Origin of the sequence: uncultured Jatrophihabitans sp. (genome assembly GCF_964246335.1) — a bacterium.
In the GTDB taxonomy this organism is placed as follows: domain Bacteria; phylum Actinomycetota; class Actinomycetes; order Mycobacteriales; family Jatrophihabitantaceae; genus Jatrophihabitans.
In genome coordinates, this window is the sequence record NZ_CAXTQF010000018.1 from 1 (window position 1) to 54,022 (window position 54,022).

Genomic DNA, 54,022 nt, shown 5'->3' on the forward strand with positions numbered 1-54,022 from the left:
AGAAGGACGAGGCGCCGATGCTCTACAACGGCGAGGAGGTCGGCGACGGCACCGGCCCGCTGTGCGACGTCGCCGTCGACCCGGTGGACGGCACCACGCTGATGACCAAGGGCATGCCCAACTCGATCGCGGTGATCGCGGTGGCCGAGCGCGGCGCCATGTTCGATCCGTCCGCCGTGTTCTACATGGACAAGATCGCCGCCGGTGCCGACTGCGCCGACGCCATCGACATCACCGCGCCGGTGCGCGAGAACATCGCCCGCGTGGCGAAGGCGAAGCACGGCCACAACACCGACGTCACGGTCTGCGTGCTGGACCGTCCCCGGCACGAGCATCTCGTGGAAGAGATCCGCGCCGCTGGCGCACGCATCCGATTCATCAGCGACGGCGATGTCGCGGGCGCAATCTCCGCGGCCCGGCCGGGCACCGGCGTCGACCTGCTGCTCGGTGTTGGCGGCACGCCCGAGGGGATCATCGCCGCGGCCGCGATGCGCTGCATGGGCGGCGTCATCCAGGCCAGGCTGTGGCCGAAGGACGACGAAGAGAAGCAGAAGGCGATCGACGCCGGACACGACCTCGACCGCGTCCTGTTGACCGACGACCTCGTCAGCGGCGACGACATCTTCTTCTGCGCCACCGGCGTGACCGACGGGGACCTGGTGCGCGGGGTGCGCTACTTCGCCGACTCCGTGCAGACGGAGTCGATCGTCATGCGCTCGAAGTCCGGCACCATCCGGATCGTCGATTCCTTGCATCAACTGGGCAAGTTGCGCGCATACTCAGCGGTCGACTTCGACCGCAACTAGGGAAGGACGCGCTCGCCATGATGGTGGTCACGACGAACGAGATCGAGGGCTGGGAGATCCAGCGGGTCTGCGGCGAGGTGTTCGGGCTGACCGTTCGCTCGCGTAACGCGTTCTCGCAGATGGGTGCCGGGTTCAAGTCGCTGTTCGGCGGCGAGCTGCAGGGCATGACCAAGAACCTCGCGGAGAGCCGCAACGAGGTGATGGGCCGCATGCTCGAGCACGCGCGCGCCAAGGGCGGCAACGCCGTCATCGGGATGCGGTTCGACACCTCGGAGATGGGCGACGTATGGACCGAGCTGTGCGCGTACGGCACGGCCGTCGTCGCCGTCCCGGTGAGCGAGGGCGCCAAGCAGACGGCGCAGGTGCTCGGCTACGGTCAGCCCGGCGGCGCGCCGCCCACGCCGGATCCGGTGCAGCAGCAGGGTTGGGACCAGCAGGCCTACCAGCAGCAGCCGCAGCAGCAGGGTTGGGACCAGCAGGGCTATCAGCAGCCGCAGCAGGGTTACGGCGAACAGCCGCAGCAGGGCTGGGGTCAGCAGCAGTAACCGTCCACGGCCCGGCCGGGCGGCGGGGTCGCCACGGTCCTGTGCATCAGCCCGGTTTGCACCCGTGACCGTCGCTATCGGGTCTGTTCTGTCCCGCGATAGCCACTCGTGCGGGTGCAAACCGTGGTCCGTGTGATGTGCGCGGCGCGGCGGGTCGGCGCGCGGCGGCGGTAACTAGGGTGGGAAGGCATCCCACGACCGTCCTAGGAGCGCTTGTGTCCGAGCCGCAGTACCGCGTCGAGAAGGATTCGATGGGCGAGGTGCACGTGCCCGCCGCGGCCAAGTGGCGCGCACAGACGCAGCGCGCGGTGGAGAACTTCCCGATCTCCGGCCGGCCCATCGAGCGCGAGCTGATCGGCGCACTGGCCGCGATCAAGGGCGCGTCGGCGGCGATCCGCGGCGAGCGCGGCACGCTGGACGCGGCCAAGGCCGACGCCATCCGGGAGAGCGCCGTCGAGGTCGCGCGCGGCGACTGGGACGCGGAATTCCCGATCGACGTCTACCAGACCGGTTCGGGGACGTCGTCGAACATGAACACCAACGAGGTGCTCGCGACGCTGGCCGCGGAGCGGCTCGGCACGCCGGTGCACCCGAACGACGACGTCAACGATCCGTTCTCGTCCAACGACCAGTTCCCGGCCGCGATGCACATCGCCGCCGCGCGGGCGATCACCACCGACCTCATCCCCGGGCTCACGCGATTGGCGGAGGCACTCGAGGGCAAGGCGGCGGAGTTCGCCGAAGTCGTGAAGTCCGGTCGCACGCACCTGATGGACGCCACGCCGGTGACGCTCGGGCAGGAGTTCGCCGGGTACGCCGCGCAGGTGCGCTACGGCGTCGACCGCCTGCACGGCGTGCTGCCGCGCGTCGGCGAGCTGCCCCTCGGCGGCACCGCGGTGGGCACCGGCATCAACGCGCCGGCCGACTTGGCCGCGGCGGTGATCGCCCGGGTCGCCGACGACCTCGGCCTCGAGCTGTCCGAGGCGCGCGACCACTTCGAGGCGCAGGGTTCGCGCGACGCGCTCGTCGAAGCATCCGGCGTACTGCGCACCATCGCCGTCGGGCTGAACAAGATCAGCAACGACATCCGGTGGATGGGCTCCGGGCCGCGCACAGGCCTGACCGAGATCTTCCTGCCGGATCTGCAGCCCGGCTCGTCGATCATGCCCGGCAAGGTCAATCCGGTGCTGTGCGAGGCGGTCTGCCAGGTCGTGGCGCAGGTGGTCGGCAACGACGCCGCCGTCGCGTTCGGTGGCGCCGCAGGAAACTTCGAGCTCAACGTGATGCTGCCGGTGATCGCCCGCAACCTGCTCGAGTCGGTGCGGCTGCTCGCCAACGTCTCCCGGGTGTTCGCCGACCGCTGCATCAGCGGCATCACGGCCAACGTCGAACGCTGCCGCGAATTCGCCGAGTCGTCACCGTCGATCGTCACGCCGCTGAACCACTACGTCGGCTACGACGAAGCCGCCAAGATCGCCAAGCAGGCACTGGCCCAGCGCAAGACCATTCGCGAGGTCGTCGTCGAACGCGGGCACGTGCCGGACGCGATCAGCGAGGAGAAGCTGGACGAGGTGCTCGACGTGCTCTCCATGACCCACCCCAGCTGAGTGGCCGCCCCGCTGCGCGCGGTCGTTTTCGACTTCTACGGCACGCTGACCGCGGGCCGGTCCGGCGACGCGCAGCGACGTGCCCGGGTCGAGCAGGCCGGCGCGCTCGGCGTCGACGTCGACGCGTTCGACGCAGAACTCACCGCCACGGTGCACGAACGCTTCGCCGGCGCGGGCGGCGATGTCGCCGGCTCACTGCGCTGGATCGCTGCGCGCATCGGCGCACGTCCCACGGATGCGCAGGTGGCCGAGGCCGCACGCGTCCGGCTCGCTGCCGAACGCGTCTTCGGCGAGCCGCGACCGGAGGCCGTCGGCGTACTCCGGGCGGTGCACGAGCGGGGCCTGCGGGTCGGCCTGATCAGCGACTGCAGCGCGGAACTGCCTGCTTACTTCGCTGACCTGCCGATCGCGCCGTATGTCGACGCGCCGGTGTTCTCCTTCGTCACCGGTGAGCGCAAGCCCGACCCGGCCAACTACCTCGCGTGCTGCGCGCAGCTTGGCGTCGAGCCGGCCGAGTGCCTCTACGTCGGGGACGGCGGCAGCAACGAACTCGCCGGCGCACGCGCCGTCGGCATGCGCCCGGTGCATCTTGCGGTGACGGCAGAGGCCGGCGGTGTGGTCTACGGCCGGCACCTCGACTGGGACGGCGAGACGATTACGTCGCTGGAGCAGGTGCTCGACCTGCTCTGACCGGTCAGCCCTTGGTGCGGCGGACCAGCTGCCACGCGCTGGGGAACGCCAGCGCGGCAATGGCGATCTTGATCGCGTCGGTGACCAGGAACGGCCGCACCCCGAGTCGGAACGCCTCGCCCGCGCCGAGATGCAGATCGACGGCAAGCCACACGGTGCCGACCACGTAGATGACGACGGTTCCCGCCAGCATCACCAGGACGGTCGAGACGACGTGCCGGTCGGCGCCGCGCTTCGCGAGCGCGCCGACGATGCCGGCGGCGGCGATGAAGCCGAAGATGTAACCGAACGACGGGTTTCCCGCCCAGCCGCTCGCGTGATCGGCGAACCACGGCACACCGGCGACACCGGCGGCCAGGTAGACGATCAGCGACAGCAACCCGCGGATCGAGCCGAGCGCGCCGCCGACGACGAGCACCGCGAGCGTCTCCAGCGTGAACGGCACCGGCGAGAGCGGCGTGACGAACGAGAACTGCGCCGCGATGCCGACGAGTCCTGCACCGCCGAGGACGAGTGCGGCGTCGCGCACCCGCGCGCCGGGCAGCAGGTCGGCAAGCACGATGCGGCGGGACAGGACGACGGCGTTCGACATACACACTCCTGCGACAGCGGGCGGGTCGGCAGGAAGTGCCGACCGCTTCGGGCTGTGCGAAACCCTATCGGCAGCCGGGCCGGACGGGCAGCGACGGGTGGCCGACGACACGAGCCCGGATGGCTGCCGTACCGGTGCGGACGGTCAGGGTCGCTGCCGGCTGACGAACGCGCGGGTGTCCAGCGTGCCGCCCCAGTCCGGCGACAGCGCCGCGCGGGCCCGACGGCGGAAGTTCACGCCTTCGGCGAGGCCGGCCGGCAGGACCCCGGCGAGTTGGCTGCGCCGGGCGAGGCGCTGCACGTCGAACAACGCGAACCGTGCGGCCGGACCGGGATCGGCGGCCCAGTTGCCGATGGCCACCGCAGCCCGACCGAATCCCTCCGCCTCGATCGCCGAGGTCAGCAGTGACGCGTGGTCGACCATGTCGACGTGTACGCCGACGACTGCGAGGAAGTCCGCGTCCACGGCCGCCGCGAGGTCGACGAGCGTCCAGTCGTCGTGGCCGTCGTACTTCGCCGACAGGCCACCCGTGCCGTCGACGAGCACGGTGTCGTGCAGTGCGTCCAGGTCGATGACCTGCCGTACGGCATCGGCCAGTGCCAGCGCGGGCCGGCCGCTGAGCATCGCGGCAAGATTCGGCGGCAGGGCTTCGGGGTAGCGCGCGAACTCGTGCACGTTGTCCGAGCGCGCCAGCCGGGCGAACTGCGCGGCGTCCCCGGGCTGCGCGGCGTCCCCGGGCTGCGCGGCGTCGAGCCCCGTCTGCGCCAGCTTGACGTACGCGACGGTGCCCTTCGCGCAGGCCGCGATCGCCGCGCAGGTGACCGTCTTGCCAACACCGGTACCGGTGCCGGTGACGATCACAACGCCCATGGCGCTGACCGTACGGCCAACCGCTGACGGTTCAGTCAGGCAGCAGCGGCACCTCCATCCCGCGCTCGCGGCCGAGCAGCACGGCGCGTTGCACGGCGTCGCGCCCGAAGCGGTCCCGGATGCCGTCCAGCGCGGGGTCGAGCGCACCCACGTCGCGCGCCGCGAACGGCAGCTCCAGCTGCAGCGCATCGGCGTCGTCGAGATTGGCCAGCGAGACGCCGATCAAGGTCAGCCCGTCCCGGCGCACCAACGCGGCCACGGACTCGAGCAGCGCCCGGGCGGTGGCCAGCAGCGGCGCCGTCTCCCAGGTCGCGCGCAGCAGGGTGTGCGACCGGGTCGCGCGGGTGAAGTCGCCGAAGCGCAGCCGCAGCACCACCGTGCGGCACACCCGTTGCGCCGCACGCAGCCGACCTGCGACGCGATCGATCAGGCCCACCAACGCGGCGTCGATCTCCGGCGGCGGACGGTAGCGCGTACCGAGCGCGCGTTGCGCACCGATGGATCGACGCCGGCGCCCGACCACCACCGGGCGCGGGTCGCGATTGTGCGCCAGCGCGTGGAGGTGCCGCCCGGAAGCGACGCCGAGCATGGCGACAAGCTCGCGGCGCTGCAGCACGGCGACCTCGCCCACGGTGAAGATGCCGCGGTCGTTGAGCTTGGCCGCCGTCTTGGCGCCGACACCCCACAGCTTGCGCACCGGCAGCGGGTGCAGGAAGTCGAGCTCGCCGTCGGCCGGGACGTAGCGCAGGCCGTCCGGCTTGGCGACGCCGCTCGCCACCTTGGCGAGGAACTTGGTGCGCGCCGCGCCGACCGTGATTGCCAGCCCGACGTCCGCGCGCACGCGCTCGCGCAGCCGCACCGCGATCTCGACCGGCGTGCCCGACACGTGCAGCAACCCGCCGACGTCGAGGAACGCCTCGTCGATCGAGATGCCCTCGATCAGCGGCGAGGTGTCGTCGAAGATCGCGAACACGGCCTTGCTCGCCTCGGTGTACGCCGCGAAGCGTGGCGGCACCACGATGGCCTGCGGGCACAGCTCGCGCGCCTGCCGACCGCCCATCGCCGAGCGCACGCCGTAGGCCTTGGCCTCGTAGCTCGCGGCGAGCACGACTCCCCCGCCGACGAGTACCGGCTTGCCGCGCAGCCGCGGGTTGTCGCGCTGCTCGACCGACGCGTAGAACGAGTCCAGGTCGGCGTGCAGGATCACGCTCCCCATGTTCGGACACACGTTCGAATTAGTCAATCTCCAAACCCCAGACCCGCAAGACGCCCGGGGCGCGATCGAGGGTCTGAGCCACGCCGCCGACGGGTAAGGCACCAGTGGTGCCTCGCGCCCGAGGACCGAGGCCGAGCACGATTCGGCCGAGGGAGACAGGTTCGACTTCTGCATCTTTGTCGTCGAAGGTCACGCCATCGGCACCGACCGCCTGCACGGCTGGACGATGGTCCTGCTCCGGCCGTGGCGCACGGCCCGACACGAACGAGGAGAAACATGTTCGACAAGAAGACCAACATTGCCGCCCAAGAGGCCTTCGGCGAGGCCGTGAACACCGGCAACTTCGACGCCTTCGACGATCTCGTCGCCGTCGACAGCATCGACCACGACCCAGCACCGGGACAGGTCCCCGGGCCCGCGGGCTTCAAAGGATTCTTCATCAAGATGCGCACTGCATTCCCGGACCTGCACGTCGAGGTCGAGACGCTGGTCGCGGACGACGAGCGGGTCGCCTTCGCCTACACGTTGACCGGGACACACAATGGTCCGTTCCAGGGCAATGACCCGACCGGCAAGTCCATCAAGGTCCGCGGCGTGCAGATCAGCAAATTCGCCGACGGCAAGATGACCGAACGCTGGGGCAGCACCGACGAAGCAGGCATCATGACCCAGCTCGGGCTCACCTGACCGCGCGGCGACTCGACGAACGCCCGCCTCGGGCACCAGGACAGCCCGAATCTTGATGAAGCTGGTCGGGCTGCAGGAACGTGTGAGGGAAGCGTGACGCTAGGAGTTTCCGATGACCCAGCATGATGTCGAGGTTCCGACGGCCGACGGGGTGGCCGCGGCGTCGTTGCACGTGCCCGACGGGGACGGCCCGTGGCCGGGCGTCGTCATGTACCCGGACGCCGCGGGATTGCGCGCCGCGCATCGTGACATGGCCGAGCATCTGGCCGGTCTCGGCTACGTCACCCTGGTGCCCGATGTGTATTACCGGCACGCTCCGTGGGCGCCGTTCGACGCGACCACCGTCTTCGCTGACCCGGATGAACGGGCCCGGCTGTTCGCGCTGATGGGCACGGTCACGCCGGAGATGATGGCCGCTGACGCGCACGCGTTCATCGACTTCCTGCGCGCTCGGCCGGAGACGACCGGCGGTCCGGTCGGGACGACCGGCTACTGCATGGGCGGCCGGACGTCCATGATCGTCGCAGGTCGGCTGGGCGACGCGGTCGGCGCGGCGGCGTCGTTCCACGGGGGCGGCCTCGCGGTAGCGGACAGCGCCGACAGCCCGCACCTGCGAGCAGGTGACATCACCGCCACCGTCTATGTGGCCGGGGCGATCGAGGATCAGTCGTTCACCGACGACCAGCGCGAACTGCTCGAAACCGCCCTCACCGAGGCCGGGGTGTCGCACCTGATCGAGACCTATCCGGCCCACCACGGCTTCACGGTTCCCGACAACGACACCTTCGACGAGACCGCCGCGGCCCGGCACTGGGACGCGCTCGCCAACCTGTACGGACGCACGCTCGCCTGAACCTGGACCTGAACTCGCCGCACCGTCGAATAACCGCGGTGCCTCTGACGCCAGAGTCCGATCAGGAGAACAGCTCGAACGGCTCGTCCACCTCACGGCCGGCGAGCAGATCGTCGACGTACGCCGGCAGCCGACCGGGATAGAACCGTTCGCTGCTGACACGCAGCTCAGGCAGTGGCCACCACCGGAAATCCGGGTAGTCCTCGGCTTCGTAGTGCAGCCGGCCGCGCACGTCCAGCCCGGGCGCACGATCGTCGATGCGCACCAGCGCGACGACCTCGTGCTGCACGTGCCGGCGGCCGCGGTAGCGGAACGACGCCGTCCGCCGCCACGTCGCCGGCCCGACCCGCGTGGCGGGCACCGCGATGCCGGTCTCCTCGGCGAGTTCGCGCACCGCTGCCTCGGCGTAGCTCTCGCCGTCGTCGAGGCCGCCACCTGGGAGTTCCCACCAGGTGCCGAGCTCCGGATCGGTCAGGTCACGCGCGTACAGCAGCAGCACCGCGTCGCCCGCGTCCTGAACCACGACGCGCACCACGTCGCGCTCGACGACAGGCAGGTCGTCGGGCAACGGTGGCACCGCAGGTGACATCAGCCGGGGACGGGCGCCGGGACGTCGGCCGGGTCGGCGTAGGCCCGCGTGTGCACGACCTGGCCGTCGCGCACGGTGAAGACCTCGGCGACGGTCGCCTGGCGCGCGGTGCCGTCGGCGAGCGTGCCCTGGACGTGATGCTCGACCACGATGCGGTCACCGAGGCGGCGCCCGAGCGGCATCGAGCGCAACTGGTACCAGGCGTCCCGCGACGAACGCAGGTGTGCGGCCACGGCCGCGCGGCCACGGTGCGTGCCGCCGTCCGCAAGCGCGTCGGACGCGACCCACTCGATGTCCGGGTGCAGCGCGGACACCGCTTTGACGATGTCGCCGCGCGCGTAGGCCGCGTAGCCGGCTAGCACCAGCTCGAGATCGGCGTCCGCGGTGCCGGTCGGATTGCTCACCCGTCCAGTGTGTCAGCGGCCCCCCGGCCGGTGCGCAGTGCTCGGCGGCGTCGGTCGGAGAATGCGGGTATGACAGCGGCCCCGCTCGTCGTGACGCTGGTGCTCGACGACGCGACGCAACAACGCTTCGACGCCGAACGCGCCCGGTTGTTCCCGGCCGGCCGCACTGCGGTGGGCGCGCACGTCACGTTGTTCCACGCCGTGCCCGGGGAGCTCGAGGAGCAGGTCCGTGCCGACCTCGCCGAGCATGCCGTCGATGCCTTCGACGTCGGCGTCGACGCCGTCATGTCGCTCGGCCGCGGAGCTGCCTACCGCCTCGCTGCGCCCGAGCTGGACAGGGTGCACCGCGCCCTGCAGCAGCTGTGGTGGGCGCATCTCACCCGACAGGACCGACAGCCGCTGCGTGCGCACGTCACCGTTCAGAACAAGGTGTCGGCGGAACAGGCCCGCGAGACGGTCGCGGCACTGCGTGCGTCGTTCGTGCCGTTCACCGCCATTGCCCATGGACTCGCGCTTTGGCGTTACGACGGCGGCCCGTGGACCGCGCTGGCCCGCTTTCCGTGCTGACCTACCCAGCTGTGGTCGTGATCTCGACGAGGATCACGACCACAGCTGGGTACGAGTGCGGGTCACCTAGAGCGGCAGGTCTTCGAGCAACTCCGTGACGAGCGCGGCAATGGGCGAGCGTTCCGAGCGGCTGAGCGTGACGTGCGCGAACAGCGGGTGGCCGCGCAGTGCCTCGATCACCGCCGCGATGCCGTCGTGCCGCCCGACGCGCAGGTTGTCGCGCTGCGCGACGTCATGCGTCAGCACCACACGCGACCCCGCACCGATGCGCGAGAGCACGGTCAGCAACACGTTGCGCTCGAGCGACTGCGCCTCGTCCACGATCACGAAGGAGTCGTGCAGCGACCTGCCCCGGATATGCGTCAGCGGCAGGACCTCGAGCATGCCGCGGTCCATGACCTCGTCCATGACATTCGCCGACACCAGCGCACCGAGCGTGTCGAACACGGCCTGTGCCCAGGGCGCCATCTTTTCGTTCTCACTGCCCGGCAGGTAACCGAGATCCTGGCCGCCGACGGCGTACAGCGGCCGGAAGACGACCACCCGCTTGTGCGCGCGGCGTTCGAGCACCGCGTCGAGGCCGGCGCACAGCGCAAGCGCCGACTTGCCCGTGCCGGCCCGGCCACCAAGGGACACGATGCCGATGTCCGGGTCCTGCAGCAGGTCCAGCGCGACCCGCTGCTCGGCCGAGCGCCCGCGCAGCCCGAACACCTCGCGGTCGCCGCGCACCAGGCGCACCGACTTGTCCGGCGTCACCCGCGCGAGCGCGGAGCCCTTGGCCGAGTGCAGCACCAGCCCGGTGTGGCACGGCGATTCGGCGACGGCCGCGAAGTCGGGCTGATCGGCGAGCTCCAACGGCTCGCCGTCGAAGAGCGCGTCGACGGTGTCCGCGCCGACCTCGAGTTCGCTCATCCCGGTCCAGCCGGCAGCGTTCCCGGTGTCGGCCACCTTGTGCAGCCGGTACTCATCGGCGTCCAGGCCGACGGACGCGGCCTTGACCCGCAGCGGCATGTCCTTGGTGACCAGCGTGACATCGCGGCCCTCGTCGGCGAGGTTCAGCGCGACGGCGAGGATGCGCGAGTCGTTGCTCTCGATGCGGAAACCGGCCGGCAGGCGGGACATGTCCGAATGGTTGAGCTCGACGTGCAGCGTGCCGTTCGCGCCGTCGGCGGCGTTCGTGCCGATCGGCACCGGCGAATCCAGCCGGCCGTGCTCGATACGCAACTCGTCCAACAACCGCAACGTCTGCCGCGCGAACCAGCCGAGCTCGGGGTGATGCCGTTTCGCCTCGAGCTCGGAGATCACCACGAGCGGCAGGACGACCTCGTGTTCGGCGAACCGCGCCAGTGCCCAGGGATCGGACAGCAGCACGGAGGTGTCGAGCACGAACGTGCGGACCTTCGCCGGTTCGGAAGCACGGACGGATGCGGTCGATGCGGTCAACGGTCGCTCCTGACAGGGAGTCGGCGCAGCGGCGCACGTATGCCCGCTGCGCGGCTGGGTGTCGGTCCGGCCCCGTCCGAGTACACCGGCGGGACCGACCGGCCCCATTCGCAGGTGCTCACCACCGTGTCGGGACCTCCCGAGCGGACCGGGTTGGCCGATCCACCACCGCGGACGCTACGGCGAGCGCACCGAACGTCCGGGAGGCGCGCGGGGCCGACACGTTTCGCCGTTGTGAACAACGAGGGACGTCGACCGCACCCGTGGTCAGCGGCTCCGGCTACCCCAGGCGTTGCGCAGCCACACCGCGGCGCAACTCAGTTCGGAGGGGCGTAGAACTGCAGGTCGTTGCCCTCGGAGTCCTTGAACGGCGCGATGCGGCCCCACGGGTGATCGCTGATGTCGCCGGTGAACTCGACGCCGGCATCGCGCAGCCGCGAAACCTCGTCGTCGATGCTGTCGTCGGGCTGGAAGGTGATCACGGCACCACCGCCCGAACCTCCGCTCGCTTTCTCCCGCGCGTTCAGGCCGATGGTCAGGCCGTTCGCATCGATCTCGGACCAGTCGTCGTTGTCCTGCGACTTCACCTGCAAGCCCAGCGTGTCTCGGTAGAACGCGATCGCGCGCTCCATGTCGGTGACGGGGACCCACACTGTTGCCACACCAGAGGCCATGACGTACTTCCAATCGGGGAGGGCTCGAGATTGCTTTGCCGCTGATGCGGTACCCCGATGTCGCGCCGGATTCGCCGTTTGCGGTCAGCCCGGGTCAGTCCGCCACGACGGCCGCGACCCGATCGAGCAGGATCTGCAGCCCCGCCGCGAACTCCCGCTCGTAGTGATCCTCGGTCAGGCCGTCCCGGAGCCGGTGGATCATCGGGAAGTCGGCCGAGTCCACGTCGCCCACCGGGTCGACCTGCTGCGCGCTCGTATCGGCGGCGTCGACGGCTTCGCTCTGCTCACGGGTCCGCGTGGGACTGATGGCGCCGGGCACCGGGTCGGTGGCTTCCGCGGGCGTGGCGTCGTCCGGACTCGTCCCGCTCTGGAACGAGCCGTCGCCGGGCTTCGGATCCTGCAACGCCATCGCGCTCGTCTCGAGCAGCAGGTAGCCGAGCAGGAAGCTGTTGAAGGTGCGGTAGGTGAACAACACCTGCTCCTCGTCGAAGCCGACGCTGTCCAGGCCCACGAGCATCTTCTCGATCCACCGCAGCGAGCGCAGCGGCGGATTGATCCACGGTGCCGATGGCGGGCGAGTGGAGACCAGCGGGAAGGCGTGCGGGTGCGCGCGGGCATAACGTCGCACCCCCCAGGCGAGGGCCTCCAGATACTTGCGCCAATCACCGTCCTGCGGTGCTTCGAGCACCCGGTCGTCGTCCTCGAGCTCGTTGACGATGCGCTCGACCACGGCGTCGAAGAGCTCTTCCCGGTTGTCGATGTGCCGGTACAGCGCCATCGCCCGCACGCCGAGGCGTTCGCCGACGGTGCGCATCGTCGCCGCCGCTATCCCCTGCTCGTCGATCAAGGCGAGCGTCTCGGTCACGATGCGCTCGGCCGACAGTCCCCGTGGTCCGGCCTCACCGCGGGCGGTGTCCGGCGTGTCGACCATGGACACACTGTGGCACTGCGCCGAAGCGCAGTGCCACTCCGACGCAGATGTCGTGACCTGCGCAGCTCGGTCACAGACGGGTTCCGTAGGACGGTTTGCGCCGAACCGTCCCGGGTATACGTTGTAAACGCACCGGAGCTTACGGTGTACACCGGCTCTGAGCTTCCGGAACCGGCGATCGACCACTGGCGTACAGGACGTGGGTCGCCGCCCGCGCGCCGGAGCAGGGACCGGACACCCGACCACATCCCAACAGCGAAGCGCCGCCGGACGGTGCGGCACTCCTTCGCGCAGCGACCCCGGAGGCGACGGACATGGCCAGTGACTCGAACGAGAACCACGCCAACGGGCGCGTCGACGACGGGCGGCACCAGGATGCGCCCGGCGCTCCGGACAGACCGAAGCAGATGCCGAAGGCCGGCTGGGTCACGATCTTGAAGCGCTCGCTGAAGCAGTTCAAGCACGACGACGTCACCGACCGCGCTGCGGCGCTCACCTACTACGGCGTGCTCGCGATCTTCCCCGCCCTCCTCGCGTTGATCTCGATCCTCGGCCTGCTCGGCACGTCGACGATCAACTCGATCCTGGCGAATGTGAAGGACGTGGCGCCGGGGGCGGTGAACAGCTTCCTGAACAGCGTCATCGGCCAGGTGCAGGGCAAGGCCGGCGCCGCCGGGATCGCCGGCATCGTCGGCATCCTGCTGGCGCTGTGGTCTGCCTCCGGGTACGTCTCGGGTTTCATGAACGCCTCGAACGCGATCTACGACGTCGACGAGGGCCGACCGATCTGGAAGACCGCGCCGACGCGATTCCTGGTGACGCTCGCGCTGATGATCATGCTGGCCGTCAGCGCGGTGCTGGTGGTCGTCTCCGGCCCGATCGCGTCGCAGTTCGGCAAGGCGTTCGGCATCGGGCACGCCGCCGTGCTCGCCTGGGACATCGCCAAGTGGCCGTTCCTGCTGATCGTCGTCAGCATGATGTTCTCGCTGCTCTACAAGGCGTCCCCGAACGTCAAGCAGCCCGGCTTCCGCTGGATAAGCCTCGGCGGCATCATCGCGGTGGTCGTGTGGCTGATCGCCTCGGGCCTGTTCGCGCTCTACGTGTCGTTCGCCGGCTCGTACAACAAGACGTACGGCTCGTTCGCGACGGTGATCATCTTCCTGGTGTGGTTGTGGATCACCAACATCGCGATTCTGCTGGGTGCCGAGTTCAACGCCGAGACGCAGCGCGAACGTGCGTTGCGCGCGGGACTGCCCGAGGACGTCGACCAGTTCAACGAGCTGCGCGACACCCGCAAGCTCGACGAGCCGCAGAAGCGCGAAGCCGAGGAGGCCGCGCAGATCCGCGAGCGCACGATGCGCAAGCGGCCGCCGCGCGACAGGTGAGGGTCAGGACGTCTCAGCCGGCCGTGCGGGATCGGCGCCCCACTGCGACCACGAGCCCGGGTACAACGCCGTCCCGGCGATGCCCGCGACCTCCATCGCGAGCAGGTCGTGGCAGGCCGTGACGCCCGACCCGCAGTACGCGATGGCCGGCTTGTCGGCGGCCGCGGCGAACCGCTCGCGCAGTTCGCCCGGCGGGCGGAACCGTCCGTCCGGGCCGAGGTTGCCGGCCCACGGCGCGCTTTGCGCGCCCGGCACGTGCCCCGGACGCGGGTCGATCGCAGCGTCGCCACGGGCGTAACGCTCGGCGGTGCGCGCGTCGTAGATCACCGTGTCGAGCGCGGCGGCAACCTGCGCCGCGTCGACGAATCGGTTCGCCGGCCATGGCGGCCGGTCGCGGCGCACCGGCGGACGCTCCCCGTCCGAGGTCGACAGCTCCCCCGGCCATGCGTCGAGTCCGCCGTCGAGCACCGCCACCGGTTCGCCGAGCACGTGCAGCAGCCACCACAGCCGCGCGGCGATCGAGCCGCCGGCGTCGTCGTAGGCGACCACGGCCTGGCCGGGCCCGATGCCTGCGCGTTCGAGCGCGGCGGCGAACCGGTCGGGCGAGGGCAACGGGTGGCGCCCCTGCCGCGGCGACGCGTCGTCGGACAGGTCGGCGTCGATGTCCAGCCAGACTGCGCCGGGAATGTGTCCACGCTCGAAGGCCGCGCGGCCCGAGCGGTCGTCGAGGTACCAGCGCACGTCGACCACCCGGACCTCGTCGAGGTGCGCGGCAAGCCACTCGCCGGAGACCAGCGGGCCGAAGGTCATGCCCCGAAGCGGCGCTGTCGGGCGCCGAAGTCGCGCAGCGCGCGCAGGAAGTCGATCTTGCGGAAGTCCGGCCACAACGCGTCGCAGAAGTAGAACTCCGAGTGGACCGACTGCCAGAGCAGGAACCCGCCCAGCCGTTGCTCGCCGGAGGTACGGATGACGAGGTCGGGGTCGGGTTGGCCCTTCGTGTAGAGGTGCTCGGCGATGTGGTCGACGTCGATGATCTCGGCGAGCTCCTCGAGCGTGCCGCCGTGCGCCGCGTGCTCGTGCAGCAGCGAGCGCACCGCGTCGGCGATCTCGCGCCGGCCCCCGTACCCGACGGCGACGTTGACGGTGAGCCCGTCGCGGTCGGCGGTGCGCTCCTCGGCGGACTTGAGCGCGGCGACGGTGGCCGCCGGCAGCAGGTCCAGCGCGCCGACCGCGTTCACCCGCCACGGGTTGCCGTCGGCCGACAGTTCCGCCGCCACCCCGGCGATGATGTTCAGCAGTGTCTCGAGTTCCTCCGGCGCCCGGCTGAGGTTGTCCGTCGACAGCAGCCACACAGTCACGTGCTCGACCCCGGCCTCGCCGCACCACTCGAGCAGGTTGGCGATGTGCTGCGCGCCGACGACGTGGCCCTGGCTGACGTCGTCGAACCCGGCGGCACGCGCCCAGCGCCGGTTGCCGTCGATCATGATCGCCACGTGCTGCGGCACCGGCATGCCGTCGAGGTGCGCGCGCAGCCGCCGCTCGTACACCGCGTAGACGCCGTCGCGGATGCCCATCGGGCAAACCTATCGCTGCGCGCACCGACGCGATCGACGTCATTCCGACGTTGCACGCCGTTTGCCCGCTCCACAGCCAGCTACTACCTACGAGCCCGTAGGCTCACCGAATGACGTCCCCGGCCTCGGTTCCGGAGAGCCCGGTCGCTGCGATCGCGACCGCGGTCGCCGAGCTCAAACCACGCCTGCGCGGCTGGCTGCACGCCTACGCCGCGGCGGTGTCGGTGGCCTCCGGCGCAACCCTCGTATCCGTCGCGGCTGCGCTGCGCGGCGGGCCGGCCGGTGCATCCACCGCCATCTACAGCGCGACGATCACCCTGCTGTTCGGCATCTCGGCGCTCTACCACCGCCTCAACTGGAGTCCGCGCGCCCGATTGGTGATGAAACGCCTCGACCACTCGATGATCTTCGTGTTCATCGCCGGGACGTACACGCCGATCGCGGTCCTGACCCTGCCGAACACCTCGGCGATCGCCGTGCTGACCGCGGTGTGGACGGGCGCGTTGTTCGGCGTGGCCCTGCAGACGACGTGGAAATCGGCACCGCGCTGGCTGTCCGCGCCCTGCTACATCGCGCTGGGCTGGGTCGCGGTGTTCGTCATGCCGACGCTGCTGCACCACAGCGGTGTCGCCGCGTTCACGCTCATCGTCGCGGGCGGCGTCGTCTACACGATCGGCGGCCTGGTCTACGCGCTGAAGCGGCCGAACCCGTACCCCGGCACGTTCGGCTTCCACGAGGTCTTCCACCTGTGCACGCTGATCGCGGCCGCCTGCCACTACATCGCGATCTGGATCGCCGTCTTCGCCTGAGCCTGCTGCTCGGCTGTTGCTGACCGCGCTCAGCCGCTGACCCACCCACTGACGCTGCCCGCGGGTGGGCCGTCCGCCCAACTCCCGGCTCGCCCTGACCATTTTTCGCTGCCAAAAGTGGTCAGGCCAGCATGCAAGAAGCAATCCCCCGGAATATCGACAGGGCTTGCGTTGTCTGTAATGATGTAATCACGCATGCAACGTAAGGAGAACATAATGCATGACGAACGATACTTCCCAGAACGTGAGGCACGGCGGGGTCGCTCCGAGGGACGCACCCGCGGCGACGAGTTCGGCCGTGAAGGCGGCCGCGGCCGCAGCGAGCGCGGTGGGCACCGCGGACATCGCGGCCACGGCGGTCACGGTCCCCGCGGTTTCCGCGGTGCCGGTGGCTGGCAGCAGGCCGACGTCCCGGCCGCCGACGACGCCGCCGAGTGGTTCGCCGGGCGGCTGCCCAGTGACTGGTTCACCGGCACGCCGGACGTGAGCGTCGACCGCGAGGAGATCGTGGTGATCGGTGAGCTGCCCGCGCCGGACAGTGGCGAGGACAGCGAGTCGAACGCCGCGGCGGAAGGCCGCATCCAGCGCTTCCGCGAGGACACCCGGGACGCCCGGATCAAGATCGCCGACGAGGCGGAGGCCCGCTACGGGCGCAAGGTCGCGTGGGGTGCCTCGATCGGCGACACCCAGGTGCTGTTCACCCACCTCGCGGTGCCGGCCATGACCCGGCTGCGCCACGACGAGCGCCGCGTGCTCGACACGCTGGTCGACGCGGGCGTGGCCCGGTCGCGCTCGGACGCGCTCGCGTGGTGCGTCAAGCTCGTCGGTGAGCACACCGAGGAGTGGCTCGCGGACCTGCGCACGGCGATGTCCGAGGTGGACAAGCTGCGCGCGAGCGGCCCCGAGCTGTAACCCGTCCGAATGAGTGGCGCGAAATCCAGCTGATGGCGCGACATGTCGCGCCGCCAGGCCGAGATCGCGCCACTCGTCGTGATGAGCGCTCGCTACGCGCGAGCGCTCATCGCGTCGCCGACAGCGCGGCGCGCAGGTCGTCCACCGTCGTCACCGGCAGGTCGCAGACCATGCCGCGACAGACGTAGGCGGCCGCGCCGTCGCGCACCAGCGGCCGGTCGGCGAGCAACGGCTGACCGGCCGCGTCCGGTTCACCGGACACGACCACGCTGCCCGGCGGCGCGGCGCGACGTGCGGTGTCGGTCAACGCGCCGCCGCCCGGCTCGCCGACGACGGCCACCTGCACCGGCCCGGCGTCGAGCGCCTGCGCCACCGACAGCACCCAGCCGAAGAACCGCGGTTGCTGCCCGGCGACGTGGGCGACAGCAGCCACGGCACCTTCGGCCGCCGCCCGGTGCGGTGCCGAGCCGGTCAGCGCCGAGTAGGTGAGCAGCGCACCGGCCAGGGCGCTGGCGCCGGACGGCGTCGCGTTGTCCGTCGGATCCTGCGGCCGGCGCACGAGTTGCTCCGCGTCATCGGCCGTGTCGAAGAAGCCGCCCGCGTCGTCCGCGAAGTGCCCGAGCGCGACATCGAGAACCTCGCCGGCCGCGGCGAGCCACTGCGCGTCACCGCTCGCCTGATGCAGCGCGAGCAGCCCTTCGGCGACGTCGCCGTAGTCGTCGGCGACGCCCGCCGCGTTACCCACCACGCCGTCGCGCGACGTGCGCCGCAACCGGCCGTCGACGCGGTGCAGGTCGAGCAACAGTCGGGCGCACGCGGCGGCCGCGTCGACGTAGTCGGGCACCTCGAGCAACGTCCCGGCGTCGGCCAGCGCCGCCACAACCAGCCCGTTCCACGCCGTGACGATCTTGTCGTCGCGCGCCGGTTGGGGCCGCAGCGAGCGCGCCGCGAACAGCCGGGTGCGCACGTCGGCCCACCGCGCCGCGTCGTCCGGATCCTGCAACAGTTGCAAGGTCGACGCGCCGTGCTCGAACGTGCCGGCGTCGGTGACGGTGAACAGCGACGCCGCCCAGGCGCCGTCGTCCGGGCCGAGGATCTCGGCGAGCTGGGCCGGCGTCCACACGTACGTCAGCCCCTCGACGCCGTCGGTGTCCGCGTCGAGTGCCGAGGCGAAGCCGCCCTGCGATGTGCGCAGATCGCGCAGCAGGAAGTCCGCCGTCTCGCGGGCAACGCGCTCGGCCAGCGGCGATCCGGTCAGCCGCCACCAATGCACGTACGTGCGCAGCAACAGCGCGTTGTCATAGAGCATCTTCTCGAAATGCGGCACCACCCAGCCGGCATCGACCGAGTACCGCGCGAACCCGCCGGCGAGCTGGTCGTACATCCCGCCGCGCGCCATTGCGTCGAACGTGCGCTCGGCCATGGCGAGCGCCGTCGGGTCGCCGCCACGCTCGTGCGTGCGCAGCAAGAACTCGAGCACCATCGACGGCGGGAACTTCGGCGCACCGCCGAACCCGCCGCGCTGCGCGTCGAACTGGCCGACGAGCACGCCCGCGGCAGCGTCGAGGTCGGCACTCGTCGGCAGCGCCGGCGCGTCGGCGCGCGGCAGCGTCGACCTGCGCAACGCCTCGGCGATGTGCGCGCCGGACGCCGTCACCTGGTCGCGCTGCTCGCGCCATGCGCGGGTCACCGCGTCGAGCAGCCCCAGGAACTGCGCGCGCGGAAAGTACGTACCGGCGTAGAACGGCGCGCCGTCGTGGTCGAGCACGCAGGTCATCGGCCACCCGCCGTGCCCGGTCAGTGCAGTGGTGGCGTCCATGTACACCGCGTCGATGTCCGGCCGCTCCTCGCGATCGACCTTGATCGCGACGAAGCCGTCGTTGAGCACCCGCGCGACATCCGCGTCCTCGAACGACTCGTGCGCCATGACGTGGCACCAGTGGCATGCGGCGTACCCGACGGACAGCAGCACCGGCACATCGCGCTCGCGAGCGGACGCGAACGCCTCGTCGGACCACTCCCACCAGTCGACGGGGTTGTCCTTGTGCTGCAGCAGGTACGGGCTCGTTGCGCCGGCCAGTCGGTTCACCCGGTCCATGGTCCCCGGTGGCCGGCGGCGGGAGCTCCCCGAGGGTTCGTCGACGTTGCGTACGATCCGCCGGAGGTCACTGGTTTGACCGGCCGACCCACTGCGCCCTAGTGTCACTTTGGTCTGTCCAATAGACCGCGACGGATGGAGAGCTCATGGCGCACGACGGGACGGGCCCAGGCGATGCTCTCGACGAAGCGCGGTCGGCGATCGCCACCGGATGTCGTGTCGTCGCTCGCTCCGGGCTCTCACCCGGAGTGCTGGGCCACCTCTCGCTGCGCCTCCCGGACGGTCGGGTGCTGGTGCGCTGCCGAGGTCCACGCGAACGTGGGCTGGCGTACACCGAGGCACAGGACGTACACGCCGTCGGTCCGGGCGGTACAGGTGCCGCCGCGGGGTGGCAGGCGCCGAACGAGCTACCGATCCACACGCGCGTGCTGCATGCCCGGCCGGATGTCTCGGTGGTGCTGCACGCGCATCCGCCGGCCGTCGTCACCACGACGCTTGCCCATCGGCCGTTGCTGCCGATCGTCGGCGCCTACGACATCCCCGCGGCCCAGCTCGCCGCGGGTGGTATACCGGTCTGGCCACGGTCCGCACTGGTCAATGACGACGAGCTGGGCGACGCGGTCGCACACGCACTCGGCGACCGCCCGGCGGTGTTGCTGCACGGTCACGGACTCGTGAGCGTAGGTCGCGGGCCGGTCGAGCACGCCGTCGCCGAAGCAGTCGTCACCGCACTCGCCGTCGACACGCTCGCCCGACTGACCCTGGCCGTCCTGGCGGCCGGCGCGGAACCGGCGCCGATCGACGACGCCGATCTCGCTCAGCTGCCGCAGCTGGGACCAGGCCTGCACGTCGAGACGGCGTGGCGCCATCTGGTGGCGTCGACCGATGCGGCGTCGCCGCCGGCGCAGCCCTGAGCCTGCAGCGGGCGGCACCCGCCCCCGGCCGCACCACGATGTTCCGGTCGTTGCGCGTGCGCAACTTCCGGATCTTCATGATCGGGCAGAGCATCTCGGTCGCGGGTACCTGGATGCAGAACGTCGCGGTCGGGTGGCTCGTCCTCCAGCTGACCGGCAGCGGCGGCTCCCTGGGGCTGGTGTTCGCGGCCCGTTACCTGCCGCTGCTCGTGCTGGGCGCGTGGGGTGGGCTGGTGGCCGACCGGCACGACAAGCGGTTCCTGATGCGCGTCACCTCGAGCACGCAGGTGCTCGTCGTGGGCCTCATCGGCCTGCTGACGCTCGAGCACAGCATCAGCGTCGGCGTGCTGGCAGCACTGATCTTCGTCTCCGGGCTGGTCGACACCGTCGACAGTCCCTGCCGGCAGACCATGATCAACGATCTGGTCGGCGGCCCGCTGCTCGGCAACGCGATCGCGTTGAACTCGGTGACGGTGAACGTCGCGCGCGTGGTCGGCCCGGCTGTCGCCGGCCTGCTCATCGCCGGCATCGGCGTCGGGCCGTGCTTCCTGGCCAACGCAGCGTCCTACGTCGCCGTGTTCGTCAGCCTGCAAGCGCTGCGTGCGAACGAGATACACCGATTGCCGCGCGCCCCACGCGAACGGGGTCAGGTGCGTGCCGGGCTCGCATACGTGCTGCGCACGCCGCAACTTGCGATGCCGCTACTGCTGGTCGCCCTGTCCGGGGCGTTCGCCTGGGAGTTCCAGGTGACGCTGCCGTTGTTCACCTCAGGCGTGTTCCACGGCGGTTCGGACCTCTACGGCGCGGCGCTGGCGTTGCTGGCCGTCGGGTCGGTGGTCGGCGGATTCGCGGCAGCGCGACGCACGCGCGTCGACCTGCGGGTGGTCGCGGGCACCGCCGTGCTGTGGGGTTTTGCGCTGACCCTCACCTCGTTCGCGCCGGTGCTGCCGGTGGCGCTCGTGCTGCTGCCCTTCGTCGGCTGGGGCGCGGTCAGCTTCAATTCGGCGTCCAAGACGCTGCTGCAGACCGTTGCCGACGAGCGCATGCGCGGCCGGGTGATGTCGCTGTGGTCGATCGGCTGGCAGGGCAGCACCGTTGTCGGAGCACCCGCCGTGGGGTTCGTCGGCCAGGCTGTCGGCGCCCGCTATCCGCTGACGCTCGGGGGCGTCGTCACGCTCATGGGCGGCGCCGCGCTGCTCGGTGTTGCACGCCGCGTACGTCAGGACGCCGGCGGCGAACTCGCCAGGCGCGGGTAGACGCGCAACGCGTTCGTCTCGAAGATGCGTCGGCGCGCATCGTCGGTCAGGTCGGCGGCGTCGACGTAACGCTTCGTGTCGTCCCAGTGGAAACCGGTCTCCGGATCGATCCCGCGTACCGCGCCGATCATCTCCGAGGCGAAGAGGATGTTGTCGGCGTTGATGACCCGGGTCAGCAGATCGATGCCGGCCTGGTGGTACACGCAGGTGTCGAAGAAGACGTTGTGCATGAGGTGTTCGGCGAGCGGCGGCCGGCCGAGGCGGTCGGCCAGCCCGCGGTAGCGGCCCCAGTGGTAGGGCACGGCACCCCCGCCGTGCGGGATGACGAGACGTAGCTGCGGGAAGTCGGCGAAGAGGTCACCTTCGAGCAGCTGCATGAACACCGACGTGTCGGCGTTGAGGTAGTGAGCGCCCAGCGCGTGGAAGTTCGGATTGCACGACGCCGATACGTGCACCATTGCCGGCACGTCGAGCTCGACCAGTGCCTCGTAGAGCGGGTACCAGTAACGGTCGGTCATCGGTGGTGCGGTCCAGTACCCGCCGGACGGGTCCGGGTTGACATTCGCCGCGACGCAGCCGAGCTGCTCCACGCACCGCCGCAACTCGGTGACAACGGCACGCAGGTCCCCGCCCGGGGTCTGCGGCAACTGGCAGGCTGCGGCGAAGTGCGCGGGAAACAGCCGTGTCACCCGATGCACCAGATCGTTGGACACCTGCGCCCACTCGACGGCGGTGGGCTCATCCGGCACGTGGTGGGCCATGGCCGACGCCTGAGGCGAGAAGATCATCAGGTCGCCGCCGCGCTCGCGCAGGTAGGCCAGCTGGTTCATCTCGATCGTCGCGCGGATCTCGTCGTCGGTGATTTCGGGCCGCGCAGGGACGGCTGACGACGGGTCGTCCAGGTGTGCCAACTGCGCCTGCCGGAACGTCTTCTGCGCCGCCGGGGTGGTGGTGTAGTGCCCGTGGCAGTCGATGATCACCGGGGTGCCCCGTCCGGGTGGTCGACGTAGGTCAGGCCGGCGGCAGCGAGGTCGTCCCGCATGCCCGACACGTCCAGACTGAGCTCGCCCGCCCGGTACCGGGCGCGCACCGCGGCCTCCTTGCGCTCACGCGCGTCGGCGGCCGCGAGGACCTCGGCGGCGCGCGTGAGCGGCACGACGACAGCTCCGTCGTCGTCGGCCACCACGATGTCTCCCGGCTGCACCGCCTGCCCGGCGCACACGAGCGGCACGTTGACGTCACCCAGGGTCGCCTTGACGGTGCCCTGCGCGGAAACACAGGCCGACCAGACCGGGAAGCCGAGCTCGGCCAGCTCGGCGACGTCGCGGCAGCCGGCGTCGATGACCAGCCCGCGCACGCCGCGGGCGTGCAGCGCGGTGGCGAGCAACTCGCCGAAGTAGCCGGCGTCGGAGAACGAGGTCGGCGCGACGACGAGCACGTCGCCGTCACCACACTGCTCTACGGCCACGTGGATCATCCAGTTGTCGCACGGCGGGACGCTCACCGTCACCGCACTGCCCGCGATCCGCGCGCCGCGGTAGATCGGCGAGATGCGCGGCGCCAGCAGGCCGGTGCGGCCCTGCGCCTCGTGCACCGTCGCGACCCCGAAGCCTGCGAACGCATCGACCGTCGCGCGATCCGCGCGCGGCGGGTTGCGCACCACCGTCGCCATCAGGACGCCCACGGCAGCATCGACACGTGGATGACGTCGTCACCGACCTCGCCGCCGAGCATGCGGATCGCGGTGTCCACCTCGTGCAGCCCGACCGAGTGCGTGAGCAGTCGTTCGAGGGGGAACCGGTGCGACGCGAGCTGCGCCATGGCGAGTTCGCAGGCGCGGTACGAGTGCCCGCGGGCGCTTTTGATGGTGATCGCCTTCTCGGTGACCTTCTTGACCGGGAAGTCCGGGAAAGCGGCCAGTTCGCCCTGGATCACGATGGTGCCGCCCCGCCGCTTGAGCGCGTCGACGCCGAGCAGCACCGGGGCGGTCCCCGCGCCCGACGTGCAGTCCAGCACCAGGTCGACGCCCGCGCCGCCGGTGGCGTCAAGCACGGCCTCGAGCGGGTCCTGCGCGGTGACATCGATGGCGACGTCCGCGCCCAACGTCTTGGCGAGTTCCAGGCGCGCGGCGTCCTTGGCCGTGCCGGTGACGATCACGAGCGACGCACCGGCCTGCTTGCACGCGACGGCCTGCGACAACCCCTGCTGGCCCGGCCCCTGGATGAGCACCGTGGAGTCGTAACCGGCGCCGCCGTCGATCAGCGCCCACTCGATGCCGTTGGACATCGGCGTGACGATGCCGGCGAGCTCGGAGGACACGTTGTCCGGCACCCGGTGCAGCACCGAGTTCCACGGCAGGAACATGTACTGGCTGAACCCGCCCCAGAGGTGGAACGGGTTGTTGGCGCTCGTGTATCCGTACCGGCGCGCGTCGGGGTTGGTGCGCCAGTCGGTGGCCACGCAGTGCCGGTACTGGCCCTGGTGGCACCACTCGCACTTCATGCAGCCGATGTAGTGCTCGGCGAAGACGCGGTCGCCCTCGGCGAACCCCTTGCGCCCGGTGAACTCCCGGCCGGCGCGCACGATCGTGCCGATGTTCTCGTGCCCCATGATCACCGGTTCGTCGCCGAAGGGTGGCTTCTGGTAGAGCTTGACGTCGGTGCCGCAGATGCCCGCGACGTCGACGCGCATGACGGCGGCGTCCGGTGGGATGTCCGGGAACGCGAACTCGCGCAGTTCGGTCCGCCCCGGCCCGACGCGTACCGCTGCCTGCACCTGTTCCGCCATCGCGTACTCCCGTCACCTAAATGGTATGACCTTTGCTACATTAGCAGCGATGCTTTCGATCAGTGGCCGGCCCAGGAGCGCGGCATGACTCTCCCGGTGCTGCGCACCGTCACCCGCACGCAGGGCAACAACCGGGCGCTGAAGACGGGTGAGGTCGCGCCGGACCTGGCTGTGCTCGAGTTCGTCGAGGTCGATCCGTTGATCGCCGCGTTCCGCCGCATGGTGCGTGAACTTGCCTACGACGTGTGCGAGATGGCGCTCACCACGTACCTCACCGCCCGCGAGCACGGCACGGCCTTCACCGCACTGCCGGTCTTCCTGGTCCGCGAATTCCACCACGGCGCCGTCCGCACCCGCCCGGACCTCGCCGGCGCCGATCCGCGCCGGCTGAACGGCACGCGGATCGGCGTCAACCGCGGCTACACCGTCACGACCGGAGTGTGGGCGCGCGCCGTGCTCGCCCGCCGGTACGGCGTCGACCTCGACTCGATCACCTGGGTGCTGTCCGGCGACGAGCACGTCGCGAGCTACCGGCCACCGGCGAACGTCGTGTCGATGCCGGCCGGCGACGACCTGGGCGACATGGTCGCCCGCGGCGACCTCACGGCCGTGCTCGGTGCCCCCGCACGCGAGGGACTGGTCCCGCTGATCCACGACCCCGAGTCGGCGGCGTTCGACGCGCTGGCCGCGGACGGTCACTGGCCGATCAACCATCTCGTCGTCGTCCGCGACGACGTGCTGGCCGCGCGGCCCGGCCTTGCGGCAGACCTGTTCGCGGCGTTCGCCGAGTCCAAACGCCGCTACGTCGAGGCCCTGGGCGACCCCGCACAGCTGCAGACCGCCGCCGATCGCACCTACGCGCGGGTCGCCGAGGTGACCGGGCGCGACCCGTTGCCCTACGGCGTCGAACCCAACCGCGCCGTGCTCACCGAGCTGCTCGATGCCGCGTGCGCCCAGCACATCCTGCGCGAGCGGCCACGGCTCGAGGACCTGTTCGCCGCCGAGACACTCGAGCTGACCGGCTGATGCGCATCGCGATCGCGGCCGATCACAACGGCGTCGAGCTGAAAGCGCGCCTCGTGGCACAGCTGGGCGACGCGGGGCACGAGGTCGATGACCGCGGGGTGCACGACGCCGACCAGATCGTCGACTATCCGTTGCTGTGCCAGGACCTGTGCCGGCGCGTCGTCGCGGGGTCGGCCGAGCGCGGCATCGTCGTCGGCGGCAGCGGCAGCGGCGAACACATGGCCTGCAACAAGATCGCCGGCGTGCGGGCGGGGCTGGCGTCCGACCGGTTCACCTGCGAGATCTCGCGCGCGCACAACGACGCGAACGTGCTCGTCATCGGCGCGAAGGTGTTGGACGCCGACACGGCCCAGGAGTTGCTGGACCTCTGGCTGACGACGCCGTTCAAGGGCGGCCGGCACCAGGACCGCGTCGACCAGCTGGCCGCCCTCGACCGCGGCGAGACCCTGTAGTCACAGCCACCTGCCCGCAGCTGCGCAAGTGGACGCTCGTGGCGTCAGGCGGGCAGGGCGTCCAGGAAGGCGCGCACGCGCGCGGGCGCGGTCTCGCTCGTCTGCTCGGCGACCGGAACATCCCAGTACTGCGCGTGCGGCAGGCACTCCTGCAGGTAGCGCGCGGCGGACGGCGCGTGCGAGGTGTCCTGCCCGGGCACGATCAGCGCCGGCACCGCACTCGCCAGCAGATCCTCCGGCTCGAAACCGGGGACGGTGTCACGGTCGAAGAGCAGCCGGGCCGATCCGGTCAGCGCAGTCAGGTACGCGGTTCGGTCGAGCTGCGCGTAGGCCGCCGCGGCGTCGACGTCCGCCCGCAGCCAGGCCACCCAGGGACCGACCGCCGGGTCGGTGCTGAACCCGTCGTCGTGGGTCCGGGCCCGTTCGACCACCGCGGCCAGACCGTGCTCGGCCACGAACGCGGCGTGCGCGGCGAACCGCTCGTACTGCTTCATCCGGTACCGCGGGCCGCCGGCGGGTGAGTAGAGCACCAGCGAGCGCACCCGGGCCGGACGGGCGACGGCGAGCGCGACCGCGGAGGAGCACCCGACGCAGCCGCCCATGAGATGCGCGGACTCGACATCGAGTGCATCGAGCAGGCCGACCGCCTGAGCCACGTAGTCCGGCCAGCCCAGCCGCTGCACCCGCCCGGCCGACCGGCCGGACTCGCGCCGATCGAACAGGATGCACGTGTAGCGCTGCTCGAGGGACTCGAGCAGACCCAGTCGGGCGTACAGCGAGAACGACGACCAGTTCTCCAGCCGCGCGTCGAAGCCGCCCGGCGAGAACATCAGCAACGGCGGGCCGTCACCGCGCACCTCGTAGTGCGTGCTGATGCCGTCGGCGGTGACGAAGGGCACGGCACTCAGTCTTGCGTACGCGGTACCGGCACGCCCCCGCGTATCTGGCGCGCCGACCGCACGTCGGCGGCGAACGCGGTGATTGCCTCGAACGCGGTGCGCGCGACGTTCGCGTAGGTGTCGGCGGGATCGTCGACGTTGCTCGCGGCGTAGCCGATCGCCGCGTTGACCATCCGCACCCTGCCGTCGAGCCACGGTCCGCCGCCGAAGCCGCCGAGCACGGGGATGGTGACGGCGCGTGCGACCTCGGCACCGGCGACCGGGCCCGAATTCGTGAAGTCGAGCATGGCCGCGCCGGCCTGCTCCAGCGTCTTGGCCTCGCGTACGAGTTCATCGGTCATCTGCTCGGGCACCTGCGCGTCCGGGCCGGCCATGGCCGCGTAGTCCAGGCCGTAGCGCAGCGCCCGCTGCGGGGTGATACCGAACTGCGCGAACACCGGGATGCCGGCACGGTCGACGTCGCGCACCGCATCGGGGTAGTCCGATGCGCCGTCGAGCTTCACGAGGTCGACGCCGGCTTCCTTGACCAACCGAACCGCGGCCGGCACCGCGTTGCCCTCCTGCACCGGACCGAAGGGCACGTCGCAGCACACCAACGCCCGGGCCGTGCCGCGCCGCACCGCCTGCGCCACGACGAGCATCTGCTCGAGCGTCACCTCGAAGGGGTTCGCGTGTCCCCACAGGTTGACGCCGACGCTGTCGCCCACGACGAGCATGTCCACGTCGGCGCGATCGACGATGCGGGCCATCTGGTAGTCCCAGACGACCATCGCGGTGATCTTGGCGCCCGCCGTCTTCATCGCGGCGAGCGACGGCACGGTGACCCGCGGGCTCACCGCGCACCACCGGCCGACGGGCTCACGACCCGACGGTCCGCAGGATCTCCGCGACGTCGAACCGGTCGTCGGAGATCAGCAGCGTGCGCGAGAACGGCCGCAGCGCGCGCACGGCCTCCTCGGCCGCCTCCGACTGCTCCCAGACCACGCCGGCGGTGACCATCCCCCGGGCCGTGCATGCGGCGCCGATCACCGACGCCGCCTGTGCGCCGCTGGAGTCGGTGGCGACCATCAGTACGAAGTCGGCGTCGGACAGCTGGTCCGAGAGCCGCGTGCTGGAGTGGTCGATCGTGCCCAGCAGCAGATCGTCCGGTGCGTCAGGCGGTGCGCCGGACCCCTCGTAGTGCAGGTACCGCACGCCGGTCAGCTCCGGGTCGTACAGCGGGTCCACCTGCGCCGCCGCGCCGGGGTCGAGCGTGATGACCCGCGTCGAACGCGGCGTGCGTGGCGGCGCATCGATGCGGAAGCTGGCTTCGTGCGCGGTGGTCGCGGCGGCGCAGCTGGAGGACAGGGTCATGCGATTCGGCTCGGACATGTCCGGGTCAGACCGTCGTGTGCGCCGTGCCCGGCACGGCCGTCAACGCCTCACGGCACTCCTCGGCGAACGACGCGTCCTTGGGCAGCACGACCGCGACCGAGCGCACCCGCTGGTGCGCCGGGTCCACCCCCGGTGGCGTGCGGCCCTCGTCGCGCAGTGCGATCGCCGCCTGCTGCAGCTTGCGGCGCGCCTTGATGATGCCGCTGTCCGCGGACACCAGGCGCTCCTTGGTCCGGTCGACGATCGGCCCCATGCTCTCCTGCAGTGACGCGTCCTGCATCGCGATGCCCTTGATGCCGGAGAACGTCTCGCCGCTGCGCTGCGCGTCGCGATCCATCAGGTAGTCGTTGTCCTTGTTCTGCAGCGGCCGGTAGGTGCCCGGCTCGTACTCGTTGTGCACGCCCATGCCGGCACGCATGTGCTCGACCTCGGACTCGGTCAACGCCCGGACGGGTTGGTAGTCGAAGCTGAAGACCCAGCAGTTCTCGTCGTCGATGGGCACCCAGAAATGCCCGTGCACCGGGTGGTCGGCGCGCGGCGGCACGATCGTGAACGCGGGCATCACCCAGGGCGTGATGCGCCAGTAGTAGCTGTCCTCCTCGGCATTGCGCCGCACGCCGACGAGCAGGCCGCCGTCGGCCTCGACCACCTCGAAGTACGGGCGCATGTCGTTGAGGTTGTACTGGTTGCCCTTCGACCCCTTGAACAACGGATCGCTCTTCAGCCCACCCGAGTGCAGCCAGGACACGTGCGAGGAGTCGATGCCGCCCTCGAGCGCCTGCAACCAGTTGCACTCCTGCCAACGCTTCGACGTGAACGTCTGATCCGACGGGACCCGCGCGAACTCGTACTCGGGCAACGGCGGCTGCTTGTCCGGATCGCCCATGTAGGTCCACAGGATGTCGCCGACCTGGACCAGGGGGTACGCGGTCAGCTTCACCTTCGTGCAGAACGCGCTGTTCTCCGGCTCCGACGGCACCTCGACGCACGAGCCGTCCGTGGCGTACTTCCAGCCGTGGTAGGCGCAGCGAAGTCCCGGGCCCTCTGCCGCCTGCTCGTTGTTGCCGAACCACAGCGACGCACCGCGGTGGGCGCAGAACTCGTCGATCAGGCCGAGCTTGCCGTCGCTGTCCCGGAACGCGATCATCCGCTCGGACAGCAGCTTGACGCGCACCGGCGGGCACCCGGGCTCGGGCAACTCGTCGGCCAGCAACGCCGGCAGCCAGTACTGCCGGAACATGTCGCCCATGGGCGTAGCCGGACCCGTCTGGGTCAGCATTTCGTTGACGTCCTGCTTGAGCAAGGTGGTGCCACCTTCCGGAGCGCGACGGGATCGGCTGACCCCGGGATCAATCCCGCGTTACTGTCATACCATTCTACCTCGATGCATGTCACCCCCCGTCGCCCGCGCGGTTGACAAATGGTCTGACCGAGCGGCCATACTGCGCACGATGCAGCCTTACTACGTACCGGTCGGCGACGAAGTGGAGATCTTCCGCGCCGCCTACGACCAGCGCATCCCGGTACTGCTCAAGGGGCCGACCGGCTGCGGCAAGACCCGCTTCTGCGAGTACATGGCATGGCAGATCGCCGCGCAACGGCAGATCGACCCGGTGGACGAGCTCGTCACCGTCACCTGCCACGACGACATGACCGCCGCCGATCTCGTCGGGCGGTATCTGCTGTCCGGCGAGGGCACGACCTGGCTCGACGGTCCGCTCACCCGGGCCGTCCGGTCGGGGGCGATCTGCTACCTGGACGAGGTCGTGGAAGCGCGCAAGGACACGACCGTGGTGCTGCACTCGCTGACCGATCACCGCCGCATCCTGCCGATCGAGCGGTTGGGCGCGACACTCGAGGCGCACCCCGACTTCCTGCTCGTGGTGTCCTACAACCCGGGCTACCAGGCCACCGTCAAGGACCTCAAGCCCAGCACACGGCAGCGCTTCCTCGCCCTGGAGTTCGGGTACCCGGCCCCGGACGTCGAGGCCGAGATCATCGCCCACGAGTCCGGCCTGGACGCCGAGGCGTCGCTGCAGCTGGCGTTCCTGGCGCAGCGGCTGCGCAACCTGGACGACGCGGACCTCATCGACGGGCCCGGGACCCGCCTGCTGGTGCACGCCGGGCAGCTGATGCGCGCCGGGGTCGCGCCGCTGCGGGCCTGCGACGCTGCGCTAGTCGACGCGGTGACCGACGATCCCGACATCCAGGAGGCTGTCCGCGGCGTCACCACCGCCGTGTACGCCGCATGAGCGACGACCGCGAACCGGTCGCGCAAACGCACACCCACACCGCGCTGTTCGCCCACGACCACGACGCGCCGCAGCGTGAGCACGCCGGGCAGCACCGGCACGACGTCGACTCCGTCCACCGGCCCGAGGCGCGGGCTGCAACCCCCGCCGTCCCCGACTTCGAGCTGGACCGCAGCCGGCTCGAGTTGCTTTACCGGGCGCTCGCCGGGCGTCGGAGCGAACTGGTGGCGTGGGACGCGGCGCCGACCCAACTCCCGGTCGAGGCCGACCCGGTGCATCTGCCGTCCCGGCCACCGATCGACGAGCATCACGGCACGACCGCGCGCGAGTGGTACCGCGTCGCGGTGACGCACCGCGCCATGCACCGGTTGCTGGGCACCGACGCGGTCGACGTCGACCGGCTGGCCGCGTCGTACGCCGACCCGCCGCTCGCCGCCGCGGTGTTCGCCACCCTGGAGGACGTGCGCGTCGACGCGCACGCCGTCGTGGTGCTACCGGGTCTGGCCGAAGCCTACCGGCTCGCCTGCCATGAGGCTCTGCACGATCGGCCGCCGCTGTCGATGCTGCCGGCCCGCGACGCCGTCGTCGAGGCGCTGATCCAGTACGGCCTCGGGGCGGCGGGAGTGGTCGGGCCGCCGGCACTCGACGACCCGATCGCCCGCGTGGTCGTCGCCGCGCGCCGGTTGACCCACCCGGCTGCGGACGTCACGTCGACCGAACTGGCCACCGCCGCGGTGTACGACGAGATCGCCGCGCTGCCTGCACACGCCCGCCACCGGTCCGCGCGGCAGGTGACGTTCGCCGACCTCGTCGACCGCTGCACGCCGCCACCGGCGGACCGGCGACCACCCGTCGGCCGCGCCGCCGTGACCGTCCATCCTGTGCCGTTTCGCGAGCCCGCCACGATGCAGCCGGCGAATACCGACGCACGGCCGGAGGTCGGCCGCTCGCAGGTGCTGCGGCCGGACGGCTACCCCGGCCGGTCGGACCCGGCGTCCGGGGACACCGGCCAGCCGGGAACCACCGACGAAGGCCGGCAGGCGCCGGCGACGGACGGTCAGGCCGGCGTGGACACGGCCGGCGGCACACTGCGCGGCCTGCCCGGATCCGGCGACGCGACGGCCACCGCGGACGCCGGCGGCCGGTTGACGGCCCGCGCCCGCAACGAGTTCGTCTACCCCGAGTGGGACGCCGTGGCGCGGCGCTACCGCGACCGGTGGTGCCTGGTGCGAACCGGGCGCGCCAGCGCCGCCGACCGCGGCCACCGCATCGCGGCGGACCGGCACGCGCATCTGTTACCGGGCCTGGTGGCGGCGCTCGAGCGTGTGCAGCCGGCCGGCCGGGACATCGTCGGCCGCCGGGCGCACGGCGACGACCTCGATCTCGACGCCTGCATCGAGGCGCTCGTCGACGTGCGCGCCGGCCTGGAGCCGAACGACCGCGTCTGGATCGCCTCCGAGGACCGCCGGCGCGACGTCGTCGTGGCGTTCGCTGTCGATCTCAGCGCATCCACCGCGCAGGTGCTGCCGCCGGCCGCGGACCGCGCGGGAACGGTGAGCGTGCTGGACCTGGAACGCGAGGCGGTGGCGCTCGTCGCGGCCGCGCTGGAACGTGTCGGCGACGCGTACGGCATCTACGGCTTCTCCGGAGCAGGCCGTGACGACGTCCACGTCACGGTGGTCAAGGACGTCGACGAGCGTCGCGCGCCGGGCACGCTGCAGCGGCTCGCCGGGCTGCGGCCCGACCACACGACGCGGATGGGTGCGGCCGTGCGGCACCTCACCGCACGGCTGCGCCGGCACCCGGCCGCGACCAAGGTGCTGCTCGTCGTGTCGGACGGCCGGCCCTTCGACATCGACTACGGGGAGCAGTACGGCGAGGCGCACCAGCTCGACTACGCCGTCGCCGACACCGGTGCGGCGCTGAGCGAGGCACGCCGGGCCGGGGTACGCCCGTACCTGGTGACCGTCGATCCGGACGGCGGCGAATACCTGTCCGCGATCTGCAGCCCGCGCGAGTACCACGTCATCGGCGACGCGCGTGAGCTGCCGGGTTCGCTCGCCGACCTCTACACGGTGGCGCGGGCCGACGCGTTCCGCTCCGCCGCGGGGGCGTCCTCGAAGTAGTGCACGGTGTCGTAGCCGAGGTACTTGAACACGCGGTTCTGCACGTTGAGCAGCTGCAGCGGCGAACCGTCGGCGGCGAAGTGCTGGACGACCGTGTTCTGCGGCACGTACAGCGTGTCGCCGGCGGTGATCTCGTGCCGCGTCGGTTCCTTGGCCACCCGCGCGTAGTACTTGTCGGCGATCTCCGCCTCGACCTCCCAGTGCAGCGAGTAGCCCGATCCGGACAGCACGTAGAAGATCTCGTCGGCCATCTTCCAGTAGCGGCCGGACCGGCTGCCGGGCTCGATCCGCTGCTCGTACACGTCGACGGAGAACTGCCTGTGGTCGGCCTGCTCCTTGCTGTTCATCACGCGCACGAGGCCCATCGGCGTCTGCTCCCACGCGCCGTCCTCTTCGGTGATCACCTTCTTGCGGTCGCGCACACCGGGAGTCCAGACCCTTGACCAGTCCTCCCGCTCGCCGAACTCCTGCGGACGGTCGATCGGAGCGCTGCGGCCCTGCTGGATGAGGCCCATGAACATCCACAGGCTCTTCGCCTTCATCACGATGGCGACGGCCCGCTCGTCGTACGGGTTCCAGTGCCGGTGCACCGAGTCGGTGTGCACGAAGACCAGATCGCCCTGCTTCCAGTCGTAGCGCTGGTCGTCGTGAATCTCGTAGCCGCGGCCCTCGAGGATGTAGAACGCTGCCTCGTTCTGGTGGCCGTGGCCGCTGTTCGAGCTGTCCGGCGGTAGTTCGACGAAGTGGATCTGCACCGTCTGGGTCAGGAACGGCTCGTCACCGGGTCCGACACGCCACCAGGTACGTGACTTCGCCGACGTACTGGCGTGCGCCGCGCTGTCTCCGGTGTCGGTGACGACCGAGTCGTCCCGCACCCGCGGCGCGGCGAGCTGGGTCCGTCGCTGGTCGCCCAGACCGTAGGTCTGCGAATCCAGTCCCCGGACGAATGTCCGACCCTTCTTGGCCATGTGCGCCTGCCTTTCCGTCGCCCGGCATTCACGCCGAGTACACCACATCGCGGACTAACGGTATTACCAACGCCGAGATCGGGCGAGCGGCGAAACGGTCTGACGTTCCGATGGTCCGAAGACTCGGCACGTGATGATCTGCCGTAACAATTCTGTGCCATGATCTGCGCGTGGCCGAGAGTGCACGACCCGCGGGCGCGCGGGCGGACCTGTTCCGCGCTGTCTCGTCCAACCGCATGTCCGAGGCGATCGTCGACCAGATCCGATCGCTGATCCGCAACGAGGAGCTGAAACCCGGGGACCGGCTGCCCAGCGAGCGCGACCTCGGCGAGCGGATGGGCGTCAGCCGGGTCACCGTCCGCGAGGCGCTGCGGGTGCTCGAGGCCGGTGGACTTGTGCAGATCCGGGTCGGTGCGCGCGGCGGCGCATTCGTGACCACGCCGTCCTCCTCGACCATCGGATCCGGCCTGGCCGAGCTCATCAGCTTGTCGCCGTTGACGGCGGCCGAGGTCACCGAGGCGCGGCAGATCGTCGAGCTCGGCATCATCGCGCTGGTCGTCGACCGCGCCACCGACGACGACATCGCCGAACTGCGCGCCATGATGAAGGACCATCAGGCAGCGCTGCGCAACGGCGAATACGGCATGGCGATGTCCGCCGCGTTCCACGTCCGCGTCGCGGCGTGCACGCACAACGCCGCCATCGAGATGCTCGTGCATTCCTTCCACGGGCCGCTGCTGATGTCCCTGCGCGAGGCTCAGGTCGCCGCCCCGCTCATGGGTCACAAGGGCACGAAGGAGCACCGCGCCTTCGTCGAGGCCATCGCGGAGCGGGACGCCACAAAGGCCACCGAGATCATGCGGACGCACCTGAGCCGCACCGCGCGCCGCGTGGCCGTCGTGCGCAACGCGCGGGCCGTAGCCGACAGCTGAGCTCCGACTGACGGAGTGGGTGGGGGTCAGATCTTGAACGCCTCGAGCGACTCGGGCGCGAAGATCTCTTCCGCGGTGAACTGCCGCGGCGACAAGCCCTGCGTGTGGTGGTGGCGCAGGAACGCGTCGAGCACGTGCCGATTGGCGTCGACGCCGTAGCTCCAGAAGTCGGTCCCGAGCAACGCGCGCGCCCCCTCGAGGTGCTGCAGCAGCCAAGGGTCCATGAACCGCATGGCCGACGAGTCGTACAGCCGCGCGTAGGCATCGTCGCGAGCCAGCGTGAACGCCTTGGTCAGCGACTGCGCCACCCACGGATGGGCCTCGTAGACCTCACGCCGGATCACCACGACGTGCATGATCGGGAAGATGCAGGTGCGGGCGAACCACGTCCGCTCCTCGGCCTCGGTGTCCGGCCACAACCGCGCGACATTGCGCGCATTCGCGACGAACGGCGAGGGCACGCGCGGTGTGTGCAACGCAGCGACCTCGCCGCGCACGAGCATGTCGGCCAGCGTGCGGTCGGGCGGGATCGGCTCGACCTCCACCCTCCCGGCGAGATCGAGTTGCTGCTTCTCGACGCGTCCCGCCGTCTCCTGCCCGCCCGTGCGGTAACGCACCGAGTCGACCGGCACGCCGTAGTCCTCGGCGAGGAGACCGCGTACCCACACGCATGCCGTCAGCTGGTACTCCGGGGTGCCGACCACCGCGCCCACCAGATCCTGCGGCTTGCTCACGAGATCCGTGTTCACGTATACCGAGCTGTGCCGGAACATCCGTGACGTGTACACCGGCAGCGCGACCAAGCCCCCCTGCGCCTCGTCGGACAGCGACGCGACGTAGGACGACATCGACATCTCCGCGACGTCGAACTCGCGGTGCCGCAGCATCCGGAAGAACGTCTCCTCGACCGGCAGCCGCAGATAGGTCAGCTCAATGCCGTCCGGCCGGACGCTGCCGTCCTCCAGGGCGCGAGTGCGGTCGTAGTCACCACAGGCGAGCGACAGGGCGAGGCGCGCCACCGCGTCAGGTGCTCGAGCCGGCCGGCGCGCGCAGGTAGCGGTGCACGGTCTGCGCGTCGAGCGTCACGGACGGGTCGTACTCAGGCGCGTCCTCGAGCTGTTCGAGGTCGTTCAGACCGCTGTGCTTGAAGATCCGGTTGATCGCCGAGATCAGCCGCACCGGCCGCTCCGGGTCCGCATTGAAGTGCTGATGGATGGTGTTCGGCGGCACGTAGATGACGTCGCCGGCTTCCCAGTCGAAGCGCTGCACCTCCTCCTGCGGCTTCCAGTGGTACGTGTCGGTGATCTCGACGTCGCAGTCCTGGTGCAGGTCGTAGCCGTGACCCTCGACGACGTACAGACACTCCTCGGCCAGGTGGCGGTGCTTACCCGAACGCGAACCCGGCGGGATGATCTGCAGGTAGGCGTCGACGGTCTCCATCCGGGTGTTCATGTCCTCGTTGATCAGGTGTTTGAGCAACCCCTGGCGCGACATCTCCCACGGCATCTCATCCGGTTTGACGATCTTCTTGCGCTCGGCGTTGCGGGCCGGCGCGGACTCCGCGTCGTCGAGCAGCTGCTGATAGAACGCGCCCTGCTCCGCGCCGGCGATCCAGGCGCCGTGTTCGCCCCAGGCCATTCAGTACTCCGTCTCGGGGTGGTTGAAGTCGGTCTCTTCCTCGCGCGGGCGGAAATGCGCACCGGCCTCGTTGGCCGCGGAGGTGGAACGCGGCTCGACCTGTTTCTGGAACAGCATGTTCATGAACAGGTACATCGGCTTGGTCTTGATGACGAGCGCCCGGGCCGGCTGCTCGTCATCGGCATTGAAGTGCTGGTGCACGCAGTTGTTGTGCACGATCGCGATGTCGCCGGCTTCCCAGTCGTAGCGCACGTCGTCGTGGATCTCGTACCCGCGCCCGTCGAGGATGTAGAACGCGGCCTCGTTGACGTGGCCGTGCTTCTGCGACTTCCCGCCCGGCCCGTACTCCTCCAGGTGCAGGTGGAAGGTCTGCGTGATGCCGTCCTTCGGCTCGACGTAGTGCCGGCTGTACGCCTGTGGGCCGTCGACGAACTTCGTCTCCTTGGCCTTGCGGACGCGCGGCATGGCGCGCAACCGCTCCAGCTCGGCCGACAAGCCGTAGTCGCCCTGGATGCCGCGCACGAACACGCGGTCCTTCTGCGCGTGGTACATCTGCGCGGCGGCCGCTTCGTGATCGTGCTCGTGGACGCTCTCGAGTTCGTGGTCGTGCCCGAGGTGGTCGTGGACGGGTTCCTGCTCCGGCATGCGTGCCTCTCGATCGGTGGTCAGAAGACGAAGAACTGGCTGGTGGGCAGGTGGATGTTCAGCAGGCCGATGAACACGAACTGGGTGAGCGCCCACATGATGACCGCGGACCCGACGGCGAGTTTCCACTGCCGGCGCGAGCCGAAGTACGCCAGGAAGAACACCGGGATGGCGTACCGGTAGCCGAGAACCAGGATGGCGGCGAGGAAGCCGGCCGCCCACGCGATCACGACGACGGTGTCGCGGTGCTGCTTCGCGGTGTCGTTGCCCGCGCCGGACGTCGCCGCATCGTCGACCGCGTCACCTTCCCGCGTCCCGACGGCGTCCGTGGTGACCGCCTCCGCGGGACTGGCCGCGGCCGACGCCTCGGCGGCCGCATCCTTTTCGGACTCCCTCGTGCCGTGTGTGACGTTCCATAGCGGTGGCACGAACCAGCCGACCAGCTGAACCACCCCGACGATCAGCGCGATGCTGCCGACCACGGTGGGAATCTCGCGGCCCGCGGGTGGGTAGCTCTGCGCGACCCACAAGTACAGGGCGGATCCGATCACGACGACGAGGTCGACGACCAACTCCCCGTTCGTACGCTGCTTCGGACTTTTCCGGCCGATCCTGGTGTCGGTCATCGGCGGGCGCCCTTCGTCAGTGTCGGAGTGGCCGCATGCGGCTCCTGTTCCGGCTGCGCAACGCCGTCACCCGGTCCGTGCCCGGACGTACGGTCGACCGCCGGCTCCTGCACCCGCGGCGGCGTTCGGTCAGCGGTGATCAGATGTGCGGACTGCGTCGCATCCGTGGCGGCGACGGCGTGTGCCTCGTTCGCGGCTGCAGGTCCCGCCGCCGGAGCCGCACTGCGGCCGAGCAGCCGCGCGAGCTTGCCGGCAATGCCGTACTTGCGCAGCAGTGGTGAGAACAGACTCAGGATGATGATCACAACCATCAGTGCGGTCAGCGGCCGTTCGAGCGAGGCCCAGCCCTGCAGGTTGCGCACGAGGTAGAGGTTGTTCTCGACGACCTTGCCGAGCAGGAAACCGATCATCGCGGCCGGCACCGAGTACCCGTAGCGGACCATGGCCCAGCCGGCGACCCCGAACGCGAACACCGCGACCGTCTGCGAGATCTCCGACGACGCGGCATAGACACCGAGGAAGCCGAGTGCCAGGACGAACGGCACGAGGATCCGGCTCGGCACGTTCGCGAGGCGGACCAGCCCAGGGACCATGCCGAGGCCCATGAGGCTCGCCAGCAAGCTTGCGAACGCGATGACGAAGGCCATCGCCCAGACCGTGCTCTGGTGCTTCTCGATCATCGACGGGCCCGGGACGAGGCCCAGGATGGTGAAGCCGCTCATCAGCACCGCCATGCCCACACCGCCGGGCACGCCGAGCGCGACCGTCGGCAGCAGGTTGCCGGCCTCCTTCGAGATCGACGACGCCTCGGGCGCGATGATGCCCTCGGGCGTGCCGGTGCCGAACCGCTCCGGGTGCTTCGACCCGCGCGAGGCCTGGCCGTAGGAGATGAAGTTCGCTGCGACGCCGCCGACACCGGGGATGATGCCGAGCACGGTGCCGAGCACCGACGAACGAAGCGTGAGCCACTTGTGCGACGCGACGTCTCGCACGCCGTCGCGGATGCGCGCGCCCGGTTGAGCTCCGCCGAGCTTGATACGCGTGGCATTGCCGGCGCGGGACGACCGCAGGGCGTACAGCCGGAACATCTCACCGAATGCGAACAGCCCGAGCGCCACGGCAGTGATGTCGAAACCGTTGTAGAGGGACAGGATGCCGCCGGTGAACCGTTGCACTCCGGTGATGGGGTCGTAGCCGACGAACGCGATCATCAACCCGAACGCGCCGGAGATCAGGCCCTTGGTGACCGAGCGGGCACGCATCTGGCCGATCAACACGATCGCGAGAATGGCGAGCGCGAGGAACTCGGACGGGTGGAACAACTTCGTCAGCTGGTTCATGAACGGGATCAGCGCAGCGAGCAGGATGACGCCGACCCACCCACCGATGGTCGTCGCGGTGGCCGAGATCCCCAGGGCCCGGGCCGGTTGGCCCTTCTTCGTCATGGGATAGCCGTCGAAGGTGGTCGCCGCCGACTCGGGCGCACCCGGGGTGTTGAACAGGATGGCGGTGATCGACCCGCTGAAGTAGATGCCGGTGTGCGCCGCGAGCAGCAGCGCCAACGCCGGCACCACCGGCATGTTGTAGATGAAGGGCAGCAGCAGCGTCAGCAGCACGGCGCCGCCGAGGCCGGGTATCGCGCCGACGACGGTGCCCAGCAGCGTACCGACGAGCACCATCAGTACGGCCTGGGTCGCGCCTAGGGCGGTGAGCCCGTTCAGCAGGCTATTCCACATGAGTACCTCGGGTCGGTGGGGACGGGCGGCGGCGGCGCGCCCTGCTCACGTCGACTTGAGCAGCTCGGTGAACAGCGATTTCTGCGCCAGCGCCTTATTGACCGCGGACGACAGCTGCGTCCCCGACTCGTACCCGGGGTACAGGCCGGCCTTCTTCGCGGCGGCGAGCATCTTCGGGTCCGCCATCGCCTTCTGGAACGCCGACTGGAGTGCGGTGATACGACCAGCGGGCACACCCTTCGGCGCGAACCAGGCGTGCCCGAGATCCATGACGTCGCTGAGCGCCTGTAACGCGGACACCGTCTTGGTGGGGAGGTTCTGCGCCTTCGCGACATCGACGACCGTCGGCACGTTCGGCAGCTTGCTGAACTTCTTCGCCGAGACGACCAGGATCGCCTCCGCCTTGCCCTTGACCGCCGCGATGTCCGACGACGACAGCGACGCCGTCGTCCCCTCGCCGCTCAGGAACGACGCCTTCTCATCACTCGACCCGCTGAACGCCGCGATCATGCTGAACGGGATCTTGAAAGAGTTGTAGACGACGACCGCGGCGTTGTAGTCCGAACTGCCCTTGCCCGTCGCCAATGCCTTCACCGTCGACTTCGTCTTCAACAGCTTGGTGAAGTCGACGCCGGATCCGGTGCGGGTGGCGAGTACGTGCGGGTCGTCGTCGGGGCGGCCGATCCACTGGTACTTGGTGACGTCCATGTTGAAGCCGGTCGCGTTGTCCATCTGGTCGAACACGTCACCGCCGGCGTTCGTGTCACCGATCGTGAGGCCGTCCGGACTCGCGTTGTAGATCTGCCCGGTGCCGATCAGGCCGCCACCGCCCGGCGCGTTCACGATGTCGATGTTGGAGACCCCGAGGTATTTCTTCAGGTAGGGCTGCATGACCCGGGGCCATTGGTCGTAACCGCCGCCGGGGCCGTAGGGCACGATCACGCGCAGCGTCTTGCCTTTGTAGAACGCGGCGTCGTTGCTTCCGCCGGCCGAGTCGCCCGGTCCGCTGCTCTTGCACGCTGCCGCAGTGGACACCGCGGCGATCGCGAGCGCCGCCGCGCAGACCCGTCGCAAACGGGTTCGGCCCTCGAAAATCATCGCTTCCGCTCCACTTCGTCGTCGGAGAATGTCGGTCGCGGGCAGGGCCGCCGACCCATGAGACGTGCGCCACGTATTTGGCGAGTATGGACTGACGGTAGGACCGTTTGTCAACCTTCGCCCATCAATTCGCCTGCTTTGCACAGTCGAGGCGACGTGGTGCGGATCGACGGACTAATGGTCTGACGATTGCGCACTGGCACGGTATAGCGAACATTCCGGTCGCCGCCGTCCGCGGCCGTGGCCGCAGCCCGGCGCCGGCCACTTCAGGCGAACAGCAAAGACTTGATCACAACCGGCACCACACCGGGCGGGTCCAGCAGTTCGCCTACATCCAGGTAGTCCAGATCCTGCAGCTCGATGCTGTCGAGTACCACCAGGGGACGGCGTAGATGCGCTTCATCGACGAGCAGCGCGCCGAGCGCCTGCGCGATGTCGGCGTCCACGACGAGCACCAGTAGGCCGTCCCCACCGCGCGCAGCGTCGGCGACACCCCGGGCCAAGGCGAGCAACGGCGCGTAGGACGCCGCTCCGGCCCAGGACAGTGCGATGGCGACCGGCGCGCCGAGATCGACGTCGTGCGCCCGCGCGCGCTCGGCGATCGTCGCTGCCAGCGCGGCGGGTTCGACGTCGTCGGCCAGTGAGGTCGGCAGGCCGACGACCGGGACGTTGGACACAGGCAGCGCCGACGTGCCGCCGAGATGCACCGTCTTGCCACTGACCTGCACGCTGAACTGCGACGCGCCGATCACCGTCGCGCGGATGCGCTGGCCGGGGTCGATGGACGGTATCGAAACCCGATGCCCCAGTTCGTGTGCGAGGGCGTGCGCGAGGTCGCCGGCGAGGTCGCCGAAGTCGCCCGCCTCGTGACCGAACAGGTACTCCGACACACCGCCCGAGAAGGTCAGGTAGTCGATCGGCGCATCACGGCGCAGCGGCTCGGTCAGCTCGAGCGCTCGGCCGAGGTCGTCGACCGGTCCGGTCAGGATCTGGTCGGTCAGCAGCCCGGCAAGCCGCTCGGCCACTGCGTGCCGGGCAGACGGGTCGGCGAACGTCTGCGCGCCGGGCACCAGGCCGAGATCTGCTGCGACGATCCGCGCCGGGTCGTCGACACGAGACCAGCTGCCCGCCTCGTCGCGGGCGACGATCCGCCCGCCCACAGCGAACGCGGCAACGCCGATCACGTCGCCGCCCTCGATCACGGCCAGCTTCGTGGTGCCCCCGCCGATGTCGACGTGCAGACCCCGGCCGCCGCGGCGCCGGTTCACCGCCGTGGCCCCGGACCCGTGCGCCGCGAGCACGCACTCGAGCCGGTGGCCCGCAGTCGCACACACGAAGCGGCCGGACTCGCCCGCGACCATCTCGTCGATCGCCCGCGCGTTGTGTTTCTTGATGGCTTCGCCGGTCAGGATCACCGCACCGCTGTCGACCTCGCTCGGCGCATATCCCGCGTCGTAGTAGCAATCGCGGACGAACGACGCGATGCGTACGGCATCGATGCTGCCGTCGCTGCGGAACGGGGTCAGCAGGATCGGCGAGCGCCACTCGACAGTGCGCTCGACGACCAGGAACTGGTCGGTGTTGCGGTGTCCGCGGCGTTCGAACAGGACCCTGGCGAACAGCAGGTGCGTCGTCGACGAGCCGATGTCGACGCCCACGGTCAGCAGCTCGAGCGTGTCGTGCTCGAGGATCGCACGCCGGACCGCGTCGTAGTCCTCCTCGGCGAGCCCTTCGTGCTCGTGCACGAATCCGAGTTCGTCGTGCATCGCGGCTCCTGTGGTTGCGGTGCGAACAGTTCGAAGCTATTGGCCTAATGGTCAGACTCTAATAGGGTTACCGGACATCGAGATCGAGGAGCAACCGTGACCGCTGTCGTCAACGAACAACTTGCCAGCAAGTTCGCGTCCGAGAAGGAATCGCCGTACACCCGGTGGGTCGCGAACGAAGGGCTGGACATCGTCAGCGGTTTCTACGTCCGCGATCTGCGTGCTCTCGAGCTCAAGCCGTGGGACCGCCGCGGTGGTCGCGGGATCTTCATCAACCACGACGCCTCCCGCACCTCGAACGACTGCTACGTGTGCGAGATACCCGAAGGCAGCGCGCTGGCCCCCCAGCGCCAGCTGTTCGAGGAGATGATCCTGATCCTCGACGGCCGCGGATCGACGAAGGTGTGGAACGACGCCGGGCAGAGCGTCACGTTCGAGTGGCAGGCCGGATCGCTGTTCGCCATCCCGCTGAACACCTGGCACCAGCATTTCAACCTGTCCGGGCTGGAGCCGGCGAAGTTCGTCTCGTCGACCAACATGCCGCCGGTGATGAATCTCTACGACGACGCCGACTTCGTGTTCGGCACCGAACGCGACTTCCCGCAGCGATTCGCCGGCGAGGCCGACTACTTCGCGCCGAAAGACGACATGAACGGCCTGCTGCTCGACACCAACTTCGTCACGGACGCAGTCAACCTGCGGCTGGTGTCGGCGCGTGAGCGCGGCGCGGGCGGCGGCCACATCCGCTTCTCGATGGCCAAGGGCTCCATGAACAGCCACATCTCGCAGTTCCCGGTCGGGACGTACAAGAAGGGTCACCGGCACGGGCCCGGCGCGCACGTCATCATCCTGTCCGGCACGGGCTACTCACTGATGTGGCCGGAGGGCGAGGAGCCACAACACTTCGACTGGCAGCCGGGGTCGTTGATCATCCCGCCCAACATGTGGTTCCACCAGCACTTCAACACCGACACCGCACCCGCCCGCTACCTCGCGTTCAAGCACGAAGTCGTCTCGATCCGTAACGCCCAGGGCGTGCCGAAGGCCTGGATCAGCCGACGCATCGGCGGCGACCAGATCGACTACGCCGACGAGCGTCCGGAGATCCGCCGAATGTTCGCGCAGGCTCTGGCGCAATCCGATCTGGCGCCACAGATGGACGACGTGTACGAGGCCGAGCTGGCGGACCTGCCGGCGGTCGACGCGTCCCGCACGCCGAGCGCCTTGTGAGCGCGCCGAGCGACTCCGACACGACGACCGCGTTCTGGTCCGAGCCGGCGAACGCGCAGGCGTGGATCAAGGCGGATTCGCAGGTCGAGCTGCTGGCCATGCCTCGTCGGATCGCGGCGGAGATAGTCGCGCAGGACCGGCCGAGCACGTTGCGGGTGGCCGACATCGGAAGCGGGACGGGTTCGTTCCTGGCGGCCTTCCTCGACCGGTTGCCGGACACCCGCGGCGTGTGGACCGACGTCTCGGACACGATGCGGCACGCAGCCGGGGAATCCCTGGCGCGCTTCGGCGACCGCGTGGACTACCGCCTGATGGACGTGCGCGACGTCGCTGGGCTCCCGGATGAGCTGGATGTCGTGATGACGTCACGCTGTCTGCACCACCTCGACCGGCGCGAACTGGCCGAGTTCTACGCCGCAGTGGCCGCCCGGCTCGCACCCGGCGGATGGTTGGTCAACCTCGACCACACGCGGCGCGACCCGGACTGGGACGGTCGGCTGCGTTCCGCCCGCGGCGCGCTCCTTCCCCGCAAGGGGCCGGACACGCACCACCACGACCGCCCGCTGCCCACGCTCGCCGAGCACCTCGAGGCCCTGCAGTCCGCAGGTTTCGCCGATGTGGGCGTTGCGTGGCAGGCTTTCGTCACGGACCTGATCATGGCTCGCAAATGGTCAGACAGTTGACGATTCAGTCCAATCACGGTTTGGTCAAGGAGTGACCGTCAGCACAGCTCCCCGGTCTTCCACCACCGGACCTCCGCGCGAGGTCAACGGCCCGGTTGCCGTTGCCGTCCTGATCTATCTCGGCCTGAGCCTGCAGTTGTTGCAGGTCGGGATCATCCCGCTGCTGGCCTCGATCGGCGAGTCGGTGCACACTTCGCCGACGACGACATCCTGGCTGTTGACCGGTGGCCTGCTCTCCGGCGCGGTGCTGCTGGGCCTGCTCTCCCGCCTCGCCGACCTGATCGGCAAGAAGCCGGTCATCGTGCTCGCTCTCGCGCTCGTCCTCGTGGGTTCGCTGATCGGTTGCTTCGCCGATTCGTTCGGCACCCTGCTCATCGGTCGGATCCTGATGGGCGCATTGCTGCCCATGCTGGCACTGCCGGAATCGCTGGCCTCGGACACGATGTCCCCGCAGCGGGCGCAGCAGACCATCGGCGCCATCCACGCCGGCACCGGCGTCGGCATCGGTCTGGGCCTGCTGCTCGGCGCACTCGCCGCGGGTGACGGCAGTTCGTGGCGGATCTACTTCGTCATCGGCGCCGTCACGTCGGCCGTCGGCATCGTCGCGGTGCTCACTCTGGTGCACGACTCGCCGGCGCGCGCGCCCGGCCGACTCGACGGCCCCGGAGCGGTATTGCTGGCCGCCGGCCTCACGGGCGTGCTGCTGGCCATCGCCGAGGGCTCGACGTGGCACTGGTCGTCGGGCCGCGTCCTCGGCTGTCTGGCCGGCGGCGTCGCCCTGCTCGTCGTCTGGTGGTTCGTCGAGAGCCGGACGCGTTACCCACTGTTCAGCGTGCAGCAACTGCTGCACCCGGCAGTCCGCTGGCCGTACGCCATCACGTTCCTCGCCGCGATGGGCATCTACAGTGCCCTGTCGGCGCTCACCAGACTGGCGCAGACCCCGACGCAGGCCGGTGCCGGCTTCGGCTGGAGCCCGCACTCCGTCGCCTGGTACGGACTGCCGACGGTGATCGGCTCCCTGCTCGGCCTCACCATCATGCGTCCACTGCTCAAGCGCGGCCGGCGGGTCACCGCACTGGTCGTCGGCGTGAGCGCCCTGATCCTGACCTTCGTCATCCTCGGGCCGTTCGTCGCACACGCGAGCGCGACGCTCATCGCGGCGGGCATCGACAGCGTCGGGCTGACCCTCACTCTCGCGCTCGCGCAGATCATCGTGCTGCGCAACGTGCGTGCCGCGGATTCGGGCATCGCCGTCGGCCTGACCATCGTGCTCTACGCGGTTGGCAACTCGGTCGGCAACGCGGCGACCGCGTCCTTGTTCGCAGCGCACAGCGGCCCGTCCGGGGCGCCGACGTTCGTGGCGTACCGGCTCGCCTTCCTGGTGTCCGGCCTGGCAGCGCTGCTCGCCCTGGGACTGTGCGGCCTGCTCGCCCGCCGCCGGGAGGACGCGGCACCCGATGCCGCTGCCGACCCGACGCCCGTGCCAGCCGCCGCACGCTGACGGCGCCGGCCCTACGCGAACAGCTGCTTACTCAGCAGCACGTCGACCTCGTCGGCGAGTTGCGCACGCCGTACCACGGACCGGTCGCGGGCTCGTGCGGCACGCACGCCAGGATGTCGGCGCACGGGCACGGCGTCGGCATTCCCTCATCAATCGGATGACTCCGCGCATATTGACTTCCTATGTTCGGAGCGCGAACAATCTGCGCACCCCCTTCGCCACTGCTGTCGAGGAGCCGTCGTGCGCCGTTCCCTCCCCCGCCGGACCGTCACCGCGCTCGCGACATGCGCGATCGCCGCGCTCGGCCTGCTGGCCGTTCCGACGCAGTCGCAGGCACGTCCGGACGACACCGGCGGCGGCAGCGCGCCGGGCGCGCCGGGTGTGCTCTCGCGCTTCGACCTCGCACGCAAGGACTGTGTGGGCACCGCGCGGAACACGACGTCGAAGGTGTGGTTCACCGTCGCGGGCGGCGTGCTGTCCGACGTCTACGAGCCGAACATCGACAACACCAACGTGCAGTCGATGCAGTACGCCGTCACCGACGGCACGACGTTCACCGACCTGCAGCAGCGCGACATGACCTACACGGTCCGTGCATCCGACGGCGGGATGGCGTGCACCGTCACGGCCAGCAGCAAGGCGCACGGCTACACGTTGACGACCACGTACCTCGCCGATCCGCAACGCGACACCGTGCTCGCCCGCACCCGGCTCGCCGGTGCGAAGGGGTTGTCCGTGTACGTGCGGCTCGACGCGCACGTCAACGGCAACGGCGGTGGTGGCACAGCCAACGGCGGCGCCGACACCGGCAGCGTGGGTCCGTCCGGCGTACCCGTCGTCGGCGACACCGGCACCGTCAGCCAGGCGGCCAACCGCGACTACGCGAAGCCGACCTTCATGGCGCTGGACTCGCCGACGCTGCACGACGCATCGGTCGGCTATGCCGGTTCGGCGTCGGACGGCCTGACCCAGCTCGATGCCACGCACGGCCTGCACGACTACGCGAGCGCGCCGAACGGGCACGTCGTCGCCACCGCGGACGTGACGCCGCGCATCGGCGGACGCACCGTCGATCTCGCGCTCGGCTTCGGGCGCACCGACGCGCAGGCACAGCGCACCGCGGGCGCATCGCTGCGCGGCGGTTGGGACTCGGCGGCGCGCACGTACGGCCGGCAGTGGCAGCGCTACGACAACTCGCTGAAGCGCCCCCGTTCGCACGCGGCCGCGTACTACCTCGACGCGAATGTGCTCAAGGCGAGCCTGGACAAGACGTTCGACGGCGCACTGGTGGCCTCGCTCGCCAGCCCGTGGGGCCAGGCCGTCAGCGCGGGCGATCTCGTCGGCGGCAAGCCGGTCTACTTCGGCTCGTACCGCGAGGTGTTCGCCCGTGACCTCTACGAGGGCGTCACCGGGTTCCTCGCCGACGGCGACTTGGGCGCGGCCCGGGCCGCAACGCTGTTCCTGTTCGACCGGCAGCAGCAGGCCGACGGGCGTATGCCGCGCAACTCGCTGCTCAACGGCAAGGTCGCGCCGGACACCGGCGGCGACCAGCTCGACGAAACTTCCTACCCGATCCTGATGGCGTACCTGACCGGCCTGGGCGGCGACCGCTCGTTGTACCGCAAGCACATCGCGCCCGCGGCGAACTTCGTCGTCAGCCACGGCCCGGCGTTCGGCAACGAGCGGTGGGAGGAGCAGTCGGGCTACTCACCGTCGACGATCGCGGCGGAGATCGCCGGCCTGACCGCGGCGGCGAAGATCGCGCAACGGCAGGGCGACGTCACCGGCGCGCGCGTCTACCAGGCGACTGCGGACACCTACCAACGCTCGATCAAGAAGTGGGATCTCACCACCAACGGGCCGGACAGCCCGAAGCCGTACTTCCTCCGGCTCACCAAGAACGGCGACCCGAACTCGGCGTACACCTACAACCTCGGCAACGGCAGCGTCGACACCGACCAGCGTGCGGTGATCGACGGCGGCTTCCAGGAGCTCGTGCGGCTCGGCGAGCTGTCCGCGTCCGACCCGGACGTCGTCAACTCGCTGGCCGTGCTGGACAAGCAGATCTCCAAGTCGACACCGAGCGGCACCGGGTACTACCGCTACGGTCTCGACGCGTCGCAGGGCTCGGTCGACGGGTACGGCGACTGTTGGACGCCCGACCCCACGAGCTGCCCGAAGGACGGCCAGCCGTGGCCGACCACCGACACCGGGAGTGGTCACCTGTGGCCCGTGCTGTCCGGCGAGCGCGCGGAGTCCGCGATCTCCACCGGTAACGCGTCACTCGCAAGATCGCAGCTGTCGTTCATGCTGCGTTCCGCGTCCGGCGTCGGCCTCGTGCCCGAGCAGGCGTGGGAGGACCCGAACGTCGCCGCCGACCCGTACGGCACCGACCCGACCACCGCGTCGATCGGCTTCCGCGACGGCCAGGCCGCTGGGTCGGCGGCACCGCTGACCTGGGCGCAGGCGCAGCAGCTGCGGTTGATCACCGATCTCGGCGCGGGGCGGATCACCGACCGCCCGAGCATCACCGCCGACCGCTACGTGCGGCACGCCGCGCCGGCTGCGCTGCCCGTCACGATCACGTCGCCCACCGCGAACCAGGACGTCAGCGGCGCCACGACCGTCAGCGGCACCACCGCACCCCGGGCGCTGGTCAGTGTCGCCTCGACAGCCACCGACTCCGGCGGCACGACGTCGTTCGCCTCGACCCGCGCATCATCGACCGGCGCGTATTCCGTATCGGTGCCCGTCGGGTTCGGGTCCGATGTCATCACCGTGACCGCGACGACGGCCCGCGGCACCGGCACGGCGCAGGTGACCGTGCAGGGTGAGCTGACCGGCGGCACCACCGTCCTCGACGCGACCGATCCCGCGGGCGACGACAACGGTCCGGGCACGTACCAGTACCCGACGTCGTCGAACTTCGCGCCCGGCTCGTTCGACATCACCCGGTTCCAGGTGCTGACCAAGGACAACACGGTGTACCTGCGCACGACGCTGCGCAACCTCGTGCCGACGTTCGGTTCCATCGACGGCGCGCAGTTGCTCGACGTGTACGTGCATCAGCCGACGGCCGCATCCACATCGACGTCGGCTGCCGCGGCGAGCCGGAACTACTCCATCGCGTCCGCGGACGCGTGGGCGCAACGCATCGAGGTGCAGGGCTTCGCGCCGCCGGTGTGGGTCGACGCGAACGGCAACCAGGTCGGCTCGGCCGCGGTCGTGGCGTCCACGGCGAGCAACACCATCACCGTGGCGCTGCCGCAAGCGCAGTTCGGCACGCCCGCCGCCGGGTGGTCGTTCGCGGCGGCGCTGACCGGGCAGGACGGCCAGGGCGGCGCCGACCAGGCGCGCAACTTCACCCAGCCGGGGCAGGACTACACGTTCGGCGTCTGCCCGGCCGGCGACACTGCGCCGATCTGTTCGGTCAACCCGTCGTCGGTGCCCAAGGTGATGGACACGCTGACCCCGGCCGGGGTTTCGCAGGCCACCGAGCTGGACCCGACGAAGGTCCCGGTGGTCATCCGCGCGGTGCCCGTGCCCTGAGCTGTCGTCGGCGCGCACCGGCCGGTTTCGGCCGCAGCCGTGGTGGCTAGATACAGGGGATGACTGCGCGGGACGAGCGTCCGTTCGACATCGTCGTCTTCGGTGCCACCGGCTTCGCCGGCCGGCTGACCGCCGAGTACCTGGTCAGCAACGCGCCACCGGACTGCCGGCTGGCGCTGGCCGGGCGCAACACCGCGAAGCTGGCGCAGGTGCGGCACGACCTCGCTGCGCTGGACCCGGCGTTCGCCGACACCGCACTGCTGGTCGCTGACACCGGCGACGAGAGCTCCCTGCGCGAGATGGCACAGCAGACGCGGGTCCTGATCACCACGGTCGGCCCGTACGTGCTCTACGGCGACGCCGTGGTCGCGGCGTGCGCGGCGAGCGGCACCGACTACCTCGACCTCACCGGTGAGCCGGAGTTCGTGAACACGTCCTACGTGCGGCACCACCGCACCGCGCTGGACACCGGCGCGCGGCTGATCCACGCGGCCGGGTTCGACTCGATCCCGCACGACCTCGGCGCGTTGTTCACGGTCGAACAGCTGCCCGCCGACGAGCCGCTAACCGTGCAGGGTTACCTGCGCGCGTCCGGCGCGTTCTCCGGCGGCACCTACCACTCGGCGATCACCGCGTTCAGCCGGCCGCGGCGCAACCTCGCCGCGGCCCGCGAACGCCGCGAGCTGGAGCCGCACGACGGTGCGCGGTCTGCGCAGGCGGTCACCGGGCGTCCGCACCGCGACCCGGTCAACGGCGGCTGGGCAGTACCGCTGCCGACCATCGACCCACAGATCGTCGCGCGGTCCGCTCGCGCCGTCCCGCGCTACGGTCCGGATTTCCGGTACGCACACTTCGCGACGCTGCCGAACGTGGGTATCGCCCTCGGCGGTGCGCTCGGGGTCGGTGGCCTGTTCGCACTCGCCCAGATCCCGCCGGCGCGCCGGCTGCTGCTCGGCCGTCTGCAGCCGGGTGACGGGCCGTCCGCGGAGCGCCGTGCGAAGAGCTGGTTCGCGGTGACGTTCGTCGGCGCGGCCGAGAGCGGCGAGCGTGTCGTGACGCGGGTGTCCGGCGGCGACCCGGGTTACGACGAGACCGCCAAGATGCTCGCGGAGTCCGCGCTCAGCCTGGCCTTCGACGAGTTGCCGGCCACGGCCGGTCAGGTGACCACCGCGACGGCTCTGGGCGACGCGCTGGTCGACCGGCTGCGCAAGGCCGGCATCGGCTTCGACGTCCTGACCTGAGCCGTCCTGACCTGAGCCGTCCCGTCCTGAGCCGCCCTGTGCCGCAGGCCGCCAGGACGCGCTCTCGTGCCGGCGGCGTGTCGGGGCTCGCGCCTGTCAGGGCCTCCGGAGAAACGCCAACTATCCGTCGCACCGACGACAGATAGTTGGCGGTTGCGCGGCGGGGTGGTGGTCCCAGCGCGCGGCGCGGCGGATCAGATGAGCGCGTCGACGTACCGGCAGCGCGACTTGTGCCCAGCTGTGGCCGTGTTTCGCGCCTCGATCGCAGCCGTTGCTAGGTATAAGTTCGCGGCCCGACCTCAGTGACCCGACCTCAGTGGCCCGACCTCAGTGGCCCGACCTCAGTGATGCTCGGGCTCGATGTCCTCGTCGTCCGGCGGCCGCGGGAACTGCGTCGTCTGCTGGGCCGCGCCTTGACCTTGTGCGGCGCCCTGCTCCTGCGCCGCGCCTGCGTCGGCGCCCGACTCGCCCGCGCGCGGCAGTGCCGTGGTGTGCGCGTCCTGCGCCTGGGTACTGCCGGGCGCCCGCTGCGGCGCGTCGTTCGACAACGCGGCAGTCCGCTCCGGATCCGTGCGCTCGGCGTCCTGACGCGGCGTCATCGCGGGTAGTGCAGTGGTGTCGGCGGAATCGGTGTGCGGCTCGCCGGCACGCTGCTCGTAGCCGTGGGTTCCGGCGTCACCCGCCTCGCCGGGCGCGTTGTACCGGTCCTGCCAGGGCACGGCCCCCGTGGGGTTGTCAGCAGTGCCGTAGCCCCGCGAGCCGTAGCCGCCGGCATCGCCGTAACGCTCGTCGCCGTAGCGCTCCGTCGCATACCGTTCGTCGCCGTACCGTTCGTCGCCGTACTGCTGGGCGGCGTACCGCTCGTCCGGGTAGCCGGGCTCACCCGCGACGACCGGCTCGTCCTCGCGACGGGTGATCAAGCCGAAGATGCCGACGACGATCGCGACCACCAGGCCGAGCACGAGGCCGCCGAGGAACACGGTCGAGCCGGGCGCCAGCTGACTGAACAGCGCGCGGGCCGGGATGCCGCGCTGCGAGTACGCCGGGGTGTCGACGACCAGGCCGCGGACGTACCCGCCGATCATCGTCGCCACCGCGACAGCCACCCAGGTACCGAAGAACGCGCGGCCGAACGAGAACGGCCCGCGAACCAGTACGAAGATCAGCAGCAGTGAGATGACGACGGTCGTCCCGATGAGCGCGAAGTTGCCGGTCCCGACGTGGAAGACGTCGTGCGCGCGCGGCGTGAAGCGCCACTCGTAGGTCTCGAGCGCGCGTTCGAACCCGCCGGTGAGGCCCCGGGGGTTGTGGTGCGACTTGTCGATGCTGTCCGTGACGGCCTGGTTCGCCGCCGCCGCGATGACGATGACCTCGGTCATGAACGCGAACAGCAACAGCAGGCCGATCCGCGCGCGCCGGACCGGCCGGCCGGCACGCAGGCGTCCCGGCTCCTGGGCCGAGCCGTACTCGTCGTCGCGATCCAGTGGCGAGTCGCGATACTCCGCACCTGGCTGCATGCGGCCACTCAAGCACGATCCGGGCCGCAGGCAAGGGTGCCGCGCCCATCCACGGACGCCCGGAGCGGTCATAGGATCAGGGCCATGGCCGAGCATTCGCATGACGACGAACCACTGGCCGAGGATCCGGTCACCGACGCGGCGGACGACACCGAGTCGCACGACATCAAGCTGCCGGACCATCTGCTCGAGGCCATCGCCCGCGAGTGGGAGCCCGCCCCGCCGATGCCCCATCCCGCGACGCCGGACATCGCCCCGCACACCGCCCGCCGCCGCGCCGCCGTGTCCGCACATTTGCGGGGCACGCCCATCGTCGTCCCCGCGGGTGCGATGAAGGTGCGCGCGAACGACACCGACTACCCGTTCCGGGCCGCGAGCGCGTTCACCTGGCTGACCGGCGAGACCGCCGCGGACGCCGTGCTCGTCATGACCCCGACGCCCGACGGGCACGACAGCACGCTTTACATCCGCGAGTACGCGCAGGCGGGCGATCCGGGATACTTCACCAGCCGCACGCACGGCGCCGTGTGGGTGGGCAACGTGCCGAACGCCGCGGACACCGCGGACGTCCTGGGCCTGCGCATCCGGCCGCTCGCCGCGCTTGCCGGCGAGCTGCGCGCGTTGCGCGACACCGACTGCGCGCTGCTGCGCGGCTTCGACCGTAGCGTCGACGACCTGCTGCCGCGGGGCACCGATGAGCCGCTCGGCAGGGTGCTCGACGAGGCGCGGCTGACGAAGGACGAATGGGAACTGGCGCGCCTGCGCTTCGCGTGCGAGGCCACGGCCCGCGGTTTTGCCGACGTCGCGCGTGAGCTGCCGGCCGTGCTCGACCGGACCGATGTGCGCGGCGAACGCTGGCTGGAGGGCACGTTCTGGCGGCGCGCGCGGCTCGAGGGCAACGACGTGGGTTACACCTCGATCGTCGGGTCCGGGGCGCACGCGACCACGCTGCACTGGTGGCGCAACCACGGCAGCGTGCACCGCGGCGACCTGCTGCTCGCCGACATGGGCGTCGAGACCGACGAGCTGTACACCGCCGACGTCACGCGCACGATGCCGGTCGACGGCAGCTGGACGCCCGCGCAGCGCAAGGTCTACCGCGCGGTGGCCGAGGCACAGGCTGCGGGCATCGGCGAGGTCAAGGCCGGCGCCGACTTCCTCGCCGCGCACAAGGCGGCGATGTGGGTGCTCGCCGATCACCTGCACTCGTGGGGCGTCTCGCCGGTCACCGCGCAGGTGTCGTGCGCCGAGGACGACGAGCAGCCCGGCGCGGGTCTGCACCGGCGGTTCACGCTGCACAGCACGTCGCACATGCTCGGTATCGACGTCCACGACTGCGCGCTCGCCCGCAACGAGGAGTACCGCGACGGCACCCTCGCGCCGGGCTACGTGCTGACGGTCGAGCCCGGCCTGTACTTCCAGCCGAACGACCTGTCGGTGCCGGCTGAGCTGCGCGGCATCGGCGTACGCATCGAGGACGACATCGTGGTCACCGACGGCGACCCGATCAACCTGTCGGCAATGTTGCCGCGGGACGCGGACGAGGTCACGCAGTGGATGCGCGAGGTGCAGAACTCGCCCGCGGCACCCTGACCGCCAACAGCTCGTGCCGGACGACGTCGTCATCGCGGCGCAGCGTGGGCTGCCCGACGGTCTGACCATCCCGTCCGCCGAGCTCGTCGAGACGTTCAGCCGCGCGTCCGGGCCGGGCGGTCAGGGCGTCAACACCACCGACAGCCGCGTCGAGCTGCGGTGGGATGTGCAGGCGTCCACCGCGTTGACGCCCGGTCAGCGGCAGCGGCTGCTCGTCGAGCTCGCGCCGCGGCTGACCGACGGCGTGCTTTCGGTCGTCGCCTCCGAGCACCGCGCACAGTTGCAGAACCGCACCGCGGCCCGCGGGCGGTTGCGCAACCTGGTCGCGGCCGCGCTGGCGCCTCCACCGCCGCCGCGCCGGCCGACCAAGCCGTCGCGGTCCGCTCGGGAGCGCCGGCTGCAGGCCAAGCAGCGGCGCAGCGACCTCAAGTCGACCCGTCGGCGGCCGCCGACGGACTGAGCGCCGGGCTGTGTCGGCGGCGAGTGAGACGGTGGCGGCATGAGCGAATCGCGGCACGTGAGCATCGGTGTCGATAATCGCGCCGACGAGGTCTACGACTACGTCCGCAACCCGGCGAACCTCGCCGAGTGGGCACAGGGCCTGGGCAGCTCGCTCCGCGAGGTCGACGGCCGCTGGGTCGCCGACAGCGCCGCCGGCCGCATCGAGATCGCCTTCGTGCCGCGCAACGACTTCGGCGTGGCCGACCACGACGTCACTTTGCCCGACGGCACGACGCTGCACGTCCACCTGCGGGTGCTCGCCGACGGCGCCGGCTGCGAGGTCGTGTTCACCGCGCGGCGGCTACCGGGCATGAGCGACGACGACTTCGCCCGGGACGTCGACCTGGTGGCCGGCGACCTCGCAACGCTCAAGCAGGTGGTCGAAGGTCGTCAGGGCTGATCGGGTGCGGGGTCCGGCTGCCGCGCCTCGGCCGGTGGTGGATCGTCGCGCGCGTCGGCG

The 54,022-nt window shown here is 70.4% G+C and carries 51 protein-coding genes and 1 pseudogene; 25 read left to right on the forward strand and 27 right to left on the reverse strand.

Translation table 11 applies throughout. From position 1 onward, the window contains the following. From glpX to ACFFCN_RS07515, 4 genes and pseudogenes are all read left to right on the forward strand, one after another. Positions 1 to 806 (forward strand): class II fructose-bisphosphatase (gene glpX / locus ACFFCN_RS07500; protein ID WP_375490523.1); only part of this gene is annotated, 806 nt, incomplete at its 5' end. Positions 807 to 823: 17 nt separating this feature from the next. Continuing rightward, positions 824 to 1,201, forward strand: a pseudogene (locus ACFFCN_RS07505) (YbjQ family protein); the annotation flags it as partial. A 365-nt stretch (positions 1,202 to 1,566) separates the two neighbouring features. Continuing rightward, the gene (locus tag ACFFCN_RS07510) at positions 1,567 to 2,958 is read left to right on the forward strand and encodes a class II fumarate hydratase (RefSeq protein WP_375490524.1); all 1,392 of its coding nucleotides are present in this window, start codon (positions 1,567 to 1,569) and stop codon (positions 2,956 to 2,958) included. Further along, positions 2,959 to 3,648 carry an HAD family hydrolase gene (locus ACFFCN_RS07515; protein WP_375490525.1) on the forward strand — a complete coding sequence of 230 codons (690 nt, stop codon included), beginning with the start codon at positions 2,959 to 2,961 and terminating at the stop codon, positions 3,646 to 3,648. Positions 3,649 to 3,652: 4 nt separating this feature from the next. Here ACFFCN_RS07515 and ACFFCN_RS07520 read toward each other — a convergent pair whose 3' ends face one another. The 3 genes from ACFFCN_RS07520 to dinB all read right to left on the reverse strand — a co-directional run bounded on the left by ACFFCN_RS07520 (position 3,653) and on the right by dinB (position 6,326). Then, positions 3,653 to 4,240, reverse strand: coding sequence for a biotin transporter BioY (locus tag ACFFCN_RS07520; protein WP_375490526.1), 588 nt, complete (start codon positions 4,238 to 4,240; stop codon positions 3,653 to 3,655). 144 nt (positions 4,241 to 4,384) lie between these two features. Then, complete coding sequence (locus ACFFCN_RS07525) at positions 4,385 to 5,110, reverse strand: AAA family ATPase (protein ID WP_375490527.1); 726 nt, start codon at positions 5,108 to 5,110, stop codon at positions 4,385 to 4,387. Positions 5,111 to 5,141: 31 nt separating this feature from the next. Then, a complete protein-coding gene (dinB, locus tag ACFFCN_RS07530; RefSeq protein ID WP_375490528.1) occupies positions 5,142 to 6,326 on the reverse strand; it encodes a DNA polymerase IV in 1,185 nt (394 codons plus the stop codon). A 276-nt stretch (positions 6,327 to 6,602) separates the two neighbouring features. Between dinB and ACFFCN_RS07535 the strand changes: the two genes are divergently transcribed. Further along, entirely contained in the window at positions 6,603 to 7,013 is a 411-nt protein-coding gene (locus ACFFCN_RS07535) for an ester cyclase (RefSeq protein ID WP_375490529.1), read from the forward strand. 112 nt (positions 7,014 to 7,125) lie between these two features. Continuing rightward, complete coding sequence (locus ACFFCN_RS07540; RefSeq protein WP_375490530.1) at positions 7,126 to 7,866, forward strand: dienelactone hydrolase family protein; 741 nt, start codon at positions 7,126 to 7,128, stop codon at positions 7,864 to 7,866. A 61-nt stretch (positions 7,867 to 7,927) separates the two neighbouring features. Here the strand turns inward: ACFFCN_RS07540 and ACFFCN_RS07545 are convergent, their stop codons facing one another. Further along, the gene (locus ACFFCN_RS07545) at positions 7,928 to 8,443 is read right to left on the reverse strand and encodes an NUDIX hydrolase (protein WP_375490531.1); all 516 of its coding nucleotides are present in this window, start codon (positions 8,441 to 8,443) and stop codon (positions 7,928 to 7,930) included. Between the two features lie 11 nt (positions 8,444 to 8,454). Then, complete coding sequence (locus tag ACFFCN_RS07550; RefSeq protein ID WP_375490532.1) at positions 8,455 to 8,859, reverse strand: nuclear transport factor 2 family protein; 405 nt, start codon at positions 8,857 to 8,859, stop codon at positions 8,455 to 8,457. Positions 8,860 to 8,928: 69 nt separating this feature from the next. On the opposite strand from ACFFCN_RS07550, the gene ACFFCN_RS07555 reads away from it, so the two are divergent. Beyond that, entirely contained in the window at positions 8,929 to 9,426 is a 498-nt protein-coding gene (locus ACFFCN_RS07555) for a 2'-5' RNA ligase family protein (protein WP_375490533.1), read from the forward strand. A gap of 66 nt (positions 9,427 to 9,492) precedes the next feature. On the opposite strand, the gene ACFFCN_RS07560 is transcribed toward ACFFCN_RS07555, so the two are convergent. From ACFFCN_RS07560 to ACFFCN_RS07570, 3 genes are all read right to left on the reverse strand, one after another. Continuing rightward, positions 9,493 to 10,869 (reverse strand): PhoH family protein, encoded by a 1,377-nt coding sequence (locus ACFFCN_RS07560; protein WP_375490534.1) that lies wholly within the window; start codon positions 10,867 to 10,869, stop codon positions 9,493 to 9,495. 317 nt (positions 10,870 to 11,186) lie between these two features. Beyond that, complete coding sequence (locus ACFFCN_RS07565) at positions 11,187 to 11,543, reverse strand: VOC family protein (protein WP_375490535.1); 357 nt, start codon at positions 11,541 to 11,543, stop codon at positions 11,187 to 11,189. Between the two features lie 94 nt (positions 11,544 to 11,637). Further along, entirely contained in the window at positions 11,638 to 12,474 is an 837-nt protein-coding gene (locus ACFFCN_RS07570; protein WP_375490536.1) for a TetR/AcrR family transcriptional regulator, read from the reverse strand. 314 nt (positions 12,475 to 12,788) lie between these two features. Here ACFFCN_RS07570 and ACFFCN_RS07575 point away from each other — a divergent pair, with 314 nt between their 5' ends. After that, positions 12,789 to 13,859, forward strand: coding sequence for a YihY/virulence factor BrkB family protein (locus ACFFCN_RS07575; RefSeq protein ID WP_375490537.1), 1,071 nt, complete (start codon positions 12,789 to 12,791; stop codon positions 13,857 to 13,859). A 3-nt stretch (positions 13,860 to 13,862) separates the two neighbouring features. Here ACFFCN_RS07575 and ACFFCN_RS07580 read toward each other — a convergent pair whose 3' ends face one another. Together ACFFCN_RS07580 and ACFFCN_RS07585 are read right to left on the reverse strand one after the other, a co-directional pair. Further along, entirely contained in the window at positions 13,863 to 14,669 is an 807-nt protein-coding gene (locus ACFFCN_RS07580; RefSeq protein WP_375490538.1) for a sulfurtransferase, read from the reverse strand. Further along, the gene (locus tag ACFFCN_RS07585; RefSeq protein WP_375490539.1) at positions 14,666 to 15,433 is read right to left on the reverse strand and encodes an isoprenyl transferase; all 768 of its coding nucleotides are present in this window, start codon (positions 15,431 to 15,433) and stop codon (positions 14,666 to 14,668) included. Before ACFFCN_RS07585 ends, ACFFCN_RS07580 begins: the two co-directional genes overlap by 4 nt. Positions 15,434 to 15,543: 110 nt before the next feature. Between ACFFCN_RS07585 and ACFFCN_RS07590 the strand changes: the two genes are divergently transcribed. After that, complete coding sequence (locus ACFFCN_RS07590) at positions 15,544 to 16,242, forward strand: hemolysin III family protein (RefSeq protein ID WP_375490540.1); 699 nt, start codon at positions 15,544 to 15,546, stop codon at positions 16,240 to 16,242. Between the two features lie 216 nt (positions 16,243 to 16,458). Next, the gene (locus ACFFCN_RS07595; protein ID WP_375490541.1) at positions 16,459 to 17,154 is read left to right on the forward strand and encodes a hypothetical protein; all 696 of its coding nucleotides are present in this window, start codon (positions 16,459 to 16,461) and stop codon (positions 17,152 to 17,154) included. Between the two features lie 106 nt (positions 17,155 to 17,260). Here the strand turns inward: ACFFCN_RS07595 and ACFFCN_RS07600 are convergent, their stop codons facing one another. After that, positions 17,261 to 19,252 (reverse strand): thioredoxin domain-containing protein, encoded by a 1,992-nt coding sequence (locus ACFFCN_RS07600; RefSeq protein WP_375490542.1) that lies wholly within the window; start codon positions 19,250 to 19,252, stop codon positions 17,261 to 17,263. Positions 19,253 to 19,398: 146 nt separating this feature from the next. Here ACFFCN_RS07600 and ACFFCN_RS07605 point away from each other — a divergent pair, with 146 nt between their 5' ends. Beyond that, on the forward strand, positions 19,399 to 20,166 hold the full coding sequence (locus tag ACFFCN_RS07605) for a class II aldolase/adducin family protein (RefSeq protein ID WP_375490543.1): 768 nt from the start codon (positions 19,399 to 19,401) through the stop codon (positions 20,164 to 20,166). Continuing rightward, positions 20,112 to 21,422, forward strand: a complete 1,311-nt coding sequence (locus tag ACFFCN_RS07610) for an MFS transporter (protein ID WP_375490544.1) — start codon at positions 20,112 to 20,114, stop codon at positions 21,420 to 21,422. Before ACFFCN_RS07605 ends, ACFFCN_RS07610 begins: the two co-directional genes overlap by 55 nt. Here ACFFCN_RS07610 and ACFFCN_RS07615 read toward each other — a convergent pair. Genes ACFFCN_RS07615 through ACFFCN_RS07625 form a run of 3 tightly spaced genes read right to left on the reverse strand, consistent with a single transcriptional unit; the run spans position 21,386 to position 24,209 of the window. Further along, complete coding sequence (locus ACFFCN_RS07615; protein WP_375490545.1) at positions 21,386 to 22,402, reverse strand: amidohydrolase family protein; 1,017 nt, start codon at positions 22,400 to 22,402, stop codon at positions 21,386 to 21,388. The genes ACFFCN_RS07610 and ACFFCN_RS07615 overlap by 37 nt on opposite strands. Next, on the reverse strand, positions 22,399 to 23,094 hold the full coding sequence (locus ACFFCN_RS07620; RefSeq protein WP_375490571.1) for a 4-carboxy-4-hydroxy-2-oxoadipate aldolase/oxaloacetate decarboxylase: 696 nt from the start codon (positions 23,092 to 23,094) through the stop codon (positions 22,399 to 22,401). The genes ACFFCN_RS07615 and ACFFCN_RS07620 overlap by 4 nt, the downstream gene beginning before the upstream one ends. Next, positions 23,094 to 24,209 (reverse strand): zinc-binding dehydrogenase, encoded by a 1,116-nt coding sequence (locus tag ACFFCN_RS07625; protein WP_375490546.1) that lies wholly within the window; start codon positions 24,207 to 24,209, stop codon positions 23,094 to 23,096. The genes ACFFCN_RS07620 and ACFFCN_RS07625 overlap by 1 nt, the downstream gene beginning before the upstream one ends. Before the next feature lie 84 nt (positions 24,210 to 24,293). On the opposite strand from ACFFCN_RS07625, the gene ACFFCN_RS07630 reads away from it, so the two are divergent. Both ACFFCN_RS07630 and ACFFCN_RS07635 read left to right on the forward strand, forming a co-directional pair. Beyond that, the gene (locus ACFFCN_RS07630) at positions 24,294 to 25,235 is read left to right on the forward strand and encodes an ABC transporter substrate-binding protein (RefSeq protein WP_375490547.1); all 942 of its coding nucleotides are present in this window, start codon (positions 24,294 to 24,296) and stop codon (positions 25,233 to 25,235) included. Further along, on the forward strand, positions 25,235 to 25,687 hold the full coding sequence (locus ACFFCN_RS07635) for an RpiB/LacA/LacB family sugar-phosphate isomerase (RefSeq protein WP_375490548.1): 453 nt from the start codon (positions 25,235 to 25,237) through the stop codon (positions 25,685 to 25,687). Before ACFFCN_RS07630 ends, ACFFCN_RS07635 begins: the two co-directional genes overlap by 1 nt. A gap of 44 nt (positions 25,688 to 25,731) precedes the next feature. Here ACFFCN_RS07635 and ACFFCN_RS07640 read toward each other — a convergent pair whose 3' ends face one another. The 4 genes from ACFFCN_RS07640 to ACFFCN_RS07655 are packed head-to-tail and all read right to left on the reverse strand — an operon-like array spanning position 25,732 to position 29,263. After that, on the reverse strand, positions 25,732 to 26,586 hold the full coding sequence (locus tag ACFFCN_RS07640) for an alpha/beta fold hydrolase (RefSeq protein ID WP_375490549.1): 855 nt from the start codon (positions 26,584 to 26,586) through the stop codon (positions 25,732 to 25,734). A gap of 5 nt (positions 26,587 to 26,591) precedes the next feature. Beyond that, positions 26,592 to 27,422 carry a 3-methyl-2-oxobutanoate hydroxymethyltransferase gene (locus ACFFCN_RS07645; protein WP_375490550.1) on the reverse strand — a complete coding sequence of 277 codons (831 nt, stop codon included), beginning with the start codon at positions 27,420 to 27,422 and terminating at the stop codon, positions 26,592 to 26,594. 22 nt (positions 27,423 to 27,444) lie between these two features. Further along, complete coding sequence (locus ACFFCN_RS07650; RefSeq protein WP_375490551.1) at positions 27,445 to 27,957, reverse strand: hypothetical protein; 513 nt, start codon at positions 27,955 to 27,957, stop codon at positions 27,445 to 27,447. 7 nt (positions 27,958 to 27,964) lie between these two features. After that, positions 27,965 to 29,263 (reverse strand): Rieske 2Fe-2S domain-containing protein, encoded by a 1,299-nt coding sequence (locus ACFFCN_RS07655; protein WP_375490552.1) that lies wholly within the window; start codon positions 29,261 to 29,263, stop codon positions 27,965 to 27,967. 148 nt (positions 29,264 to 29,411) lie between these two features. Here ACFFCN_RS07655 and ACFFCN_RS07660 point away from each other — a divergent pair, with 148 nt between their 5' ends. Next, complete coding sequence (locus ACFFCN_RS07660) at positions 29,412 to 30,212, forward strand: CbbQ/NirQ/NorQ/GpvN family protein (RefSeq protein ID WP_375490553.1); 801 nt, start codon at positions 29,412 to 29,414, stop codon at positions 30,210 to 30,212. After that, positions 30,209 to 32,338, forward strand: coding sequence for a nitric oxide reductase activation protein NorD (locus ACFFCN_RS07665; protein ID WP_375490554.1), 2,130 nt, complete (start codon positions 30,209 to 30,211; stop codon positions 32,336 to 32,338). Before ACFFCN_RS07660 ends, ACFFCN_RS07665 begins: the two co-directional genes overlap by 4 nt. On the opposite strand, the gene ACFFCN_RS07670 is transcribed toward ACFFCN_RS07665, so the two are convergent. Next, complete coding sequence (locus ACFFCN_RS07670; protein ID WP_375490555.1) at positions 32,281 to 33,306, reverse strand: cupin domain-containing protein; 1,026 nt, start codon at positions 33,304 to 33,306, stop codon at positions 32,281 to 32,283. The genes ACFFCN_RS07665 and ACFFCN_RS07670 overlap by 58 nt on opposite strands. 236 nt (positions 33,307 to 33,542) lie before the next feature. Here ACFFCN_RS07670 and ACFFCN_RS07675 point away from each other — a divergent pair, with 236 nt between their 5' ends. Continuing rightward, entirely contained in the window at positions 33,543 to 34,238 is a 696-nt protein-coding gene (locus tag ACFFCN_RS07675; RefSeq protein WP_375490572.1) for a FadR/GntR family transcriptional regulator, read from the forward strand. Between the two features lie 26 nt (positions 34,239 to 34,264). On the opposite strand, the gene ACFFCN_RS07680 is transcribed toward ACFFCN_RS07675, so the two are convergent. The 7 genes from ACFFCN_RS07680 to ACFFCN_RS07710 form a co-directional block, all read right to left on the reverse strand. Further along, entirely contained in the window at positions 34,265 to 35,257 is a 993-nt protein-coding gene (locus ACFFCN_RS07680; protein ID WP_375490556.1) for an ABC transporter substrate-binding protein, read from the reverse strand. A 4-nt stretch (positions 35,258 to 35,261) separates the two neighbouring features. Further along, a complete protein-coding gene (locus ACFFCN_RS07685; RefSeq protein ID WP_375490557.1) occupies positions 35,262 to 35,876 on the reverse strand; it encodes a cupin domain-containing protein in 615 nt (204 codons plus the stop codon). Further along, positions 35,877 to 36,428, reverse strand: a complete 552-nt coding sequence (locus ACFFCN_RS07690; RefSeq protein WP_375490573.1) for a cupin domain-containing protein — start codon at positions 36,426 to 36,428, stop codon at positions 35,877 to 35,879. Between the two features lie 113 nt (positions 36,429 to 36,541). Next, complete coding sequence (locus ACFFCN_RS07695; protein WP_375490558.1) at positions 36,542 to 37,147, reverse strand: tripartite tricarboxylate transporter TctB family protein; 606 nt, start codon at positions 37,145 to 37,147, stop codon at positions 36,542 to 36,544. After that, positions 37,144 to 38,883: a tripartite tricarboxylate transporter permease gene (locus ACFFCN_RS07700; protein WP_375490559.1), complete on the reverse strand. Its 1,740-nt coding sequence runs from the start codon at positions 38,881 to 38,883 to the stop codon at positions 37,144 to 37,146. The genes ACFFCN_RS07695 and ACFFCN_RS07700 overlap by 4 nt, the downstream gene beginning before the upstream one ends. Positions 38,884 to 38,928: 45 nt before the next feature. Then, positions 38,929 to 39,918, reverse strand: coding sequence for a Bug family tripartite tricarboxylate transporter substrate binding protein (locus ACFFCN_RS07705; RefSeq protein ID WP_375490560.1), 990 nt, complete (start codon positions 39,916 to 39,918; stop codon positions 38,929 to 38,931). Positions 39,919 to 40,247: 329 nt separating this feature from the next. Then, positions 40,248 to 41,747 (reverse strand): ethanolamine ammonia-lyase reactivating factor EutA, encoded by a 1,500-nt coding sequence (locus ACFFCN_RS07710; RefSeq protein ID WP_375490561.1) that lies wholly within the window; start codon positions 41,745 to 41,747, stop codon positions 40,248 to 40,250. 96 nt (positions 41,748 to 41,843) lie between these two features. Here ACFFCN_RS07710 and ACFFCN_RS07715 point away from each other — a divergent pair, with 96 nt between their 5' ends. The 5 genes from ACFFCN_RS07715 (at position 41,844) to ACFFCN_RS07735 (ending at position 49,951) form a co-directional block, all read left to right on the forward strand. Beyond that, a complete protein-coding gene (locus ACFFCN_RS07715) occupies positions 41,844 to 42,977 on the forward strand; it encodes an ethanolamine ammonia lyase-activating protein (RefSeq protein WP_375490562.1) in 1,134 nt (377 codons plus the stop codon). Continuing rightward, positions 42,974 to 43,660 (forward strand): class I SAM-dependent methyltransferase, encoded by a 687-nt coding sequence (locus ACFFCN_RS07720; RefSeq protein WP_375490563.1) that lies wholly within the window; start codon positions 42,974 to 42,976, stop codon positions 43,658 to 43,660. Before ACFFCN_RS07715 ends, ACFFCN_RS07720 begins: the two co-directional genes overlap by 4 nt. A 31-nt stretch (positions 43,661 to 43,691) precedes the next feature. After that, a complete protein-coding gene (locus tag ACFFCN_RS07725) occupies positions 43,692 to 45,161 on the forward strand; it encodes an MFS transporter (protein ID WP_375490564.1) in 1,470 nt (489 codons plus the stop codon). 240 nt (positions 45,162 to 45,401) lie between these two features. Beyond that, the gene (locus ACFFCN_RS07730; protein ID WP_375490565.1) at positions 45,402 to 48,710 is read left to right on the forward strand and encodes a glucodextranase DOMON-like domain-containing protein; all 3,309 of its coding nucleotides are present in this window, start codon (positions 45,402 to 45,404) and stop codon (positions 48,708 to 48,710) included. Positions 48,711 to 48,769: 59 nt separating this feature from the next. Continuing rightward, positions 48,770 to 49,951 carry a saccharopine dehydrogenase family protein gene (locus ACFFCN_RS07735; protein WP_375490566.1) on the forward strand — a complete coding sequence of 394 codons (1,182 nt, stop codon included), beginning with the start codon at positions 48,770 to 48,772 and terminating at the stop codon, positions 49,949 to 49,951. Positions 49,952 to 50,292: 341 nt separating this feature from the next. On the opposite strand, the gene ACFFCN_RS07740 is transcribed toward ACFFCN_RS07735, so the two are convergent. After that, complete coding sequence (locus ACFFCN_RS07740) at positions 50,293 to 51,468, reverse strand: hypothetical protein (protein ID WP_375490567.1); 1,176 nt, start codon at positions 51,466 to 51,468, stop codon at positions 50,293 to 50,295. An 84-nt stretch (positions 51,469 to 51,552) separates the two neighbouring features. On the opposite strand from ACFFCN_RS07740, the gene ACFFCN_RS07745 reads away from it, so the two are divergent. Genes ACFFCN_RS07745 through ACFFCN_RS07755 form a run of 3 tightly spaced genes read left to right on the forward strand, consistent with a single transcriptional unit; the run spans position 51,553 to position 53,962 of the window. Beyond that, entirely contained in the window at positions 51,553 to 53,061 is a 1,509-nt protein-coding gene (locus ACFFCN_RS07745) for an aminopeptidase P family protein (RefSeq protein ID WP_375490568.1), read from the forward strand. Positions 53,062 to 53,074: 13 nt separating this feature from the next. After that, complete coding sequence (gene arfB / locus ACFFCN_RS07750) at positions 53,075 to 53,521, forward strand: alternative ribosome rescue aminoacyl-tRNA hydrolase ArfB (RefSeq protein ID WP_375490569.1); 447 nt, start codon at positions 53,075 to 53,077, stop codon at positions 53,519 to 53,521. A gap of 39 nt (positions 53,522 to 53,560) precedes the next feature. Continuing rightward, positions 53,561 to 53,962 carry an SRPBCC family protein gene (locus ACFFCN_RS07755; RefSeq protein ID WP_375490570.1) on the forward strand — a complete coding sequence of 134 codons (402 nt, stop codon included), beginning with the start codon at positions 53,561 to 53,563 and terminating at the stop codon, positions 53,960 to 53,962. Positions 53,963 to 54,022 lie beyond the last annotated feature (60 nt).

Excerpts from the sequence above, each read along its gene's own strand:
- ACFFCN_RS07565 (WP_375490535.1), bottom strand. The coding sequence starts at position 11,543 with ATGGCCTCTGGTGTGGCAACAGTGTGGGTCCCCGTCACCGACATGGAG.
- ACFFCN_RS07665 (WP_375490554.1), top strand. The coding sequence starts at position 30,209 with ATGAGCGACGACCGCGAACCGGTCGCGCAAACGCACACCCACACCGCG.
- ACFFCN_RS07740 (WP_375490567.1), bottom strand. The coding sequence starts at position 51,468 with ATGCAGCCAGGTGCGGAGTATCGCGACTCGCCACTGGATCGCGACGAC.
- ACFFCN_RS07630 (WP_375490547.1), top strand. The coding sequence starts at position 24,294 with ATGACTCTCCCGGTGCTGCGCACCGTCACCCGCACGCAGGGCAACAAC.
- ACFFCN_RS07690 (WP_375490573.1), bottom strand. The coding sequence starts at position 36,428 with ATGTACCACGCGCAGAAGGACCGCGTGTTCGTGCGCGGCATCCAGGGC.
- ACFFCN_RS07540 (WP_375490530.1), top strand. The coding sequence starts at position 7,126 with ATGACCCAGCATGATGTCGAGGTTCCGACGGCCGACGGGGTGGCCGCG.
- ACFFCN_RS07590 (WP_375490540.1), top strand. The coding sequence starts at position 15,544 with ATGACGTCCCCGGCCTCGGTTCCGGAGAGCCCGGTCGCTGCGATCGCG.
- ACFFCN_RS07520 (WP_375490526.1), bottom strand. The coding sequence starts at position 4,240 with ATGTCGAACGCCGTCGTCCTGTCCCGCCGCATCGTGCTTGCCGACCTG.
- ACFFCN_RS07620 (WP_375490571.1), bottom strand. The coding sequence starts at position 23,094 with ATGGCGACGGTGGTGCGCAACCCGCCGCGCGCGGATCGCGCGACGGTC.
- ACFFCN_RS07525 (WP_375490527.1), bottom strand. The coding sequence starts at position 5,110 with ATGGGCGTTGTGATCGTCACCGGCACCGGTACCGGTGTTGGCAAGACG.
- ACFFCN_RS07755 (WP_375490570.1), top strand. The coding sequence starts at position 53,561 with ATGAGCGAATCGCGGCACGTGAGCATCGGTGTCGATAATCGCGCCGAC.
- ACFFCN_RS07670 (WP_375490555.1), bottom strand. The coding sequence starts at position 33,306 with ATGGCCAAGAAGGGTCGGACATTCGTCCGGGGACTGGATTCGCAGACC.
- ACFFCN_RS07710 (WP_375490561.1), bottom strand. The coding sequence starts at position 41,747 with ATGCACGACGAACTCGGATTCGTGCACGAGCACGAAGGGCTCGCCGAG.
- ACFFCN_RS07635 (WP_375490548.1), top strand. The coding sequence starts at position 25,235 with ATGCGCATCGCGATCGCGGCCGATCACAACGGCGTCGAGCTGAAAGCG.
- ACFFCN_RS07660 (WP_375490553.1), top strand. The coding sequence starts at position 29,412 with ATGCAGCCTTACTACGTACCGGTCGGCGACGAAGTGGAGATCTTCCGC.
- ACFFCN_RS07625 (WP_375490546.1), bottom strand. The coding sequence starts at position 24,209 with ATGGCGGAACAGGTGCAGGCAGCGGTACGCGTCGGGCCGGGGCGGACC.
- ACFFCN_RS07570 (WP_375490536.1), bottom strand. The coding sequence starts at position 12,474 with ATGGTCGACACGCCGGACACCGCCCGCGGTGAGGCCGGACCACGGGGA.
- ACFFCN_RS07675 (WP_375490572.1), top strand. The coding sequence starts at position 33,543 with ATGTCCGAGGCGATCGTCGACCAGATCCGATCGCTGATCCGCAACGAG.
- dinB (WP_375490528.1), bottom strand. The coding sequence starts at position 6,326 with ATGGGGAGCGTGATCCTGCACGCCGACCTGGACTCGTTCTACGCGTCG.
- ACFFCN_RS07580 (WP_375490538.1), bottom strand. The coding sequence starts at position 14,669 with ATGACCTTCGGCCCGCTGGTCTCCGGCGAGTGGCTTGCCGCGCACCTC.
- ACFFCN_RS07650 (WP_375490551.1), bottom strand. The coding sequence starts at position 27,957 with ATGTCCGAGCCGAATCGCATGACCCTGTCCTCCAGCTGCGCCGCCGCG.
- ACFFCN_RS07575 (WP_375490537.1), top strand. The coding sequence starts at position 12,789 with ATGGCCAGTGACTCGAACGAGAACCACGCCAACGGGCGCGTCGACGAC.
- ACFFCN_RS07585 (WP_375490539.1), bottom strand. The coding sequence starts at position 15,433 with ATGGGCATCCGCGACGGCGTCTACGCGGTGTACGAGCGGCGGCTGCGC.
- ACFFCN_RS07735 (WP_375490566.1), top strand. The coding sequence starts at position 48,770 with ATGACTGCGCGGGACGAGCGTCCGTTCGACATCGTCGTCTTCGGTGCC.
- ACFFCN_RS07595 (WP_375490541.1), top strand. The coding sequence starts at position 16,459 with ATGCATGACGAACGATACTTCCCAGAACGTGAGGCACGGCGGGGTCGC.
- ACFFCN_RS07555 (WP_375490533.1), top strand. The coding sequence starts at position 8,929 with ATGACAGCGGCCCCGCTCGTCGTGACGCTGGTGCTCGACGACGCGACG.
- ACFFCN_RS07685 (WP_375490557.1), bottom strand. The coding sequence starts at position 35,876 with ATGGCCTGGGGCGAACACGGCGCCTGGATCGCCGGCGCGGAGCAGGGC.
- ACFFCN_RS07700 (WP_375490559.1), bottom strand. The coding sequence starts at position 38,883 with ATGTGGAATAGCCTGCTGAACGGGCTCACCGCCCTAGGCGCGACCCAG.
- ACFFCN_RS07535 (WP_375490529.1), top strand. The coding sequence starts at position 6,603 with ATGTTCGACAAGAAGACCAACATTGCCGCCCAAGAGGCCTTCGGCGAG.
- ACFFCN_RS07745 (WP_375490568.1), top strand. The coding sequence starts at position 51,553 with ATGGCCGAGCATTCGCATGACGACGAACCACTGGCCGAGGATCCGGTC.
- ACFFCN_RS07695 (WP_375490558.1), bottom strand. The coding sequence starts at position 37,147 with ATGACCGACACCAGGATCGGCCGGAAAAGTCCGAAGCAGCGTACGAAC.
- ACFFCN_RS07605 (WP_375490543.1), top strand. The coding sequence starts at position 19,399 with ATGGCGCACGACGGGACGGGCCCAGGCGATGCTCTCGACGAAGCGCGG.
- ACFFCN_RS07600 (WP_375490542.1), bottom strand. The coding sequence starts at position 19,252 with ATGGACCGGGTGAACCGACTGGCCGGCGCAACGAGCCCGTACCTGCTG.